General features: G+C 34.8%; 43 protein-coding genes (1 of these 43 only partly in view). 38 read left to right on the plus strand and 5 right to left on the minus strand.

Annotated features, from left to right (window positions below; translation table 11 throughout):
* Positions 1-12 precede the first annotated feature (12 nt).
* The 29 genes from QNH24_RS03380 (at position 13) to QNH24_RS03520 (ending at position 33,739) form a co-directional block, all read left to right on the plus strand.
* Positions 13-486, plus strand: coding sequence for a transcriptional regulator (locus QNH24_RS03380; protein WP_283870748.1), 474 nt, complete (start codon positions 13-15; stop codon positions 484-486).
* A gap of 238 nt (positions 487-724) precedes the next feature.
* On the plus strand, positions 725-1,570 hold the full coding sequence (locus tag QNH24_RS03385; RefSeq protein WP_283870749.1) for a flagellin N-terminal helical domain-containing protein: 846 nt from the start codon (positions 725-727) through the stop codon (positions 1,568-1,570).
* Between the two features lie 116 nt (positions 1,571-1,686).
* Entirely contained in the window at positions 1,687-2,337 is a 651-nt protein-coding gene (locus tag QNH24_RS03390) for a nuclease-related domain-containing protein (RefSeq protein WP_283870750.1), read from the plus strand.
* Positions 2,338-2,911: 574 nt separating this feature from the next.
* The gene (locus QNH24_RS03395) at positions 2,912-4,183 is read left to right on the plus strand and encodes a nucleotide sugar dehydrogenase (RefSeq protein WP_283870751.1); all 1,272 of its coding nucleotides are present in this window, start codon (positions 2,912-2,914) and stop codon (positions 4,181-4,183) included.
* Complete coding sequence (locus tag QNH24_RS03400; RefSeq protein WP_283870752.1) at positions 4,180-4,893, plus strand: WecB/TagA/CpsF family glycosyltransferase; 714 nt, start codon at positions 4,180-4,182, stop codon at positions 4,891-4,893. Before QNH24_RS03395 ends, QNH24_RS03400 begins: the two co-directional genes overlap by 4 nt.
* A 444-nt stretch (positions 4,894-5,337) precedes the next feature.
* Positions 5,338-9,336 carry an S-layer homology domain-containing protein gene (locus tag QNH24_RS03405; protein ID WP_283870753.1) on the plus strand — a complete coding sequence of 1,333 codons (3,999 nt, stop codon included), beginning with the start codon at positions 5,338-5,340 and terminating at the stop codon, positions 9,334-9,336.
* A gap of 618 nt (positions 9,337-9,954) precedes the next feature.
* Positions 9,955-10,539, plus strand: a complete 585-nt coding sequence (locus QNH24_RS03410) for a tetratricopeptide repeat protein (protein WP_283872726.1) — start codon at positions 9,955-9,957, stop codon at positions 10,537-10,539.
* The gene (locus QNH24_RS03415; protein ID WP_283870754.1) at positions 10,532-12,061 is read left to right on the plus strand and encodes an O-antigen ligase family protein; all 1,530 of its coding nucleotides are present in this window, start codon (positions 10,532-10,534) and stop codon (positions 12,059-12,061) included. The genes QNH24_RS03410 and QNH24_RS03415 overlap by 8 nt, the downstream gene beginning before the upstream one ends.
* A gap of 96 nt (positions 12,062-12,157) precedes the next feature.
* Positions 12,158-12,970 carry an ABC transporter permease gene (locus QNH24_RS03420; RefSeq protein WP_283870755.1) on the plus strand — a complete coding sequence of 271 codons (813 nt, stop codon included), beginning with the start codon at positions 12,158-12,160 and terminating at the stop codon, positions 12,968-12,970.
* Complete coding sequence (locus QNH24_RS03425) at positions 12,960-14,231, plus strand: ABC transporter ATP-binding protein (protein ID WP_283870756.1); 1,272 nt, start codon at positions 12,960-12,962, stop codon at positions 14,229-14,231. The genes QNH24_RS03420 and QNH24_RS03425 overlap by 11 nt, the downstream gene beginning before the upstream one ends.
* Before the next feature lie 14 nt (positions 14,232-14,245).
* A complete protein-coding gene (locus tag QNH24_RS03430) occupies positions 14,246-15,148 on the plus strand; it encodes a class I SAM-dependent methyltransferase (protein WP_283870757.1) in 903 nt (300 codons plus the stop codon).
* Between the two features lie 14 nt (positions 15,149-15,162).
* Entirely contained in the window at positions 15,163-16,590 is a 1,428-nt protein-coding gene (locus QNH24_RS03435; protein WP_283870758.1) for a hypothetical protein, read from the plus strand.
* Positions 16,591-16,609: 19 nt separating this feature from the next.
* A complete protein-coding gene (locus QNH24_RS03440) occupies positions 16,610-17,449 on the plus strand; it encodes a glycosyltransferase family A protein (RefSeq protein ID WP_283870759.1) in 840 nt (279 codons plus the stop codon).
* Between the two features lie 12 nt (positions 17,450-17,461).
* Positions 17,462-18,559, plus strand: a complete 1,098-nt coding sequence (locus QNH24_RS03445; protein WP_283870760.1) for a hypothetical protein — start codon at positions 17,462-17,464, stop codon at positions 18,557-18,559.
* Between the two features lie 40 nt (positions 18,560-18,599).
* Positions 18,600-20,393 (plus strand): ArnT family glycosyltransferase, encoded by a 1,794-nt coding sequence (locus QNH24_RS03450; protein WP_283870761.1) that lies wholly within the window; start codon positions 18,600-18,602, stop codon positions 20,391-20,393.
* A 208-nt stretch (positions 20,394-20,601) separates the two neighbouring features.
* Positions 20,602-21,306 (plus strand): glycosyltransferase family 2 protein, encoded by a 705-nt coding sequence (locus QNH24_RS03455; RefSeq protein WP_283870762.1) that lies wholly within the window; start codon positions 20,602-20,604, stop codon positions 21,304-21,306.
* 7 nt (positions 21,307-21,313) lie between these two features.
* Positions 21,314-21,679 carry a DUF2304 domain-containing protein gene (locus QNH24_RS03460; protein ID WP_283870763.1) on the plus strand — a complete coding sequence of 122 codons (366 nt, stop codon included), beginning with the start codon at positions 21,314-21,316 and terminating at the stop codon, positions 21,677-21,679.
* A 4-nt stretch (positions 21,680-21,683) separates the two neighbouring features.
* Complete coding sequence (locus tag QNH24_RS03465) at positions 21,684-22,025, plus strand: DMT family transporter (RefSeq protein ID WP_283870764.1); 342 nt, start codon at positions 21,684-21,686, stop codon at positions 22,023-22,025.
* Between the two features lie 17 nt (positions 22,026-22,042).
* Positions 22,043-22,915 (plus strand): glucose-1-phosphate thymidylyltransferase RfbA, encoded by an 873-nt coding sequence (gene rfbA / locus QNH24_RS03470; protein ID WP_283870765.1) that lies wholly within the window; start codon positions 22,043-22,045, stop codon positions 22,913-22,915.
* 13 nt (positions 22,916-22,928) lie between these two features.
* Complete coding sequence (gene rfbC / locus QNH24_RS03475) at positions 22,929-23,492, plus strand: dTDP-4-dehydrorhamnose 3,5-epimerase (RefSeq protein ID WP_283870766.1); 564 nt, start codon at positions 22,929-22,931, stop codon at positions 23,490-23,492.
* 5 nt (positions 23,493-23,497) lie between these two features.
* The gene (rfbB, locus tag QNH24_RS03480; RefSeq protein WP_283870767.1) at positions 23,498-24,508 is read left to right on the plus strand and encodes a dTDP-glucose 4,6-dehydratase; all 1,011 of its coding nucleotides are present in this window, start codon (positions 23,498-23,500) and stop codon (positions 24,506-24,508) included.
* On the plus strand, positions 24,508-25,359 hold the full coding sequence (gene rfbD, locus QNH24_RS03485) for a dTDP-4-dehydrorhamnose reductase (RefSeq protein ID WP_283870768.1): 852 nt from the start codon (positions 24,508-24,510) through the stop codon (positions 25,357-25,359). The genes rfbB and rfbD overlap by 1 nt, the downstream gene beginning before the upstream one ends.
* A 62-nt stretch (positions 25,360-25,421) precedes the next feature.
* Complete coding sequence (locus QNH24_RS03490; RefSeq protein ID WP_283870769.1) at positions 25,422-26,381, plus strand: glycosyltransferase family 2 protein; 960 nt, start codon at positions 25,422-25,424, stop codon at positions 26,379-26,381.
* An 8-nt stretch (positions 26,382-26,389) separates the two neighbouring features.
* Positions 26,390-27,256 (plus strand): glycosyltransferase family 2 protein, encoded by an 867-nt coding sequence (locus QNH24_RS03495; protein ID WP_283870770.1) that lies wholly within the window; start codon positions 26,390-26,392, stop codon positions 27,254-27,256.
* 26 nt (positions 27,257-27,282) lie between these two features.
* On the plus strand, positions 27,283-28,674 hold the full coding sequence (locus QNH24_RS03500) for an undecaprenyl-phosphate glucose phosphotransferase (RefSeq protein ID WP_283870771.1): 1,392 nt from the start codon (positions 27,283-27,285) through the stop codon (positions 28,672-28,674).
* 136 nt (positions 28,675-28,810) lie between these two features.
* Positions 28,811-29,695: a UTP--glucose-1-phosphate uridylyltransferase GalU gene (galU, locus tag QNH24_RS03505; protein ID WP_283870772.1), complete on the plus strand. Its 885-nt coding sequence runs from the start codon at positions 28,811-28,813 to the stop codon at positions 29,693-29,695.
* Entirely contained in the window at positions 29,692-30,660 is a 969-nt protein-coding gene (gene galE, locus QNH24_RS03510) for a UDP-glucose 4-epimerase GalE (RefSeq protein ID WP_283870773.1), read from the plus strand. The genes galU and galE overlap by 4 nt, the downstream gene beginning before the upstream one ends.
* A 92-nt stretch (positions 30,661-30,752) precedes the next feature.
* On the plus strand, positions 30,753-32,042 hold the full coding sequence (locus QNH24_RS03515; RefSeq protein WP_283934522.1) for a glucose-6-phosphate isomerase: 1,290 nt from the start codon (positions 30,753-30,755) through the stop codon (positions 32,040-32,042).
* Positions 32,039-33,739, plus strand: a complete 1,701-nt coding sequence (locus tag QNH24_RS03520; protein WP_283870775.1) for a phospho-sugar mutase — start codon at positions 32,039-32,041, stop codon at positions 33,737-33,739. Before QNH24_RS03515 ends, QNH24_RS03520 begins: the two co-directional genes overlap by 4 nt.
* Positions 33,740-33,795: 56 nt before the next feature.
* Here QNH24_RS03520 and QNH24_RS03525 read toward each other — a convergent pair whose 3' ends face one another.
* Positions 33,796-34,023, minus strand: coding sequence for a hypothetical protein (locus tag QNH24_RS03525; RefSeq protein ID WP_054770203.1), 228 nt, complete (start codon positions 34,021-34,023; stop codon positions 33,796-33,798).
* Between the two features lie 173 nt (positions 34,024-34,196).
* On the opposite strand from QNH24_RS03525, the gene QNH24_RS03530 reads away from it, so the two are divergent.
* The gene (locus tag QNH24_RS03530) at positions 34,197-35,204 is read left to right on the plus strand and encodes an acyltransferase family protein (RefSeq protein WP_283870776.1); all 1,008 of its coding nucleotides are present in this window, start codon (positions 34,197-34,199) and stop codon (positions 35,202-35,204) included.
* 154 nt (positions 35,205-35,358) lie between these two features.
* Here the strand turns inward: QNH24_RS03530 and QNH24_RS03535 are convergent, their stop codons facing one another.
* Positions 35,359-36,540: an alginate O-acetyltransferase AlgX-related protein gene (locus QNH24_RS03535; RefSeq protein WP_283870777.1), complete on the minus strand. Its 1,182-nt coding sequence runs from the start codon at positions 36,538-36,540 to the stop codon at positions 35,359-35,361.
* A gap of 10 nt (positions 36,541-36,550) precedes the next feature.
* On the minus strand, positions 36,551-37,975 hold the full coding sequence (locus QNH24_RS03540; RefSeq protein ID WP_283870778.1) for an MBOAT family O-acyltransferase: 1,425 nt from the start codon (positions 37,973-37,975) through the stop codon (positions 36,551-36,553).
* Between the two features lie 505 nt (positions 37,976-38,480).
* Between QNH24_RS03540 and QNH24_RS03545 the strand changes: the two genes are divergently transcribed.
* Positions 38,481-41,615, plus strand: coding sequence for an S-layer homology domain-containing protein (locus QNH24_RS03545; RefSeq protein ID WP_283870779.1), 3,135 nt, complete (start codon positions 38,481-38,483; stop codon positions 41,613-41,615).
* Between the two features lie 177 nt (positions 41,616-41,792).
* The gene (locus tag QNH24_RS03550) at positions 41,793-43,286 is read left to right on the plus strand and encodes an S-layer homology domain-containing protein (RefSeq protein ID WP_283870780.1); all 1,494 of its coding nucleotides are present in this window, start codon (positions 41,793-41,795) and stop codon (positions 43,284-43,286) included.
* Positions 43,287-43,934: 648 nt separating this feature from the next.
* Here the strand turns inward: QNH24_RS03550 and QNH24_RS03555 are convergent.
* Together QNH24_RS03555 and QNH24_RS03560 are read right to left on the minus strand one after the other, a co-directional pair.
* A complete protein-coding gene (locus QNH24_RS03555) occupies positions 43,935-45,191 on the minus strand; it encodes an efflux RND transporter periplasmic adaptor subunit (protein ID WP_283934523.1) in 1,257 nt (418 codons plus the stop codon).
* A complete protein-coding gene (locus QNH24_RS03560; protein ID WP_283870782.1) occupies positions 45,191-45,868 on the minus strand; it encodes a hypothetical protein in 678 nt (225 codons plus the stop codon). Before QNH24_RS03560 ends, QNH24_RS03555 begins: the two co-directional genes overlap by 1 nt.
* 1,222 nt (positions 45,869-47,090) lie before the next feature.
* On the opposite strand from QNH24_RS03560, the gene QNH24_RS03565 reads away from it, so the two are divergent.
* The 6 genes from QNH24_RS03565 to QNH24_RS03590 form a co-directional block, all read left to right on the plus strand.
* A complete protein-coding gene (locus tag QNH24_RS03565) occupies positions 47,091-51,050 on the plus strand; it encodes a cell wall-binding protein (protein ID WP_283870783.1) in 3,960 nt (1,319 codons plus the stop codon).
* Between the two features lie 215 nt (positions 51,051-51,265).
* Positions 51,266-51,922 carry an S-layer homology domain-containing protein gene (locus tag QNH24_RS03570; RefSeq protein WP_283870784.1) on the plus strand — a complete coding sequence of 219 codons (657 nt, stop codon included), beginning with the start codon at positions 51,266-51,268 and terminating at the stop codon, positions 51,920-51,922.
* Positions 51,923-52,086: 164 nt separating this feature from the next.
* Positions 52,087-53,169 (plus strand): CAP and S-layer homology domain-containing protein, encoded by a 1,083-nt coding sequence (locus QNH24_RS03575; RefSeq protein WP_283870785.1) that lies wholly within the window; start codon positions 52,087-52,089, stop codon positions 53,167-53,169.
* A 349-nt stretch (positions 53,170-53,518) separates the two neighbouring features.
* Positions 53,519-54,451, plus strand: a complete 933-nt coding sequence (locus QNH24_RS03580; protein ID WP_283870786.1) for a C40 family peptidase — start codon at positions 53,519-53,521, stop codon at positions 54,449-54,451.
* A 238-nt stretch (positions 54,452-54,689) separates the two neighbouring features.
* Positions 54,690-56,591: an N-acetylmuramoyl-L-alanine amidase gene (locus tag QNH24_RS03585; protein ID WP_283870787.1), complete on the plus strand. Its 1,902-nt coding sequence runs from the start codon at positions 54,690-54,692 to the stop codon at positions 56,589-56,591.
* A gap of 914 nt (positions 56,592-57,505) precedes the next feature.
* Positions 57,506-57,671, plus strand: the start of a protein-coding gene (locus QNH24_RS03590) for an N-acetylmuramoyl-L-alanine amidase (protein ID WP_283870788.1). 1,763 nt of this gene lie beyond the right edge of the window; only the first 166 of its 1,929 coding nucleotides appear in the window; it begins with the start codon at positions 57,506-57,508; the stop codon falls past the right edge of the window.

Here is a 57,671-nt window from a genome sequence, read left to right on the forward strand (position 1 = left end):
GAGGGATGAAGGATGATGCAAGTTCAATATATGAAGCCATTCTATACAAAAATCACAGGAGACAAATTACGTCTCGTATTTGCTTATCAATATTTCTCTATTTTAAAAGAGAATGAGATTTTCCATTTCATTCCCATAGAAGGTAAAGAGATGATTATCAACTTGAATACGCAGCAAATTGAAAATTTATCTGAGGTCTTTGTTTTCCAAAAGGGTAATCGCTTTATTCGATTACCATTATATCAATTATTACTAATCACAAATGTTCATGAGCATCTAGCACCAATTCTTGAAAACGCTACACCAAAGCCACAGCTACCTCTTATTTCCTCTGTAACTGCTGGTGAAATCGATCAGCTTATTGCAGAATTGGAGCAAAAAAACCTAGATTATTTAATTGATCAGGCATTACTAGATCACAATAAAACACTCTTTTTTGAGCTTCTACATCAAAAGAGCCATCAACCTGGGGGTTTCGAAAATTGAATACACAGTATTTCAGTTAGGCACCTACTTTTCATATACGAGAAGCGGGTGCTTTTATATACTAACGCCAGCGCTCGAAAAAAAATGGTTGCAATTACGACTAGGTCTAAAGTTAAAATGGTAAGAATAAATTAGAAATTTTTACTATATAAAACCTATTAAATTAGAATACATTACCAAAAAGACTTAAAAGAATCTTAGGTATTCCGATATAAAGAACAATAAAGGTGGTGAAATCATGCTTGGAAAGTGGTCAGCTACAGGTATGTCAATTTTGAATAATATGAACAGGCATTACGATACTATGAGCAGGGCCATGCTTCGAATTTCTTCTGGCTACCGAATCAATAGTGCAGCCGATGATCCTGCAGGACTTGCGATTTCTGAAAAAATGCGTGCCCAAATTCGTGGACTGAATATGTCTGCGAAAAATATTCAGGATGGGATTTCACTTGTGCAAACAGCTGAAGGGGCATTGAATGAGACACATGATATGATTCAGCGCATGCGTGAATTGGCAATTGAAGCAGCCAATGATACATTGACAGACGATGACAGGCAAAAGCTTGAGCTTGAGTTCCAAGAGTTAAAAAAGGAAATCCAACGCATCTCAACTGATACAGAATTTAATACAAAGACATTACTGAATGGGGATCATGCTACAAAGGGTATTAAAATTCAGGCAGGGGCAAATTCAGGTCAAAACATTGAGCTGTTCATTAATGGTATGGGCTCAGAGGCACTAGGCTTGAAGGATGCTTCTATAGCAACCCAAGAAGATGCTGATAAAGCCATTTCCACAATGGACGAGGCTTTAAAACGAGTATCAAACGAGCGCTCTCGATTAGGAGCCTATCAAAACCGACTAGAGCATGCCTATAATGCGAACGTGAACACTGCAGAAAATTTACAAGCAGCCGAGTCCCGCATTCGGGATGCCGATATCGCAAAAGAAATGATGAACATGGTCAAAGCACAAATTTTAATGCAGGCGAGTCAATATGTACTGGCAATGCATATGCAGCAGGCACAGTCCATTTTAAAATTACTTGAAAGTGGAACAATGAGGAATCCCCGATATTAAAGGTGATTCCTTTTTATTTAGGTGAATCGCTAAATGAAAAGTGAAAATCGCTGATAAGACACAACAATCGCTGAAAAGAAAAAAACATTGATAAATATAGAAAAGGAGAGTACTAATTGATTATAAAACCCTTCGAACCATCTCCGTTGACAAAAGGACTTCAAGCGCTTGTGACTCGTTTACACCCCACTCATCCACAATATCAAAAACTTCAGCAGGAACTTAAAAATAAAGAAGCGGGTGATTTTGGTGAGCAATATGTAGTGAAAGAGCTACTGCAAATGGCCCTCCTTAATGAATGTTACATTTTCCACAATGTTATGCTTCCCTCTGTTTTTCCCATGCAAATTGATATTTTAATCATCGTCCCCAACGCTATCATAATACTAGAAATCAAAAACATTCGAGGAACAGTCCATTTTAAAAATAATCCTCGTCAGCTCATTCGTACTTCTGAAACAGGAGAAGTGCAAGTCTTTACACATCCTGAAATACAGCTTGAACAATATATCCAAGGATTGAAGCATTTTTTAGGAAAGCATCATATTACGATACCTGTATATGGGGCTGTTGTGTTCCCATTTAATAATGTACATATTCTTAGAGCGTATGAGGGGCTGCCTATAATAATGGCAAAAGAGCTACCGTTATTTCTGCATAAACATATAGGAAAAAGCAAAGAGACAACAACAGAAATAAAACAAATTATTTTGTCGCAGTTACAGCCTTTAACGCCATTTCCGCTTTGCCATTATTACTCAGATTGACAGTTCGGCTTTGCAACAAGGCGTTTATTGTGAGAGCTGTGGTCAGTTTGGCATGTTGAAGTTACGCATGACTTGGTATTGTCAGCATTGCCAAAATAAATGTACAAACGCACATATAAAGGCACTACTGGACTATTACATGCTTATTGGAGATACGATTATGAACGGGGAATGTCGAGAATTTTTAAAAATTGAAAGTCAATATGTTGTAAAACGCATTTTACAAAAAGTTTGTGCTACTAGTACTGGTTCAGATCGATATAGGCAGTACAATTTATCCAGTTTATATTTGAATCACCGCTAATTGCTTAAGTTCCGCCACTTATTTTGTGTGGAAAGCCGCTAAAACCTTTGCTTGCGCCACTTAACTTGAGAAAATTGCCACTGAAACCCAAAAATCCGCCGCTAACAAATAAAACTTTTGCTAATCAGACACAGAAAGCCTCTTCAATATAACAAATTGATTCACACTTTCCTTTGAAAGATGTATACTATAATGCAGAACAAAAATGTATGATACATTTACAAAACATATATAACTACTCGTTTTTGATAACGGAAGGAAGAATAGAGAATGACGAAATCAATTTGTGTCGTTGGACTTGGCTATATCGGTTTACCAACGGCTGTAATGTTTGCCAACCACGCCATAAAAGTACATGGGGTGGACGTAAACCCAGCAGCAGTAAAAAGTATTCAAGAGAAAAAACTTCATATAGAAGAAAATGGCTTGCAGGAGCGTTTGAATAAAGCCGTTGATGAAGGTTTCCTTACAGCATCAACGACACCTCAGGAAGCAGATGTATTTATCGTTGCGGTTCCATCGCCGATTAATCCTGACAATACAGCAAATTTAGAATATGTACGTCAAGCTACAGCTTCAATCGTGCCATACTTGAAAAAAGGCAACCTAGTAATTCTTGAATCAACAGTACCACCGAAAACAGTGGAACATGTGATGCTACCTGAGCTGATCAAGGCAAATCTAGAATTTGGTGTAGATTTATTTGTAGCTCACTCCCCAGAACGTGTAATTCCAGGTCGTATTTTTGAAGAATTAGTGAACAACGACCGTATTGTTGGTGGTATTGATGAACAATCTGCACTAATGACAAAAGAACTTTATCAAACATTTGTTAATGGAACAATCCACCTAACAGATGCAACAACTGCTGAGCTTGTGAAAGTAATGGAAAACACTTATCGTGATGTTAATATTGCATTTGCTAATGAGCTAGCAAAATTAGCAGAGAAACTGGATGTTAACATTTGGGAGGCGATTAAATTCGCGAACTACCACCCACGTGTGAATGTTCACTTCCCAGGACCAGGTGTAGGGGGCCACTGTATCGCTGTTGACCCATGGTTCCTAGTTGAGCTTGGTGGCGAGCAGGCACAAATTATCCATCTATCACGTAATACGAATGATAGTATGCCGAGCTTTACAGCACAACAAACACAGGCTATCTTAAATCAAAACAAAATTGCTGGTGGAAAAGTGGCAGTACTTGGACTAGCCTTCAAAGGAAATGTCGATGATATGCGCGAAAGCCCATCAACAATTGTTATTGAAGAATTACAAAACCTTGGATTAGAGGTTATTTCATACGATCCACATATTAAAGAGAACAAGCATGCTACACAAACACAAAGCTTAGAGGAAGCAACTAAAGATGCAGATATCATTGTGGTTCTAACAGATCATAATGAATTTAAGGCATTAAATGCGGCGGATATCATAGCACAATCAAAAATCGTCTTCGATACGAAAAATTGCTTAAACCGTGAAAAATGGGAGGGTGCAGGCTTCCAGTTCCACCTATTAGGAGATGCGAAAAACCGATGAAGGAAACAGTACTTGGCATAAACGTCAATACGGAAGGCTACGATGAATTAATGGAAATGGTTTTTGAGCGCATTGAAAAAAAGCAAAAGGCGCTTGTCGTTGCCATCAACCCAGAAAAAATCATTAAAGCAAAAGAGGACCCAGCTCTCAAGAAGCTTCTAAACGAAGCGGAATTTCAAATCCCAGATGGCATAGGTGTCATACTTGCCTCAAAGATTCAAAAAGGGCAAATACGTGAACGTGTTACAGGCGTTGATATGATGATGAAGCTTTGTGAGGAAGCGTCAAAACGGGGCAAACCTATTTTTCTTTACGGTGGCAAGCCTGGAGTGGCAGATGCAGCTAAAGCAAAGCTAGAATCATTATTTCCTTCTATTAAAATAGTTGGCACACAGGACGGCTATGAAAAAAATGAACAGAAGGTAATTGACCGCATTAACGAAGCACAGCCTGATTTACTTTTTGTTGCAATGGGCAGTCCAAAGCAGGAAAATTGGATAAACGCAAATCGAGATCAATTGCATCCAACTATCTATCAAGGTGTAGGAGGATCATTTGATGTACTCGCAGGTACAGTGAAGCGGGCACCGGAAATTTTCCAAAAATTTGGCCTTGAATGGTTTTACAGATTATTGAAGGAACCCAAGCGTATCAAGCGTCAAATCGCTCTTCCGCTATTTTTATTGGAAGTTGCTAGAAAGAAACATTAGTAATTTTTGAAAATTGGTATTGTCGTTTTATAATGAAAGTGTTAGACTGTATGTGTATAGGAATTTCCTCTATGAAATAAATAGAATTCCCTGCAAGGAAACAACGGTTGGTAGCCCAAGCGAAAAAAGCTCAAGCATATTTATGCTTGAGCTTTTTTCGTATTTTAATTTGTGCAACATTAGAATATTTGAACATTTATTGATAGGGTACCAGAATTTTGTTGGAAAAGTTGCATAATATCACTTGAAAAAATAGCGCAAATAGATAACAATGGTAAAAGAGAGTTGTGTGTCCTTATTTTTCCGGAAACGAATTAGAAACTTTCCCAAAATATGATTGACAACTTTTAGGGATACTACTATACTTTTATGTGTAGTTGTTTATTTACTGCATTTCTATGTAGTAGAGACATAATTTTTGAACTTAGAGGAGGAAATTTTTCTATGGCTAACCAACCAAAGAAATACAAAAAATTCGTAGCTACAGCTGCGACAGCTACATTAGTAGCTTCTGCTATCGTACCAGTGGCTTCTGCTGCAGGATTCACAGATGTAGAAAACAATACTCATAAAGATGCAATCAATGCTCTTTCTGATGCTGGTATCATCAATGGATATGCTGACGGTACATTCAAACCAAACCAAACAATTAACCGTGGTCAAGTGGTTAAATTATTAGGTCGTTGGTTAGAAACTGAAGGCTTTGAGATTCCATCTGATTGGGAAACATCTCAACGCTTCAAAGATCTTCCATTAACAGCTGAAAAAGAATTAGTTAAATATGCTGCTCTTGCTAAAGATGCAGGCGTATTCGCTGGTTCAAACGGCAACCTAAACTACACACAATCTATGCAACGTCAACAAATGGCAGTTGTACTAGTACGTGCTATCAACGAAATCTATGACTTAGATTTAATTGCTGAGTACAAAGAAGCTGGATTCAAGAGCGAAATCTCTGACCTAGGTGCTGCTTTCTCTGCTGAACAACGCGAAGCTATCACTGCTTTAGAATATGCTGAGCTTACAAATGCTGCTAACCTACCTGGTAAAGCATTTAAACCAGCTGATTCAATCACTCGTGGTCAATTCGCTTCATTCCTATACCGTACAATCAACCTTGATATCGCAGTAGATGTAGATGCTACAGTAAAAGCTATCAACAACACAACTGTTGAAGTAACATTTGATGAAGAAGTTGGAAACATCAAAGATCTTGACTTCAAAATTGAAGGTTTAGAAGTTAAAAATGCTGCTGTAAAACAATCTAACAAAAAAGTTGTTGTTTTAACTACAGCTGCTCAAGAAGTAGGTAAAGAATACACTGTAACTTTAAACGGTGAAGAAATCGGTAAATTCAAAGGTGTAGAAGCTGTAATTCCAACTGCTATCGACATCGTTGAAAAATCTCAACAAGAGGTTGTAGGTAACCAAGTAACTGTTAAAGCTAAAGTAACTGTTGCTGAAGGTCAATCTAAAGAAGGTATTCCTGTAACATTCAACATCATCAATAACTATGGTGATAACAGCACAGGTACACTTAACCAACCAATCATTGCTGAAGCAACAACAAATGCAGATGGTGTAGCTACTTATACTTACACTCGTTATGCACAAACTAGCCAACAAATCGCTTCTTCTGATGAAGTACAAGCATACTCAACTGGTAAAGCTTCAGTACGTTCATTTGCAAAAGTATACTGGGCTTCTATTAAACCATTAACAATTACTGAATTAACAACAGGTAACTCAGTAAATAATGGTGCTAAAAAGCAATATAAAATTAAAGCTGCTCTATACCACACAGAAGGCTATACTGCTGCATTCACAGAGAATGGTCAAGTATACCCAGCAGGTAACTACGTAAATATTGCTTACAAAGAAAATATTGATGTAGCACCTGATAAAGCAGTAAAAACTGTAGATGTAATTGATGCGTATGGTAAAAATTTAGGCTATCCAGCTCAATTCACAACATCTTTAGGTGATCAAAACCAAGGTATTAAAGTTGTGAAAATCCCAGTTGATAAAAACGGTGAAGCAATCGTTACATTAACAGGTAGCAATGCTGAATTAACTCCGATTGTGTTTGTAGATAACAAAGAAAATCCACAAAATGCAACAGGTAACCGTGGTCGCTTCAATCCAACTGAGTTATTTGCAGAAGCACCAAAATTAACATTTGGTAAAATCCAAAACTTACAATTAACTTTAGATTCAATTGGAACTGAATATGCAGCTGCTTATATTGGTAGCTTAAATTCAAATGTTTCAACATATACGTATGAAAATGCAGCAGGCGACAAATTATATCGTGATGGAGCAGGTCACCTAGCTATTCTTGCAAATAATGCGGCACTTCCAGCTAATGCAACTTTAATTAACCAAAACAATCCATTACGTGCAGGTGAAATTGTACCAGCAGGATTCACTCAAAAATTCGTTAATACTAACGTTACGGTTCCAGGATTTAACAGTCTTTTCTCAGCTACAAAATCAGTTCACACATACTATAATATTGCTAATGGTGACTCAGCTTCTAAACAATTAGCTGATGCTCTATTCAATGCAGGTGGTCGTGATTATAAAGCTGTATTAAAAGATGAAAAAGGTAATCTTGCACCAACTGGAACACAAGTACGTGTATCCGTAGAAATTGGTTCTGGTGTGAAAACAAATAGCGGTCCTGTTTATTTAGTAGATAAAAACTCTAACTCGATTCACCGTCTAACTGAGAATGCATATAATGTAAATGCAGATAAAGTAGTTGTTAACTTAGCTACTAATGCAAAAGGTGAAGTAGCATTTACTTTAATCGGTGCTAAAGATGCTTACGCAACACCAACTGTATTCACTGAAACAGGTGATAAAGCTGGATTAGATAAAAACGATTTACAACAAGTTGGTGGCATTGCTTACTTCGGTGATGCAATTGTAAAATCAGCTACTTTAACTGTAGATGGTAAAGACGAAAAAACTGTAAGCGTTGGTGATTTAGCTGCATTCACATACCAAACAGTGGATCAAAACAACAAACCATATAACACTTACAATCAATCAAATTTACGTGTAACATTCCAATTCACATCTACATTTGCTGGTGCTGAAGTATATGCAGCAAAAGATGTTGTAAATGGTAAATTAGTTGCTGGTGCAAAACCAATTGGTTATGTAAATATGGGTAGCGCTAATACATCTCCATTCCCAGTTGATGCTGTTGATGGTAAAGCAACAGTTTATGTAAAAGCAACACGTGGTACAACAGTAACTGCAACTGCAAGTGCTAATACTCCATCGTTACCACAAAACTTAACAGCTTCAGCTGTATTTAACTTAAGCAATAATGAAGGTGTACAACCAGGAGTACCTGTAACTGGTAAAGTTATCGCTACAGATCTTGAAAACAATCGTTTATTACTATTATTAAATGATGGTGTAACAGTTCGTGACGTTGACTATAGCGGTGCAAACACTCAATTCTACAAAGGTGGATCTTTAGTTAATATTTCTGAACAAACATTTGAATCTAACAATGGTGCAGATTTACTAGGTAAAGAAGTAACATTCACACTTGCTAAAGATTCAACACCAACAACTGTAAAGAATTCAGATATTTCATCTTCTATTAAGTTTAAAGATGGTGCAAAAATCCATTTAACAAACCCAAATGCAACTTATGATTTCCAAAACCTTACTACTAATAGTGTAGGTAATGCTGAGGATAACACTACAACACCACCTACTAAAGCTAATAAGGTTGATATCTATGTAAATGCAGATAACGTTACAATTAAAAATGCAAATGTATTTGGAAATATTACTGTTGGTGGTCAAGGTTCATCTTCTGATTACCAAGATCAAAAAACTGTACGTAAATTTACAGCTGATAATGTTACATTAAATGGTAACGCATATGTTCACACAAATGCTAAAGAAACATTTAACCTTGTTAATGGTTCAGTATTTGAACGTGTAATCTTAGAAAAAGATGAAAAAGTAGAACTTAAGAATGCTTCAAAAATTGGAGAATTAGTTGTTAAAACTAGTGCATCTATAGTTGCTGGTGACGGCACTGGTACTATTAACTTCATTGCAACTGTTGGATCTGCAAATCTACCTTCAATTGTAACTAATGCTTTAAGTAATACACCAGTTACAGCTGAAACATTAACATCAGTAGTTACAACTTCAGGTGATACAGTTACTTTAACTTTTGCAACTGGATCTAACTTAATAGCTAATGATATTTCAGTAACTGATGGTACAACTACAGGTAGAGGTACTGTAAATGTTACTTCAGCTGATGCTGCAACTGTAACATTTACATCACCAGTTGCTAGTAAGACTCTATATGTAGCACTTACAAAAAATGGTGTTACTAAAGAATACTCAGTAGTAGTGAATCCAACTATTGGTGGTTCAGGTACTATTACGCGTAAATACTAATTTTCAAAAATTAATTTTGAAACTAGTATCTTAATTAAAAAAGACTCTATAGAGAAATTTCTCTATAGAGTCTTTTTGTGTGAAATATTCAGTAGGTTGTGAGCAATTATTAATATCTATGCTTTAAAATCTTTTGTTTCAGTTGTTACTACAAATGTCTTTGTGTTGCTTTTTCTATAGAACACTCAGTCGCATTGGCAAATAAAAGGTAATATTAATGTGGTGATGGGTGTTGTTCTACATACAATGGATAGCCCTTTTTAATGAAAATATAAATACTTCTATTGATATCTTTCGCGAGCAAAGAAAAGTAACTGGGTTATGTAGTGACTATTTTAATGACAGAGTAAGGATAGAGTGATTAGAACCTTTTAGTTAGTGAATATTCGATTGAATTTGCTGGTATTTATAAAACAACGAGGTATAACCGACTTATATCATTAATAGTTTATTACGATTCATAATTCTTACTATTTAAGCTGCGACTTCCATTCAGAATTAATAATTTTATTACAAAAAAGGATAAAGCAATTTTTTTATTAAGTACACTTAATTTCAAATAAATTCTCTTAAAAGTAACAATATCTATTATTAACTGGTAGTCTACCCTACATGTGGATGCTATTTTATAGTATAATAACCTTATGCGAAAAAATGACAAAGTGTGAGAAGGGTAGAGTTACAATGACATTTACTGAACCAATTAGAAAATATATATTATCGGGCTTGGTGGCATTTGTTGTAATTGGTCTAATTGTGGCAAATGTGATGGCCAGTAAGCAAGATGACAAATTTAAAATAAATGAAGCTTTATATACGCAAGCTATTCAGCTACAATCGACAGGTGACATAGCTGGATCAGCAGACGCCATTAAAAAAGTTCTGAAAAAAGAGCCCAATTCAGAGATGGCAAATTATGCAGCAGCTTTAATTTTTGCACAAAACGGCGATATGAAGCAGTCAGCAATTCATATGCAAAAGACGCTAGACTTAAATCCATATAAGGTGGAAGATCCAACATTTATGATTCAATTAGGAGAAATATTTGCAGGTGCAGAGAGATTTGAGGATGCTAAAACTGTTCTCTTACGCTGTCAAGAATCTGCTTGGGCACCAGAAGACATCCCTAATTATCAAGAGCAGGTAGCAACATTGCTAACCCATATTGAAAATTCATTAAAGGAAGGTACTAAAAATGAGTAAGTTCTACGAAAAAGTCGCCTATCGTGATACTGAAGAAGATATACAATCACAAAAATCTGTAGACAAATGGATTTTTGGGCTACTTCTTATTGTCATCGGATTTGTACCTTTAATCGTTATGGCGAGCGTAGTTGAGGTTCAATCACCAATGATAACTAATGTAGGTGCATTAACGGGTGGGACAAAGGGTGACCTTTTTACGCACTATAAAGCGTTAGCTGTATTAGTTGTAACAGTATTAGCAGGCATCATGTTCTTGGCCAAAATTTTATTTATGAACGGTGAAATTCGAAAAACAAAACTAAATTATGCAATAGGAGCATTTGCTGTAGCAATTGTGTTATCAACAATTTTTTCACCAAACATTTCTATTGCATTACATGGTCAATACAACCGTACTGACGGTGCAATTAGCTGGCTATGTTATTTAGCGTTATTCTTTATTGCGATGAATATTGAGTATCCTAAGAAGGCTATTCAATATATTATTTACGCTACTGTTCCGTTTGTTTTAATTAACTTTGTTATTATTACATTAAATTTTTATGGGAAAGATTTACTTCAAAAAAGTTGGGCACAAAAGCTGTTTACAGCGTTTTTACCTGAAGGAGCATCTTTAAGTGAAGGTTCTGTATTATTAGGAACATTAAACCATGGGAACTATATGAGTGGTATGTTTGCAGTTATAGTCATCATGTTTCTAGCTAAAAGCTTAACTGATAAAAAGGTATTTGATAAAATCTTTAGTTTTGTTATGGCGACAATTGCAGTTTTTATAGTGTTTATGTCATTATCTACAAGTGGATTTTTAACAATCGTAGCAATGATGATTTTCATTTTATGGATTGCCCTTAAAAATGAAAAGAAGGTAATTGCTTTTATTCAAATAGTAGCATTTTGTGCTATTTCTGTTGCAGGAATTCATATATTAGCAGGAGAAAACGCCAAGGTTTGGGATGAAACATTCGGTTTCTTTATTTCTAGTAACCCATATAAAGAAGAAGCAACTGTTTTAAATAAAAATTTTTTCGACTTGGAAAAAGCTTATGCATCAGATAACAGCTTCGAGCTTCCAGAGGTTGCTCCTTCAGGTGTAGGGGCAGGATCAGGACGTGTTTATATTTGGACATATATTATGGATTTAGTCAAAGAGAGACCAATCCTAGGTTATGGCCTCGATACTTTAATCTATAATTTCCCACATTATAATAAAGATGCGAGAGCGAATCTTGAAACCGAAACAGTAATTGTGGATAAGCCTCATAATATGTATATTGGGGTTTTATATGGGACTGGAATTATAGGGTTTATAGCCTTTTTAGCAATCGTTGTATTTATAGTTTTGAATAGTTTAAAAGTGATTATTAATGGAAGAAATAAGTTAGTAATTTTGGCTTTAGCAGTATTAGCTTTTTTACTTCAAGCAGTATTCAACGATACATTGCCAGGGACAGCAGCGTCGATGATGGTTATTATGGGTGTAATAATGATAAACAGTAAGGAAGAAACAATATTAAATTAATTAGATGTAGAGGTATAGGGGAATTATTACTTTCCCCTATTATTAATTTAGCTAGTGTTTCTTTATAACCAGGCAGTTTATTAAGGAGTATTTTAAATGATCAAATCAATGATAAGAGAAATAAAATATTTATTTGCTCAAAAATCTTTAATACATCAATTTACAAAAAGAGAAATATCAAATCGGTACAAAGGGTCTTACTTAGGGATAGTTTGGTCTTTTATAACACCGTTAATGATGCTAACAATATATACTTTTGTGTTTAGTGTCATATTTCAGGCGAGATGGGGCACAACGGGCGAAACTAATAAAGTAGAGTTTGCCCTGCTATTATTTACAGGTTTATTTGTTTTTAATGTATTTTCTGAAGTTGTTTCAAGAGCTCCAAGCTTAATTTTATTTAATAGTAATTATGTGAAAAAAGTAGTGTTTCCTCTTGAAATATTACCTATTGTTGCTTTAGGATCAGCGCTATTTCAAGCTCTAATTAGTTATATAATTCTTTTACTAGCAATGCTCATATTAACCGGTACCTTTTATTGGACTGCATTGTTATTTCCAATTATTATTTTGCCGTTACTTTTAATTTCTTTAGGATTAGCATGGTTTTTAGCTTCTTTAGGTGTATATATTAGAGATGTTGGTCAAATTGTTTCCATAGTTTTACCAGCATTAATGTTTATGAGTCCTATATTCTATCCAAGGTCTTCAATTCCAGAAGAATTTCAATTTGTATATTCATTAAACCCAATGACCTATGTAGTAGAAGACATGAGAAGTGCAATTATTTGGGGGGATTTACCACATTGGCATTTGTTAATTATGGGAATAGTTATAGGTGGGCTTTTTGCTGTGTTAGGGTATATTTGGTTTAAAAAGACAAGGAAGGGTTTTGCTGATGTCCTCTAGTAATATTTCAATTAGTGTAAAAAAGCTATCAAAAAAATATCAAATATATGAAAAACCTATAGATCGATTGAAACAATCTTTAACTTTTGGAAAGAAAATGTATTATCGAGAATTTAGTGCTTTAAATGATATTAGTTTTGAAGTGGAGCAAGGACAAACATTCGGTATTGTAGGTCAAAATGGTTCTGGTAAAAGTACATTACTTCAAATGTTAGCTAACACATTAACGCCTACTGAAGGTGAAATTAAAATTAACGGTCGGGTTGCTGCATTATTAGAATTAGGAAGTGGTTTCAATCCAGAATATACTGGAAGGGAAAATGTGTATTTAAATGGTTCGATTTTAGGTGTCTCAGAGGAAGAAATGAATACAAGATTTGCTGAGATTGAGAGATTTGCAGATATAGGAGAATTTATTGATCAACCTGTTAAAACGTATTCAAGTGGTATGTACGTTCGATTAGCTTTTGCTGTAGCTATTAATGTAGATGCAGATATTTTAATTGTGGATGAAGCATTAGCTGTTGGTGATATGATATTTCAAATGAAATGTTACAAAAAAATAGATGAATTTAGAAAACAAGGTAAAACTATATTGTTGGTTACACATGATTTAGGAAGTGTAATAAAGTATTGTGATAATGTTCTTGTTTTAAATCAAGGTCAATCATTAGGAATATACCCTGCTAAAGAAGCGGTTGATGTTTATAAAAAGGTAGTTGTTAATTTACATAAACCACAAGAATCTCTTGAAAATAAGGTTGCTCTTAAAAGTTTTGATACACAATGGAAAACAATTTATCAAATTAACAGTGAAGCTCTTGAATATGGCAATGGGAGTGCGGAAATTCTTGACTTCGGAATTTTTAATGAAAATAATGAATTGATAACAACTGTTACAAAAGGTAGTATATGTTCAATAAAAATGAAAGTTAAGTTTGTAAAATCTATTCAATCTCCTATTCTTGCATTCACAATAAAAGACTTAAAAGGAACAGAAATCACAGGGACTAATACAATGGTTGAAAATATAGCCACAGGAGATGTTTTGTCAGAACAAACTGTAGAAATAGAATTTAAGTTTAAAATGAATTTACAAGGAGCAAACTATTTATTGGCTTTGGGCTGTACTGGATTTGAAAGAGGAGAGTTTGTTGTATATCATAGGCTTTATGATATTATTGCTTTTCAAGTAGTATCAACTAAAAATACTGTTGGATATTATGATTTAGAAGCAGATATAAAAATAAATATGAAATAAGAATAGGTGAACTTATGATTGAGAAGATTGGTAATTTAAGTCTAAATCTAAAATATTATAGTGGCACTGATTTATATAGTGATGGAGATATAGAAGATGAGCTTCTTAAAATTGTAAGTGAAAACTCGGATTATGATGAAATAATTGAACTAGATAATAGATGGCCTATTTTATACCACTTATCTAAACAACGAGGAAATATTATAGACTGGTATCCATTTGAAAAACACAGCAAAGTTTTAGAGATAGGAGCTGGCTGTGGAGCAATTACAGGTATTTTAGCTGAAAAAGTCACTCAAGTAACATGTGTAGAATTGTCAAAAAGACGTTCTTTGATTAATGCCAATCGAAATAAGGATTTTGAGAATGTTGAAATCATAGTAGGAGATTTTAAGAAAATAAAATTTGATTCTAAATTTGATTATATTACATTAATTGGTGTGCTAGAGTATGCACCCTCATTTACAGACTCTGATAAACCTTTCCATGAATTCCTTTTATATGTGAAAAGTTTATTAAAAGAAAATGGAAAATTATTTATAGCAATTGAAAATAGATTTGGATTAAAGTATTGGGCAGGGGCTAGAGAAGACCATACGGGGCAGCTTTTTGAGTCTTTAGAGAATTATTTTGAAAACGATAGGGTACGTACTTTTTCTAAAAATGAATTGACTGAAATATTGAAGGATGTAGGATTTAAAAAAATAGATAATTATTATCCAATGCCAGATTATAAATTACCTTTTCAAATTTTTTCAGATAATAGATTACCTAAAGTAGGAGAGCTTAGAGGACTGATTCACAACTTTGATCAACATAGAATCGAATTGTTTAATGAAAGTAAAGTTTTCGATTCCATTGTTTCGAACAATGAGTTTAGTTTTTTTGCCAACTCTTTTTTGTTTGTATGTGAATGAGAGGAGCTAATAATGTGAATGTTTACAGTGTTCGGTATAGTGTAAATCGGAAAAAAGAATATCAAATTAAGACTGTTATTTACGAAGAAAATGGCATTGTTTCTGTTATAAAGGAACCTTATACAAAATATGGAGAAAATCATATTTATAATATTTACAAAAACTATGAGCTATTAAAAAATTCAGCTATGAATTTAGCAGTCCCAATATTAAAAGGCAATGTAATAGAATTTCCTTTTATTGTTGGAGAAAGCTTAGATGAAAAACTAATTAAGCATGTTAACGAAGAAGATATAAAAAGCTTTAAAGATAAAATTATATGGTTTAAAACAATGTTAGAGAAAGATGAGCTAATTGAATTTATCGTGACAGAACCATTCGAAAGGATTTTTGGGACTGATCATAGCTTCGTTGGCAGTAAGTCTTTAAGTGTGTCTAATATTGATTCTAATTTTGATAATCTCATTATAAATAGTAACAATGAAATAACAATAATTGATTATGAGTGGGTTTTTGATTTTCCAATACCATTAGATTTTATTTTGTATCGCAGTATTAGTAGCTTTATTTCAAAGTATCAATTACCTCGTACATTTTTAGAAGCTATACAGGATTTATTTGTAGAGATGGGGATAACAAAGAATTTACTAATTAGCTTTGACAAGATGGAACAAAATTTTACATCTTTTATTGGACATAACACTCAGATGTATTCGAATTACTTAAAAAACATTTCTAGCTATAAGAATTCTAATGATATTCATATCTTTGAACAAGAGATAAATGGTTACTTACAATTGTTTTGGTCATCAAATGAAATATTCAGCGAGGATCTTTCGACTAAAATTAACTTAACAACAGAAAATCAAAAACAATTTATTGAGATAGACTTACCTGAATCCCCTATAAATCTTTTAAGAATTGATCCTACTACATTTGTCAGTGATATAGATTTATATGGCTCTGTGATTATAGGAGAAAAAGAATTAAATATATTTGATTTAGTAATATCGACAATAGATTGTGTAATTATAGAAAATAAAGAAACTCAAAAGGGAAATGTAATCAGTAGTTCAGGTGACCCGCAAATTTTGTTAAAACATCCTTTATTAAATAATATCACCCAAAAGAAACTAAAAATTGAATTATCCTATAGTAAGAGCATAGAAAATAGTTTAAGTATGGCCTTTAATGTTAAAAATAATGAAATAAAAGATTTGATAAATAAGAATGAGGTATTAGAAGATGAAATACTGAACCTTGTACAGAAAAAAGAGCAATTAAGCTTAGAAACAATTAACCTTTCTCAAGAAATTAATGCATTAAATGTAAAGTTAGAAGAATCGAACAGAGTAATCCAAGAAAAGGTAGAAACAATAGAAAAAATTATTACTTCAAAGGTTTGGAAAATATTAAAAAGAATGAAGTTAGTGAAAATATGATAGCTATGGAGAGGATTGGATGTGTAAAGTAAGTGTAATCATGCCATGTTTCAATGATGGTGAATATATAAAAGAAAGTATAGATTCTGTATTAAACCAAACATATGAAGAAGTTGAATTAATTATTATAAATGATGGATCGACAGATGAATTAACCAATAATATATTAAATAATCTATCGCATCCAAAAATAAAGGTTTTTAAAACATCTAATATAGGTCCATCGGCAGCTAGAAATTTTGGTATAAGCAAATCTACTGGTAGTTATATTTTACCAGTTGATGCAGATGATCTAATTCATTCTTTATACATAGAAGAATGTGTTAAGCAGTTAAAACAAAATGATAATGTTGGAATCGTATATTGCTATGCGGAGTTATTTGGTGAACAAACAGGGCGATGGGATTTACCTGAGTACTCATTCGAAAAGATGCTACTAGATAATATCATATTTGTTACATCAATGTTCAGGAAAAAAGATTGGGAAATTATTGGCGGATTTAATGAGAATTTAGTACATGGTATGGAGGACTATGATTTTTGGCTATCAATCCTAGAGTTAGAAAGAAAAGTAGTTCAATTAAAAGAAGTTTATTTTTATTATAGAATAAAAAAAATATCTAGAACTACAAAGTTTAGCGATGATCCTAGAATAGTTAAAGAAACATATAAAACCCTATATTTGAATCATTCCGAATTTTATCAAAGATATAGTAATGAATATGCAATGGTACTGAGGGACGCTTTAATAGAGCAAATATATATTAATAAAAAGCTAACTGACCTGGGTCCAATACTTAACAAAGTCAAACGTATGGGGAAAGTTAAAAGGTTTATCAAAAAAATATTAATAAGGTAAGAGGTATAGGCTATGATAATTTTCACTTCAATTTGTGCAAACTATTTACACAAAACCAGAACATTAGCTAAATCTGTAAAAGACAATATTCCAGATGCAAAGTTTATTGTTTGTTTATTAGAAAAAGAGTACACACAACTTGCTCAATATGAGTATTTTGACGATGTAGTATTAGCGAAGGATTCATGGGAAGGCAATTTTGAACAATTTATTTATAAACATTCCATAGTAGAGGCATCAACATCCGTAAAAGGGAATTTTTTTAATTATCTTTTTAAAAAATATGAATCAGAGGATAATTTTGTATACTTAGATCCTGATATTTATGTATATTCAGATTTCATAGAATTAAAAGAAGTTTTAAAATCTCGTCCAATTGTTTTATGTCCACATTTATTACAGCCAGGAAATATAGATATGGAACTTTCCAGTACTGCACACGGTGTGTATAATTTAGGCTTTTTGGCTGTCAACAAATCTTTTGAAGAGGCTAGAAAATTTATTAATTGGTGGGCTGATAGATTATATCTATTTTGCTATGATGACAAAGAAAATGGAATTTTTACAGATCAGAAATGGATAGATTTAGCTCCCTGTTTCTTTGATGTAGAGATTTTTAAACACAGAGGATATGATTTTGCACCATGGTCTTTACTTGATTGTGGAATGACTGAAGAAAATGGACAGATATTAATTAAAGGTGATTCTTTAAGGTTTATACATTTCTCAGGATATGGAAGAACTGCTCAAAAGTGTATGCAAGATTGGCTTCCAGAAGGAGAGCATCCTTTTAAAAAGTTATATGCGGAATACTCTGCTTTACATGATGCGAATAATTTTGACAGTGTATCAAAAACAAAATGGTCATATGATTATTATGAGAGCGGAGAAAAGATAGATGATAGCTTGAGAATCAAATATAGAAAAAATTATGATGTAATGTTTAATTGTGATAATCCATTTAAATATTCTAATTTATATTTTAAAAAACATTTAGCGAGTAATGACAATTCAAATGTTAGAAACTATATTTTTAAGGCATTTAATATATACAAAGAAGAAGGCTTTAAGATTCTTGCAAGTAAGGTTTTAAGTAAATTAAGAAAGTAATATTGAAATTATTAATTTAGGTTTTTAGGGAGATAACAATTTGAATGGAAAAAGCAAATTTTATAATTTAAATAATTTTTTAATTGTAACTATATTTTTTATAGCACTTTTTTTAAAAATTTATTATTTTGATACTGAATTAGTACTTTTTAATGATGAAAATGTTTATTTTAATGCAGGTGCAAATTTGGTGGAATATGGAACATTAACTAGTGATAGAGATGGGGCAATTAATAGAGGTGAAAAAATCGCTGAACCTTCATCTTCTATTCAACCAGGATATCCATTATTTATAGCTTTAATCTACAAAATTTTTGGGGATAATCAAGAAATAGTACGATTAGCAAATTTATTAATTAGTATGTTATCTTTGTTCTTCATTTTTAAAATTGCAAAGTTAGTAGGTTTAAGATATCCATATATAATAATTGTTTTGATGTTAGCAACATTATACCCAGGCTTTAATTTTAATACTGCAAAAATTTTGACAGAGCATTTATTCACACTATTATTACTTGGACATACCTATTATTTTGTTAGTTATTTAAAAAATGAAAAAGTTAGAAATCTAATATTTTCCACACTTTTAATTTCTTTTGCGGTATTTGTTAGAGCTCATGCTTTTCCATTATTAATAATGAGTATACTATTCTTGTTTATTTACCAGTGGAAGGATATAAGAAAACTCTTAAATAAAGTAATAATAGTAATTTCTATTTTTGTACTAGTACAATTACCCTGGTGGATAAGAAATTATAGTCAATTCGAAAAATTTATTTTATTCTCAGATGCTGGAGATAACCCTAAAGTCTGGGGTTCCTTACCATACTTTATAGGAATTTTCGAAGTTGATAATCAAACCTTAACAGAACTTTTGAACTCTTCAATTAGACTTGATAGTATTTTATTTTATAAATGGAGAATTTTTGGATTCTTTCAATATATGTGGGCAGATGTTTGGGACGAATATCTTGTACATCCATTTCAAGGGTTAAGACCTTTTTTAATTATACATTTAGTTATTATAGTTCCAACTGTAATCTTATTACCAATAATTATTTTGAGATGTAAAAAAGAAATACTCTTCTTATCTACAATCCCATTACTTTTCACAATAATGAATCTACCATATCACGGATTACCTAGATATGTATGGCCGTCATTAGCTATTGTGTTTGTTCTTTTTGGTTATTTAATGCAATTTATTAATGACAAAAGAGATAAATCAAGGATGTTAATTAAAAGCCTAGAAACAGACCATAATAATAAAATCGATATATTATTTCGACGATCTTATTTTATATTTTCTTTAGTTTTTTCTCTAATATTATTCTTCAGTGTTTATTCTTTTTCCTTTTCTATAGAAAAAGAAATGACGAATTTTAGATTAAAAAAATATGCTAATATTGACGTTGAGGACATTGAAAGCATGAATAAAAATTTCATAGAAAAATATGACTTGGAGTCTTCGAATGTAACTATTGAAAATGTTGAAGAAATCAATCAAAAAAATAAGTTTAAAAATATAGTTAGTGACCCTACTTTAATAAGAGTGAATAATATACCTATAATGGAAAACCATATAAGCAAAATAGAAATAAAATCAAAAGGTGGGTATATTTACGATTACATGACTGTATATTGGAAAACAAATTCTGATTTGGATTTTTCGGAAAGTAAAGTATATAGATTTCCAACAAATTTGTTTGAAAAAGAACAAACTATTTTAGTAGAAGGAGATGTTAGTGATTTAATGATCGTTCCAATTAATTTTAGAGGAGGAACATTTACTTTTAATGAAATTATTATATCAAAATATGGTGGAGATATTTAAAGACCTCCTAATCTCAGAGGTATCTTAATAACTCTATTAAAAAATCAATGCATGTATAAATGATTTTAATTTTTTCATTAGTTTAGGAATTGAGAATAATTATATTTAAGATAAATTTGAATCTTTAATTATTAAAGTTAGAAATCAATAAATAATTACAATTTTCAAACAAAATAGGTTAAGTAATATTAGTATGGGAGAAATATTTATGAATATATTAATTATTATTCCTGCATTTAATGAAGAAGAAAACATTAGGAAACTGATTCAAAAAGTCCATGAAGTAAAATACAAAAATACTGTGGATATTCTTGTAATAAATGATCACTCAACTGACGAAACATCCCTTATTTGCAAAGAAATGGGCGTTGATGTTGTTAATCTCCCTTGTAATTTAGGTATAGGAGGAGCGGTGCAAACTGGCTATAAGTTTGCAGCGTTACATGATTATGATTTCGCAATACAAGTTGATGGGGATGGACAACATAATCCAGAATTTATTGAAAGCTTAATAGAACCAATTATTCAAGGTAATGCGGATATTGTTATAGGATCAAGATATATTAATCAAAGTGGATTCCAATCATCAGGTATGAGAAGACTGGGGATCCGTTACTTAAAATATCTAATAAATATACTTACTGGCTTGAAGATCACAGACCCGACTTCTGGATACAGAGCTTGTAGTAAAGAAATTATAAAATTATTCTCAATAAATTACCCAAAAGATTATCCTGAACCAGAATCGATTATGTATATAAAAAGAAAGGGATTCAGGGTTTCTGAGATACCAGTCATTATGAATGAAAGGGAAGGTGGAAAATCCTCTATAAACTTTCATAGGTCAATTTATTACATGATTAAAGTATCATTAGCTATAGTGTTTGATAAAATAAGAAAAGAATCGTTTTAGGTGAGATATGATATCAGTAAAGTTACAGTTAATATTATTAATATTTATTTTACTAGCTACTTTTCAATTAATAAGAATGATAACACGATACAAATTAGATTTGAAATATGCATTACTTTGGTTATTATTGGCAGTAGTGTCCTTATGCCTTGTGATTTTTCCTAGTATTTTATATAAAACAGCAGAATTGTTAAGTATTGAGATACCAAGTAATGCATTATTTATGTTAGCCATTCTTTTAGTATTGATAATTATTTTTAGCTTAACTATTGCATTATCTAGAGCTTCAAATAAAATTAAAACCCTTTCTCAAGAACTTGGAATTTTAAAATATGAATTTGAATCATTGAGAAAGATGTTAGAGAAAGAATGATTAGATGAATATTATTTTATTTATTATTAATATTTTGCTTCTGGTAATTGGACAAACTATGTGGAAAATAGGTGCGGGAAAAATAGAGATTTCTGGATTCAAAACGATCATTAATGTTATTTTATCGCCATGGATAATTGGTGGAGGGGTTTTATATGTCATAGCTACTGCTATTTGGCTGTATTTGTTATCGAAACTTCCCCTCAGTTTAATCTATCCATTACAAAGTGTAGCATATATTATCGCATTGTTTGTTGCGTTACTGGTATTTAAGGAGGCTATTCCTATTACAAGATGGGTAGGGGTAGCTGTTATTCTATTTGGCGTATACTTAGTTGCGAAATAAAAGGAGGATTTTTTATTATGAAAGGTATTATTTTAGCAGGGGGTAGTGGAACTCGTCTGTATCCCTTAACTAAATCTGTATCTAAACAATTATTACCGGTATATGATAAACCAATGATTTACTATCCGTTATCAGTATTAATGCTAGCAGGAATTAAGGAAATCCTTATTATCTCAACACCGGAGGATACGCCACGTTTTGAGCAATTATTAGGTAATGGACAGGATTTAGGAATTCGTTTGGAATATGCAGTACAACCATCACCAGATGGCCTAGCACAGGCCTTCATTATAGGTGAGGAATTTATTGGGGATGACTCTGTAGCACTTATTTTAGGAGATAATATTTTCTATGGGCACAAATTTACATCTATGTTAGAACGAGCAGCCTCTAGAGAAGAGGGGGCTACTGTTTTTGGCTACAATGTAAATGATCCAGAACGTTTTGGTGTAGTAGAGTTTGATGAAAATGGAAAGGCTATTTCTATAGAAGAAAAGCCAGTAAATCCGAAATCGACATATGCTGTAACAGGTTTATATTTCTATGATAATAGTGTTATAGAGGTAGCAAAATCTATTAAGCCATCAGCACGTGGAGAACTTGAAATTACGGATGTTAATAAAGCCTATTTAGAAGCAGGAAATCTTCATGTAGAGTTGCTAGGTCGAGGCTTTGCTTGGTTAGATACAGGGACACATGAATCGTTACTAGAAGCTTCATCATTTATCGAAACAATTGAAAAGCGTCAAAGCTTAAAGGTTGCATGTTTAGAGGAAATTGCCTTCCGAAAAGGGTATATTACGAGAGATCAATTGCTAGAGCTAGCAGAGCCGTTAAAGAAAAATGGTTATGGTCAATATTTAATTTCACTCGCAAATAAAAAGTTATAAGGGGTCCTATAAAGTGAATTTTATTAAAACAAAACTAAAAGATGCCTATATTTTGGAACCCAAAGTTTTTGGGGATCATCGTGGTTTTTTTATGGAAACTTATAATGCTAAAATATTGGATGAACAAGGTTTTTCTTTTAATTTCATACAAGATAATCATGCATTATCAAAAGAGAGTGGTGTGTTAAGGGGATTACATTATCAGCTAGAACCTTTTGCTCAAACGAAGCTAGTAAGGGTAACAAAAGGTGCTGTATATGATGTAATTCTTGATATTCGTGAAGGTTCCCCCACCTACGGACAGTGGGAAGGGTTTATTTTGAGCGAGGATAATAAAAGACAATTACTGGTACCTCAAGGTTTTGCACATGGTTATTGTACATTAGTTGAGAATACTGAGTTTCTTTATAAGGTAGATAATTATTATTCCCCTGAGCATGATCGTGGAATTGCTTGGAATGATCCAAATTTAAATATAGACTGGCCTACGTCAAATCCAATTTTATCTGATAAAGATACCAAGCACCTTAATCTAAAGGATTTAGAAAGCCAATTTATTTATAAAGGTAAGGAATGATAAGTATGAAAATTCTAGTAACAGGTGGAGCAGGTTTTATTGGTAGTAACTTTGTAAACTACATGGTTGATAAATATCCTGAATATATGATTGTTAATGTTGATGCTTTAACATATGCAGGTAATTTAGAGAATTTAAAGCCATCTGAAGGCAGGCCAAATTATCAATTTGTCAAGGCTGATATAACAGATGCAGAGACGATGGATCAGCTAATTGGTGATAGTGTAGACGCTGTGATTAACTTTGCAGCAGAATCACATGTTGACCGAAGTATTACAGACCCTGGAATCTTTGTGCAAACAAATATTCAAGGAACTCAAGTATTATTAGATGCAGCTAAAAAATATAACATCAAAAAGTACTTACAAGTATCTACAGATGAAGTTTATGGCTCATTAGGAGAGGAAGGCTACTTTACTGAACAAACGCCACTAGCTCCAAATAGTCCATACAGTGCAAGTAAGGCTGGAGCAGATATGCTTGTACTTGCATATCACGAAACATTTGGTTTACCAGTAAATATTACACGATGCTCCAATAACTATGGACCATTTCATTTCCCAGAAAAATTGATCCCTTTAATGATTATTAATGCATTAAACGATAAAAAACTTCCTGTGTATGGTGATGGTAAAAACGTTCGCGACTGGCTACATGTAACAGATCATTGTAGTGCGATTGATTTGGTTTTACATAAAGGCATTGATGGTGAAGTTTATAACGTTGGTGGACATAATGAAAAAACGAACTTAGAGGTTGTTAAAGAAATCTTAAAGCAGCTAGATAAGCCAGAATCCTTAATCCAATATGTAGAGGATCGTTTAGGTCATGATCGTCGTTATGCAATTGATCCAACGAAGCTTCAAAAAGAGTTAGGCTGGGAGCCAAAATATACATTTGAAACAGGCTTAAAAGAAACTGTGCAATGGTATCTAGATAATCAATCCTGGTGGGAAAATATCATTTCAGGAGATTATCAAAACTACTATCAACAACAGTATGGTGGTAAATTGTAATGAAGGTTATGGTAACAGGTGCTAATGGACAACTAGGTCAGGAGCTTGTTAAACAATTATCAAATAGCTCGCATGATTTATTTGCATTTACTAAAACTGAGTTAGATATCACGGATACAGAGAGTGTGCTTACTGTATGTAATGATATCAGACCAGATATTATTATTAATGCTGCTGCCTATACAAATGTTGATGGAGCAGAAACGAATGAAGAATTAGCTTTTCAAGTAAATGCTGTGGGACAGCGGAATTTAACTGTAGCAGCAGAAACGGTTGGAGCGAAAATTTGTTATATTAGTACTGACTATGTTTTCAATGGACAAGCAACTTCACCTTACAATGAATATATGAATGTAGCTCCTTTAGGAGTGTATGGACAATCAAAGTATGCCGGTGAATTTTTAACACAAACGCTCAACACAAAATACTTTATTGTACGTACAGCATGGGTTTATGGAGAGTATGGACCTAACTTTGTGAAGACCATGCTAAAATTAGCTAAGGAAAAATCCGAACTGGGTGTTGTTCATGACCAAGTCGGGTCTCCTACTTATACAGTCGACTTAGCAGAGTTTTTAATTGAGTTAGTACAAACTGAAAAATACGGTATCTACCATTGTACAAATAGTGGAACATGCTCTTGGTTCGAATTTGCTCAAGAAATATTTAAATTAGCTAATAAAGATATAAAAGTTAATGCATTAACATCGGATCAATTTCCAAGGCCTGCAAAGCGTCCTGCTTATTCTGTCTTAGGTGATTTATCAATCCGGATTAATGGCTTTATTCCTAGGAGAAATTGGAAGGAAGCTTTAGGTGAATATATAAACAAAAATAACAATCTCCTTTAGATTGTTATTTTTATTTATAAAGCTATAATTAAAATGTATTATAAAAGGAATAGAGGGGTAATTTGGCTAGTATAGCTGTTCAAATTGTTACATATAATAGTGCGGATTATATAGAAGATTGTTTAGATTCAGTGATTTTTCAATCATATCCAGTTGAGAAGATAATAGTAATCGATAATAATTCAAATGATTGTATTAAAGATGTTGTTTCTCATTATTCGAATGTTTATTTTGTTCAAAATAGCATAAATAGCGGATTTGTAGGTGGTCATAACCAAGGTTTAAACTATGCTGAGACAGATTATGTTTTAGTATTGAATCCGGATGTGATTTTAGATAAATATTATATAGAATATATTATAGAATTTATGAAGTTAAATGAAAAAGTTGGTGCAGCAACTGGTAAATTATATAGAGATTTAGAATCACACATTATTGACAGTACAGGAATCAATATAAAGAAAAATCGTCGTGCAGTTGATCGTGGAAGTGGAGAAGTAGACCAAGGACAGTATGATGATGAGAGAAGTGTTTTTGGAGTTTCAGGTGCTGCGGCTGTTTATAAAAGAGAAATGATTGACATGATTTCAGAAGATGGACAATTTTTTGATGAAAGTTTTTTTGCCTATAAAGAAGATGTAGATGTTAGTTGGAGAGCTAGATTAGCAGGTTGGGAAATATGTTTTGTCCCTAAATCAATTGCAAAACATGAAAGAGGCTGGAAGGATAATAAATCGAGGAAAAATATTTCTCTTAAAACTAGAAAACATTCCTATATTAATAGACATTTTTATGTGATAAAGAATGATAATTTATTTTACTTTTTATTGCATTTTCCTTTTATTTTTATATACGAAGTAACTTGTTTAGTTTATATCATCTTCAGAGAACCAAAGCTTTTCAGTGCCTATAAACTTCTTTTTAAAGAGTATAAAACTTTAAAAAAAAAGAAAAAATTTATACAATCATGTAGAATAGCTCCTTCAAAAAAGATTTATCAATATTTTAAAGGAATATGGTAAAAATTAAAATGGATTTAAGTATAGTAATCGTAAATTATAATACAAAAAAGCTAACAATTGATTGTATTCAATCAGTTTTAAACTCAAAATTGAATTTTCAATATGAAATTCTTGTAGTAGATAATGGTTCTTCAGATGGCTCTGTAGAACAAATCAAAAGTCTATTCCCTCATATAAAGGTTATTTCTAATAAAGAAAATGTCGGATTTTCCAAGGCAAATAATCAAGCAATAAGAAGGTGTAGTGGCCGATATGTGTTATTGTTAAATTCTGATACTATAGTGAATGAAAACACATTAGATACAATCATTTGTTTCATGGATAGAGAAACGAGTATTGGCGCTGTTGGCTGTGAAGTAAATTTACCTGATGGTACCTTGGATAAGGCTTGCCATAGGGGCTTTCCGACTCCAGAAGCTTCCTTCTATTATATGATAGGTTTAGCTCAAAAATACCCTACTAGCCCTAAATATAATAGTTATCATAAAAGCTACTTAAATATGAAAGAAGTACATGATATTGATTGTTTAGTAGGTGCATTTATGATGGTAAGAAAAGAAGTAATAGAGCAGGTAGGTCTATTAGATGAAAAATTTTTTATGTATGGGGAAGATATAGACTGGTGTTATAGAATAAAAGAAGCTGGCTGGCGAATTGTTTATAATCCTACTGTTTCAATTGTTCATTATAAGGGAGCAAGTAGTAGAAAAAAACCATTAAAAATAGTTTATGAGTTTCATAGGGCCATGTATTTATTCCATAAAAAACATTATGCAAAAAAATATAATTTTTTTATTAATAGTGTAGTTTATACAGGAATTACATTAAAGCTAGCCTTTGCTACTATTAATAACCTTTTGAAAAAAGTACATTAAATTATAAAGTTAAATAGGTGATTAAAGTGATAAGAGGAAAAGAGCGCTTTATTACACAGCTATATATGACAACAGATTTCATCTTTATTCAATTAGCATTTGCTGTTGCATGGTATTTTCGCTTTGTGATTAATAAAGAGCAACAAGGATCATATTTGCCATTAGCAGATTATTTCATTTGGAACATTGTTTACTCTGTTGCATTTTTGGCTATTGGTTTTTTGATTGGCTTATATGTTCCAAAAAGGAAAATGAAGTTTGCAAAAGAAGTTTCTAAAATAATTCAAGTGCAAATTTATAGTATGTTTGTTTTATTAAGTGTGTTATTTATTGTTAAAACGATAGATATATCTAGGATGTTCTTAGCAATCTATTTACTAGTTGGATTTTTGATTATCGTCACGTATCGTTTTTTTGTTAAGCAATTTTTAAGAGCGATGAGAAAAAAAGGCTTTAATCAACAGTTTGTTTTAATTTTAGGAGCGGGTTCCATCGGAAAAAGATATATCGAGAATTTGGATAATCATCCTGAGTACGGGCTTAGAGCAATTGGTTTTTTAGATGATTTTAAACAAATTAATAGAGAACAGAAAATATTAGGTAAAATAGAGGATTTATCGACAACACTAGAAAATACCATTATTGACGAAGTCGTAATTGCTTTACCCTTAACAGCGTTTTCTAAATATCATCAAATTATTGAAATGTGTGAGAAAGCAGGAGTTCGTGTATCTATTGTCCCAGACTTTTACGATATACTACCTGCAACTCCGCATTTTGAAAGTTTTGGAGATTTACCAGTCATTAATGTCAGAAATATACCTTTAGATGAATATGTGAATAGAGTGTTGAAGCGTTTATTTGATATTGTTTTTGCACTTTGTGCGATACTTGTTACATCTCCTTTACTATTGTTAATCGCAATTGGCGTGAAATTAACTTCTCCAGGTCCTATTTTATTTAAGCAGGAGCGTGTGGGGCTAAATAGAAGAACGTTTTCTATGTATAAATTTAGATCTATGAAGCATATGCCTGTTGAAGCTTCTAATACGCAATGGACTGTTGAAAATGACCCAAGAAGAACTAAATTTGGTACTTTCTTGCGAAAAACAAGTCTTGATGAATTTCCTCAATTTTTTAATGTGCTGAAAGGCGATATGAGTATAGTAGGACCTAGACCTGAACGACCTTATTTTGTGGATCAATTTAAAGAAGAAATCCCGAAATATATGATAAAACATCATGTGAGACCAGGAATTACTGGTTGGGCTCAGGTATGTGGGCTACGAGGAGATACTTCAATTGAAGACCGAATTGAGCATGATATTCAATATATTGAAAATTGGACATTATTATTTGATATTAAAATTATTATGAAGACAATCATCAATGGCTTTGTAAATAAAAATGCATACTAGTATTGAGTATAAATGATTTATACCGATTGAAGCTTGCTGGTGAATCGGGATAATCACTTTTTAGAAAAGGTAAGTCAAAAAAATTAATAATACTCAAGTGTTCATGATATTTAGTTTTTTAAGGAAGTGACATAATATGAAAAATATCCGCAAAGCCATTATCCCAGCTGCTGGACTTGGAACACGTTTCTTGCCAGTTACTAAAGCCATGCCAAAAGAGATGTTGCCGATTGTTGATAAGCCGACGATTCAATATATTGTGGAAGAAGCTATTGCCTCTGGGATTGAGGATATTATTATTGTAACAGGTAAGGGTAAACGAGCCATTGAGGATCATTTCGATAATGCACTAGAGCTTGAAACAAACTTAATTGAAAATGGAAAGCTTGATATGCTTGAAAAGGTTCAGGAATCTGCTAGCGTAGAAATTCACTATATTCGTCAAAAAGAGCCTCTTGGATTAGGACATGCCATTTGGTGTGCTCGTAAATTTATTGGCGATGAACCATTTGCTGTCCTGCTTGGTGATGATGTTGTGAAAAGTGAAGAGCCTTGTTTAAAACAATTAATGAATCAATATGAGAACACCTTATCCAGTGTTATTGGTGTACAAGAGGTACCCGATGAGGATGTCCATCGATACGGTGTAATTGATCCAGTTAACACTGGCAATCGATTGATGCAAGTGACGCAATTTGTGGAAAAGCCTGCATTAGAGGATGCACCATCCAATTTTGCGATAATTGGGCGCTATGTATTAACACCTGAAATATTCCGCTTTTTAGATGAGAAGAAGAAGGGGAAGGGCGGCGAAATTCAATTAACTGATGCCATTGAATCGTTAAATGGTATTCAACGAGTGTTTGCCTATGCGTTTGAGGGGCGTCGTTATGATGTAGGTGAGCAATTAGGATTTATTGAAACGACCATTGATTTTGCATTAGAACGTGAGGATTTAAGTGAGGGTGTAAAAGAAATTATTTTAAAAAAAGCGAAACAGTTAAGTGGTGAAATTTTATGATTTTAGTTGTTGGCGGTGCTGGATATATTGGTAGTCATTTTGTAAAGGAATTAGTAAAGGACTATGATGTAGTTGTACTTGACAATTTAAGTACGGGTCACCGTTGGGCAGTTGATGCAAAGGCTATTTTTATACAAGGTGATTTAGGAGATTCAACAATTGTTCAACGAATATTTGATACATATAAAATTGAAGCGGTTATACATTTTGCAGCCTTTAGCTTAGTAGGGGAATCTGTGATTGATCCTATGAAATACTATGAGAATAATGTAGCAGCCACATTGAATTTGTTAAAAGCTATGAAGCGTAATGAAATTAATAAATTTATTTTCTCTTCTACCGCTGCTACGTATGGTATGCCAACTGTTGATTTCATTGATGAAAAGACACCTACTAATCCTATTAACCCATATGGTCAGTCAAAGTTAATGGTTGAGCAAATGCTGGCAGATTTTGCACAGAGCTACCAGATGAAATATGTTGTATTACGTTATTTTAATGCTGCGGGAGCACATGAGACAGCTGAAATTGGTGAAAGTCATAATCCAGAAACGCATTTAATCCCCATCATTCTTCAGCATTTAGGGGGACAAAGAGACTCCATTTCAGTGTTTGGTACTGACTATGATACACCTGATGGTACTTGTATCCGTGATTATATTCATGTCACTGATTTAGCCAAGGCACATTTATTAGCTTTAGAGGCATTATTAAGTTCTACTATTGAAACCGCCACATATAATTTAGGGAATGGCAATGGTTATTCAGTAAAGCAAATCATTGAAACATGTGAGCTGGTAACAGGAAAAAAAGCCAATGTACAATATGCTGAACGACGTGCTGGTGATCCTGCCAAGTTAGTTGCCAATGCCGGTAAGATTTATGCAGAATTAGGATGGAAGGCTCAATTGGATATTCTAGATATCATCAAAAGTGCATGGATTTGGCATAAAAAGCAATTCTAATTACCAACTCGACATGGTTCGAGTTGGTTTTCTTTTTTGTATATGTCATAATATACATATCAAAATTTACCTTAAGAAGTGAGGATTCTATGGTGTTTGCAGAAATTGTAAAAACAACATTGCTAAATTGTTCGCTAGATGATAGTGATCTTATTCAATATAAAGATCGAGTAAAAAATATCCATAACGCATTACCACACTATCCATTAACAGGCTGGATCGATTCCCCCTTACAAAATCAAGAGGGACTGCTTACCTCTATTGAACGTGTGGCAAGTGAAATACGAGCTTGTGCGGATGTCCTGGTTGTTGTAGGCGTTGGTGGTTCCTTCTTAGGTGCACGTGCAATCCAAGAGGCGCTGATGCCTTATTTTGGGCTGGCTAAGGGTGGCATTGAGGTTGTCTATGTTGGTTTGAATATGAGCGGTGCATACATTAAGGAGCTTCTCACTTATTTAGATACTAAACAAGTATATGTCAATGTGATTTCGAAGTCAGGCGGTACAATGGAGCCGGCGTTGGCCTTTCGTGTAATGCGTTTATATATGGAGGAGCGTTATGGCGAGAAGGTAACGGAGCGTATTATTGTCACGACGGATGCGGACAAAGGCATCTTAAAGGGAATCGCTGATAAGGCTGGGTATCGTCAATTTGTCATTCCTGCTGATGTGGGTGGGCGTTATTCTGTATTAACGCCTGTTGGTTTATTACCTGTGGCGGTTGCAGGCGTGGATATTCGTGCTTTAATGGATGGTGCACGTTATGCAGCGACAGAGTTAGCAGAAGAGGATTTGGGGCATAATGATGCCTACAAATATGCTGTAATGAGACATATGCTTTATGAGCAGGGCTATACCATTGAATTGCTTGCGTCCTTTGAGCCTGGACTCAATAAATTCCACGAATGGTGGAAGCAGCTTTTTGGTGAAAGTGAAGGGAAGGAGCACAAGGGACTATATCCTTCTACTGTTAATTTCTCCACTGATTTACATGCCATTGGGCAGTTTATTCAGGAGGGGAGTCGTGTTATGTTTGAGACATTGCTACACTTCCATGAAATAGAGGGCGATTTAGCTGTACCATTCGATGCTCGCAATGAGGATGGCTTGAATTATTTGTCGACTCGTACTTTTAATGAGATTAATGCGATTTCTAAGCAAGGAACGGCACTTGCACATGCAGAAGGGCAAGTGCCTGTTATTCAATTAGAATTGCCTAAGCTAGATGCTTATCATCTTGGGTATTTGATTTACTTCTTTATGAAGGCCTGTGCAATGAGTGCTTGTTTACTAGAGGTTAATCCATTTGATCAGCCTGGTGTTGAGGCCTATAAAAGTAAAATGCTAGAGTTGTTGAAAGAAGAAAAGGTGATAAGTAAATGAAGAATGTCCATGAATTATATAATGGCTGGTTGGAGCAGTCTCTTCCTAGCTATTTAGCTGAGGAGCTTGCCTTAATTGCAAGTGATGAACAAGCAGTCGAAGACCGTTTTTATCAATATGTGTCCTTTGGTACTGGTGGGATGCGTGGTGTTTTAGGCGCTGGAACGAATCGTATAAATGTTTATACGATTCGTCGTGTTGCTGAAGGGCTTGCTCGTTATATTGAATCCAATGGTGAAGCTGCTAAAAAGCGTGGTGTTGTTATTGCCTTTGATACACGCCATTTTTCATATGAATTTGCCTGTGAGACTGCGAGTGTACTAGGAGCACATGGTATTCGTTCATATGTTTATAAGGAAGCAAGACCAACCCCACAGCTGTCGTTTACGGTTCGGAAATTAAATGCTTATGCAGGTGTGGTCATTACAGCTAGCCATAATCCAAAGCAATACAATGGGTTTAAAGTATATGGTGAGGATGGTGCACAGTTAACACCCCAATTTGCAGAAGCTATTATAAGCGATATGAACGGAATTGATGATATTTTTGCTATTCAAGTGAAGGAACTCCCGTTTTTAGAACAGCAAGAGCTTGTTACTTGGCTTGCAGGTGATTTGGATGATGCGTATTTATCAAGTCTTTTAAGCTTAAAGGAAAATCAAGATATTGCATTGGATATGAAACTCGTTTATACACCTTTGCACGGTGCCGGCTTGGTGCCCGTTAGTGAAGGGTTGCGCGCATTTGGTTTTCAACAGGTACATATTGTAGAGCAGCAAGCTGTGCAGGATGGAGATTTTCCAACAGTTTCTTATCCTAACCCAGAGGAATCGAAAGCTTTTGAGTTAGCTATGAAGCTTGGTACACAGGTTGGAGCTGATCTTTTGCTGGCAACTGATCCAGATGCGGACCGTTTAGGTGTGGCTGTTAAAAATGGAGATAGTTATGAGCTGTTAACAGGCAATCAGCTTGGTGCTTTATTACTTCATTATTTATTGTCTACTAAGCAGCAACTTGGAGCGCTACCTAGAAATGGCGTTATGCTGAAAACAATAGTTACATCAGAATTAGGCACCCAGATTGCCGAAAAATTTGGCGTAACGACAGTAAACACATTAACAGGCTTTAAATACATTGCTGAGAAGATTGCAGAATATGAGCAATCTGGTGATTATTCGTATGTATTTGGCTATGAAGAAAGCTATGGCTATTTAATAGAAACTTTTGTACGTGATAAGGATGCTGTACAGGTTGCACTGAAGGTTGCAGAAATGGCTGCTTTTTATGCCAAGAAAGGGCAAACTTTATTAGATGGTCTGCAAAGCCTATTTGATCAATTTGGTACCTATCAAGAGGCACTAGTTTCTCAAGTATTTGAAGGTAAGAATGGTCAGGAAGAGATGAAAGCTATTTTAAATAACCTTCGCCAAAACGCGCCTACATCCATAGGTGGGATAGCGGTTAAACGTTTTGAGGATTATTTAACAGGTATTTCAACTTTAGCAGATGGCACTACTGAGAACATTACATTACCGAAAGAAAATGTGCTGAAGTATGTTTTAGAGGATAGCTCTTGGGTGGCTATTCGTCCATCAGGTACAGAGCCAAAATGTAAATTTTATTTTGGTGTTGTTGGACAAACAGCAGAAGAGGCAAAAGATAAATTAAAGAGACTTCAGGCTGCTTTTGAGGTTTAAAGAGATCCTATAAAAAACGCCCACTTCTTTTTAATCTAAAAAAGTGGGCGTGCGTTTTATTGAAGACGTTTTAATTCAGCTTCCTGTTGAATAGACCGCACTGATAATAGTTCGATAATGCGATGCTGGCTTTCTTGAATGGCCTCAAGTTTATTCACTTTTTCATTTGTTTCTAAAACAGCTTGTTTAATTTGCTGCTGTTCAATTTCTATTATTTCAAGACGATTCTCCACGGACTCAAGACGTTGATTGATTTTTTTTAGTTCGCTTAAAACTTCCTCCATTCCTTTCACCTCTCACCTCTCTTCTATAGGGTATCTATTTTTTAAATCTCTCTCTATAAAAGTAATCTCTCTAATTATAGCATAGAAAACAAGCTTACAAGTATCACCATTGCAATCATCGACAAAATATGACATGCTTAAAAGAGAGATAAAAGAACTAGGAGAATGTTGTAGTGATTAAAGAGTGGGATTACCTACGTGTGGTGGCGTGTCTGTCTATTTTACTATTACACACATCTTCATGGGTTATTATGGAGGTTGGGGTAGAGCCAGAGCAGACGATCTATCTTTTTTTAAGGATTGCGTTGTGCTATGCGACACCGACGTTTATTGTATTGTCTATTTTAATATTGGCTAATCGTTATCATGAGAATATACCGAGAAATTTTTGGTCAAGTAGGATTCAATATATTTTTATTCCCTATTTAGTATGGGCTTTTGTCGATGCATTAGTTGTTGAGTCCATTTATCAAAAGGGTTTATTATGGGAAAAGTATTTTGATAATATTGTTTATGGAGAGTTTGTTGGCTGGTTTGTTGTGGTTATTATGCAGCTATATGTGATCTTTACGCTGCTAACACGTTTTAAATGGTCTATAGCATGGTTTTTACCATTAAGTGTGTTGGTTACGCTTATTCATCATACTGTGATTTTATTGCCCTATCCTATTTTTCAAGAAAATAGTATTTGGCTACGATTTTTCTTTACGGGCTGGCTTGGTTATTTTGCTGTTGCCTATGCAATGGGTATCTATTATGCACAGATTGCAGCATTAGCTCGAAAATATCGATATGCGACGATTGTATTAGTTGTGCTGGCTGCTGTCTTTTTGTATATTCGTTTACTTCTAGGTTACATAGAGGTGCATTCAAGGCGTCTTGATTTAATACCATTTGTGATTAGTATGGTGCTACTTGTGATTGCCTGGGGGCAGTCTTTACCGTATACAAAAGCTGTTAAAGTGCTGAGTCAATATGCGTTTATGATTTATCTCATGCATTGGGAGGTTTTGCGTTTATCAACTGGCTGGTTTGTAGAGCATTTCGATAGTACGCTAGTCCGTGTACCATTGTTGTTGCTATGGACGTTAGCTGTTTGTTTACTGTTGACCAAAATCATTTCATTACTGCCATTTAGTCAATTTATTGTGGGGAAAATAAAAAAACGTACTACACAGTAAAAAGCAGTGATTTCTTTTAAAGTAGAAATCACTGCTTTTTTGTATCATCGCCAGTAGCTTCACCAAGATCGCCGCTAGAAGTTTTAATATCGCCGGTAACCTCAACACAATCGCTGGTAAAAGTAAAAATACCGCCACTAGTTTACAAAGTAAATCATTCTGGCATTAATTTTAAATTTCGATCATTGTATGCTAGCACGACATAATCTGGATGTAGATTTTGTAAATATGGAATAACATCCTTCTCCAAGTATCGTAAATCCAAAATGGTTAGCTTTTTAAAATGGCTAGCTACATGAAATTGAATAGCATTAAAATAGGAATCTTTGATGACAACAATATGTTTATCACTGTCATAGTCTCCATTAACTATTGTCAGCTCTGCAAAGTCTCTGCTATAGGCATCTGCATAATTTACGACTGTGTCAGCGCTCATTTTTTTTGCACGACCATATACAGCTTCGTATGGGGCCGTTACGCCTCCTTCAATTGTACCGTCATAGATTGTGAATTGTGTTGCAAACGAAGGCGATTCGTTATAGCAAATTTGATCGTGATTGTTGACGGTCATGTATAAGATTTTATTCCAGGAGCCAGCAAACTTATTGGGTAAGCAATAGGCGTTGTCTTCCTTATAGGGAATGGGCTGAATGGCTTCACCAAGTCGTTCGCTCATTGTTTTTATTAGTGCCTCGTAGCCTGTATATGCACCACGCATAGTCCAGTGATGATCTGTCTTAAAGAAGTATTGTTCTGCAGAGAAGTCAGTCTTCATTTCATCATAGAGACGGATATTGTCGATGCCAGCAGCCGTAACAAGCTTATGTAAGCGCTCATTATTGGCTATTCCAGCATCCTCTGGCATATAGCTAGGACTTGGTTCCCGTGAGTAAGTTGCCTTCGCTGGCAGTGAGTAAAACGTAAACGGAATTTCTTTTTCAGCTAATCCCTCACTGAGCTTTCGCAAATCATTGGCAAAGGCAGCAAGTTCCTCATCAGATTTTGCTGGGGCTGGCTTTGAAATAATCCAGCCACTAGTATCGTCTACTGCGTACTTATCGTTTAAATAGGTTTTGCCAATTGCTCGCTGGAAATGCACATAATTACGCATCCATGTATCACGGGCAGGAAATTGATCAGAAATATAGGATTCTACCTGTTTTGACCATGCGCCAGAGAAGATTTCCTGTGAGCTAGGGGATAGATTGGCAGTTTCTAATGGACGATTTTCCATTTCTGACTGTTTACGATCCACAGTCATAGCATGTATGACAAGACCACCGAAAATGATGCAAAAAAAAGTTATTGGTAATAGATACATTTGAATTTTTCGCATGCTGTCCCACCTAGAATCTAAAGTATATAAATGGATTATGTGTTGCGTTGACTAAAAACATTGTGATAAAGAGTAACAGTGCACCATAGTAAATTGTTTGTCCAAGACGTAGGCTCCAGTCAAATGTTAGAGAACTAGTAGCTCTTTGTTCACTCCAAGTTTGATATAGTCGATAGATTGGCATTGCGAAAATAATGGCAATGACAAAATAAACTGCATAATCCTTTGTTAGTAATATCGTTTCATAATTATAAAGTGCTGCATCGGATAGTCCAAACATCGTTTTGATAAAGCTAAAAGCATATGTAAAGTCATTCGCTCTAAAGAATACCCAGCCGATCATCACAATAATAAGTATATAAATATGGCGTAGGAAACGAGGTATACGTTCTAGCCATTTTAAAAGCACCCATTTTTCAAGGCAAATTAATAGTCCATAATAAAAGCCCCATGCCATAAACGTCCAGCTGGCTCCGTGCCAAAAGCCTGTTAATGTCCAAACTATTAATAGATTTCGATAAAGCTTCCATTCATGGCTAACACGACTGCCACCAAGTGGGAAGTAAACATAATCTCTAAACCAGCTGCTGAGTGATATATGCCAACGACGCCAGAAGTCTGTTACTGATTGGGCAATATATGGATAGTTAAAGTTCTCCTCAAATTTAAAGCCAAATATCCTCGCTAACCCGATGGCCATATCACTATAGCCTGAGAAGTCAAAATAAATTTGAAGCGAGTACGCTAGAATTCCTATCCACGCAGTCCCTGTTGTTAAATCTCCGCCTGATAAACTAAAGACATGATCAGCAACCTCGCCCATTGGATTGGCAATCAATACTTTTTTAGCTAACCCTTGTACAAAACGACGGGTACCAATCATCCAGTCCTCCGCTGTGGAGAGTCGTTTTTTAATTTGCTCTGCAACTGTCTGGTAGCGTACAATCGGTCCTGCCACAAGCTGAGGAAACAATGTAATGAAGAGTGATAAGTCCAAAAAGTTACGTTGGGCTTTAACATCCTTTCGATAAACATCAATTACATAGCTAAGAGCCTGGAACGTGTAGAATGAAATGCCAATTGGAAGAGGTACAGCTTGCCATTCAATTGCTTCCTCTAAATAGTTGTTTATGATGTCCACAAAAAAGCCGGCATATTTGTAATAGCCTAGAATAGCTAAGTTACTGAAAATTACTAACCAAAGAAGGGCTTTTCGTTTAGACTGCGAAATCGTATTTTCAATGACTATGCCCAAAATATAGTTAAGTAAAATCGAAATCATCATTAAAAGTACATATTTCGGTTCGCCCCATGCGTAAAAGAATAGGCTAGCCAATAGTAAAATCGTGTTGCGTAACATCTTTGGAGAGATGAAGTACACAATGAGTACTAATGGCAAAAAGACATATAAAAATATAAGGCTACTAAAAACCATTCCTTCAAATCCCCATCTCTTATTTATATTGTAAATGCATCTACATGGTCACTGTGTAAGATTGCCATATACAATGCTTATACCGCTATAAACGGTTTAAAACATCCAAAATAACTGATAATCTGCAAAACTGCTAGAAAGTTCTAATATAATCAAGGAAATGCATGAATAAATTACCTACCTTATTGTAACGTAAATTCACGAATTGTTCACCAGTGGATTTTTACTAAATAATGGGTAAAAGTCGATTTTTGTCGAAATTTAGTTGGTAAAAATGACATGGGTAATATGGTATATTTTTCGCATGGCAGTAAGGTTTGTATGTTAATTTTAAGGATGGATGCTTACCATCTTTTTAAGTAAAATATGGTTATAAACCCTCTATAAATCTAACGTTACCACATATTTCATTCCAAATCTTGCCCTTTGAAATTTATTATCTTGTAATCTTATAATAGATTCGTAGTCACCAAAAGTGGCTAATTTATCTAGGAGGTTATTGCATATGAAACAAAAATATAGTAAGTGGGTTGTCGGCGCAGCATCAGCAGCCCTAGTAGCATCAGCAATCGTACCAGTAGCAAGCGCAGCAAGCTTTTCTGATATTGAATCAAGTGACCACAAGGAGGCTATCTTAGCATTAGCAGATGCTAAAATTGTAGCTGGTTATCCAGATGGAACATTCAAGCCAAATGCAGTTGTTACTCGTGGGAACGTAACAAAATTCTTAGGGAAATGGTTAGTATCTGAAAACTATGAGATTCCTACAGATTATGCTACAGAAGCACGCTTCACTGACCTACCAACAACAGCTCCAGACAAAGAGTTATTACAATATGCAGCTCTTGTAAAAGATGCTGGCGTATTCAAAGGCTCAAATAACCAATTAATGCACACAAATAACATGAACCGTGAGCAAATGGCAGTTGTTTTAGTACGTGCTATCAAAACGGTTTATAACGTAGATTTAGTGGCAGATTATAAAGAATCTGACTTCAAATCAACAATCACTGATTTAGACAAAGCTACAGCTACTGAAAATCGTGAAGCAATCATCGCGTTAGAATATGCTGGACTTACAAACGTGAAAGCGTTCAATCCTAAAAACACATTAACACGCGGTCAATTTGCATCATTCTTACACCGTACAATTTCTAACATCGGTGAAGAAGCACCTTTAACTGTTAAAGAAACTAAAGTTGTAGATGCAACTACATTAGAAGTTACACTTTCTGATGACAAAAAACATACAGTAACATTACCAACTCCACTTCCAGAAAATAAAGAAACAAATGTAGAGTTTGTAATTGATGGTAAAACTTATTCAGCTGTAGTTACATATGTAACTGAGTTAAAAGTAAAAACTGTTGATGCAGTCAATGCAAAAACATTAGCAGTAACATTCAACAAACCAGTTGAAACAGAAAAAGCTAAATTTGAGCTTAAAAAAGATGGCTTCAAATCTAACTTTACTTCTATTACATGGAACGAAGACAAAACTGTTGCAACAATTGAATTAACTAGCAAAATTACAAAAGGCGAATTCACAGTTAGCGTATCTGGCGTTGCTGATCAAGCAGTAACTAGCACTGTGAAAACGGAAGACGAAAAAGTTGCTGGTATTGAAATTCTTGGTGAAGTAGCCCCATCTACAAGCAACACAACAGCTACAGTTGGCTTCCAAGTAAAAAACCAATATGGTGAAGATATTACAAAGCTTAATGCTTCTGCTTTAACATTAACTGCTGCAGGCGCTGATTCAGCTGTTGCTAATGCAGATGGCTCTATCACAATTACAAAAGCTGCAGGACTTAAAGAAGGCGATAAAGTAGTTGTGACTGCTATCCACGGTCAAACTGCAACAACAACTACTAAAACTGTAACAGTTTCTGCTAAAACTGTAGCATCTGATATTGCTATTGGCGCTCTTTATAATAAAGATGGCAAAGCATTCAGTGAAGATGTTAATTTAGCAAAAGATAAATTCTATCTTCCTGTTACTGTAAAGGATCAATATGGTAAAGAAATTACTGATCTTAACCGTTTAAATGGAGCAAATTCTGAAGTTCTTGTAACAAACACAAACCAAGCTGTTGCAACATTCGGTGCGTTTGAAAAACAAACTATCGACGGAAAAGATGTAATCGTATTACCTGTTACAAACATCGTAGCAGCAGGTGACACAAACGTAATCGTGATTGCTAAAGCAACTGGTAAAAACGGTCAAACTGCAGTGAAGGTAGCTGAGGGTGTACGTGCTGATTCAGTTACATTAGGAGCGCCAACAAAAGTTGTCACTGCTGGAGCAGATATTTTATTCCCATTATCTGTATTAGATAAACAAGGCAATGCTATTAAAGAAGCTACTGCATTAAACGGCACTAAAGGTATCACAATTACTGGCGGTACTTTATTTGAAAAAGACGGTGAGCTTTATGCAAAAGTAGCAGGCGCTGGCGTAGTAGAAAACACACCTGTAACAGTTGTTGTTACTTCTTCAACTGGTAAAGTGGCTACACAAACAGTTATTCCTAAAGCTGCAACTGCACCTAAAGTAATTACTGGCTTAGATAACAAAGTAAGCACATCTATCCGTGAACTTACAGGTGCTAAAGTTGACATCTCAGCAAAAGACATCGTAGTGGAGGATCAATTTGGTCAGGTAATTTCTACAGACGAACTTCTTGCAAAACTTGCAACTGCAGACTACACAATTAAAGCATTTACAGATGCTGATGCACCATTTACTGTAACTGGTGAAATTAAAAATGCTGCTAACAACAAAATTACAGTAGAATACAAAGCAGGCGCTACGAAAACGACTGCAAACGTTACATTTAAGCTTGTAAAAATTGCAGATAACACTGCTAACGAAGCAAGCTCTTACTCAAAACAATTCTCAGTAGTAAAAGATAGCTCATTCACTTCTTATAAAGTAGAAGATATCAAACCTATCTATGTAACTGATGGTGCTATCCCAGCTGGTTATGGTAAAGATATCGTAGTAAAAGCTGTAACAGCAAATGGTGGAGAAGTTACACTTTCAGCTGGCTCTGATTACACTGTAAAATCAGCAGTTCTTACAAGTGTAGCTGATGGTAATATTACGACTACTGACGCTGCTAATGTAGTGTTTGATAAAGATGCAAAAACAGCAACTGCAAAAGTAACAATTACAATCAATGCTACAGGTGAAGAAATCGTTAAAGATGTAACTTTCTCTAACGTTGCACCTAAAGTTGAAAAAGTAGCTGTTGTAGAAAACAACAAAGCTGCTAACTTTATTGCAGGTGAATCTGTGAACCTTGTAACAACTCACTCTTACAATGTAGATACAACATTCAATTTAGATGCATTCTTCGGTTTAGCGGACGTAGTTGTTACTGACCAATACGGTGTAATGGCACAAGTTGATGAGAATGGTGCTAACAAAGGTAAAGCAACATTCAACGGTGTTGCAACTGCTGCTACAACTTTAACTTTATCTAAAGTTTCTGGTGAAGTAGTATTCAGCAATAACGGTACTGATACTGCAGCTGCTACAGGTAAAGCAAACGACGTATTCAATGCTCGTGTGAACATTGGTGGTCAAAGTGCAACACCTGTAAAAGTGACAGCAAAACAGGACTTCAATAAATAAGATAGTTTTTCTAAACAGTGGAGATTCGAGTAAATCGAACGCTCCACTGTTTTTTTCTGGTTAAAATACTAGAAAAGCTGGGCTATCAGTGTTGTGTTGGTATATTATGAAACTTTTGGTTTCTCTTACACGTATTATCATAGTAAAATAGATAAAACGTGTTGAGGAGTTGAACTGGTGAAGAAGCATACTTTATTTCAGGGCGCATTAATTGCTGCTCTAACAACAAGTGCTATTGTGGTACCGACTGCACAGGCAGCAGAAAAATTTACGGATGTTGATTATACACAGGAATATGGGGCTGCTGTAAAGGACTTGGCGGTGCAGGGGATTATAAAAGGATATGCGGATGGTACATTTAAACCATTTGCTGATGTTACGCGTGGACAGGCTGCTAAAATTGTGGCCAATGTATTACACTTAGATACAAAGAATGTAGAAGACCCTAAATTTACTGATGTTAAGCCGAGTGACGACTATTATGGAGCTATTGCAGCCTTGGCAAATAAAGGGGCGTTACTAGGCTTGGCTGATGGTAGCTTTGGTGTCAATCAAGCTATTACACGTGAACAATTAGCACAAATGTTAACGGCTGCTTACCAGTTAGAAAGCACTGACGTGGATAATTTACCCTTTACTGATATTGTGAAATATTCCGAAGCTTATTATGCGATAGCGCCATTGTTTGAAAATCAGATAACGAAGGGGATTACGCCAAATAGATTTGGATTAAAGGAGACTGTAAAACGTTCACAGCTTGCAGTATTTATTCAGCGTATGGAGGCTATGCAGGCTAAACGAGTGACCCAAACGTTTACTGCAAAAGATCTTGATTCTAATTTTATTGAGGCATATGCAACAGATAATCAGTCGATAGATGGTGAGCATGAATCTTTCCGTATGTATCAAACTAATAGTGAAGTGAAAATTGAGGCATTACGAGAAGGATCAGGCTATTTTATGCTAATGGGCTACAATATCGATAATGAAGAAAATTTTGAAATGATAGAGATGATGAAATATAAAGTTACTGTCAGCAAAGTAGATGGTAAGCTTCAGATGAATTGCCAGCAATCCGATGAGGTGACTCCAGGCATAGCAATGCTGTTGGAGGAGGATTTAGGCTTTGATCCAAAAAACATTCAGCTAACAACGGCTGAAGGACATGCTGTAAGTGAAAAAGTATACAGCTATCAGCCAGTGAATTTTGAGGGCTGGGAAGAAGAAATGATTCCGAAAGGTGGAAGCTATGAGCTAAAGCTGTTGCAAGCAGGTGATTATATTGCAACATTATCAGACGGTAAAGGTCAATCAGTACGAGTTGGCATTCATGCCGAATCGAGCGGCTATGATATATATACAACGTCCGCAGTTGAAATAAACAGTGCATTTATTTCAATGAGTGATATTGGCTTCACAGTAAAGGATATAAAAGTAGAACAATATACAGGAGCAAGATATGATCATCAAATCATCGATGCGGAGCTTTCCTCAGGGGGTATTACGATAAAGGGAGTAGCAAAAGAGGATTCGCTCTTCTCTATTCGTCTAACTGGTACAAAAGGTGAGAAGCTCTATGTTCATGGCATGATCTATGAAGTAAGTGGAGTCACAACGATGTATTATGAGTTTGCCACAGAAGAACAAATGAAGAATACACCCTTTTATTAAAAGGTACCACGTTGTTGAAATCCTACTATGTCAATGAAATCAAGGTGTCAAATAAAAAAGTATAGCCCTTTTTCAAAAGGTAAGGTTTGTCTCCGTACCGACTGAGTGCTTTCCTGGGGGCGTCCGATGAGCCACTCAGTCTACACTTCAACCAACCACTACTCAAAGTATCTACTTTCGGCATTTTTGTAGTGATAAATTGATGATTTAGCCATTTCATTATTTATTATTGAATAAGTATAGTGCCTTGGTAACATTTTTCTATGCAAAAGCAGATTAGCACTTTATGTAAAGTTACGAAGTAGTTTTATGCATAAAATAGGTTGGCAGCTAAAGAATTTTACCCCTATTCTATCCATTTAATGATGATGGGTAACATGCCTTTACTTTACTTTTGAGAGAAGAAAATATTTAAAATTTTAACTATTGCTGATTGGAGTGGAAGGCTACTCGACTCCCGTGGGATTAGCGAGACAGACGAGACCCTGCACGGAGCGTCAGCGCAGGAAGCGGCTCGTCGCTCGCCCACTGGAAAGCGAGTAGCCTGGAACGGAAATCACCTTCATTTTGACTTAGTATTCACGAAATTTCCATTTTGATTTTCAACACTATAAAACCTCCCTAGCTTACAGGGAGGTTTCTGATATGTTAAAAGACAATATATTTTACATAGTCTTTCCATCCTATTTCTTTAAACTGTTGCCATTCAATCCTTTTTACTGGCATAGAACGGAAGGTACGGGCTAAGATATTACGTTTTTCATTATCAATCATCGGTGTCCCAGCTTCCATATAGCCTGTAAAAATTGTAGCATCTGCCGTTTTGAAGGCAACATCTATATCCTCAAGACGAATCTTACCGTCTTCACCAATCATATAAACACTCTGTTGGCCCTTCTTTGTGGACTTTATCCAAGTAGAATCAATTTTATAGGCATCAAAGGCTTCATTTACAATAATGGAGGCCTGACCAACTGTAGAGAATGGAATGTTGTCTAAAACATTGTCCTGCTGCAATATGACCTCATAGCTTGAAGGCTGTGGCATCTTTACTGATTTAGCTAATTCATTCGCCCAATGCGATTCATTATTAGTTGCGATTAGTTGTTTTTGAAGCACAATGCCAGATAAATCATCCTCATAATGTTGCAAGTCAAAATTAACAGTTTGTCCATCCTTTACCTTCTGCCATTCATCCTCAGATAAATAGGCAAGCATGGATTTTTCTAATGAATAAATTTCAAATGTTACTGCACCAGCTTCTTCCATTATGTTTGAGATAACGCCGTCAACTGGGCTGATAACACCTTGGCGTGCCTGAATTTGGGCTATTTGTGCATCCATTAATGCTACTTGTCTAGTTGCCTCTGCGATATGACGATTTAATATCGCCACTGCAGAAGAAGGAGAATTTTGCTGGCCTAATTCTAATTTAACCGTGACATTTAGCTTATCACTAATTTGATCTGTATCGATAGAGCTTTTAGGTTTGCTTTGCCCACCATATTCCGATTCTATCTGTGCTAAAGCGGATTCTAGATCATTTAATTCCGTTTCATAAGCATCACGCTCAGCTTCAAGCTTTGTTAATTCATCGTCAACTTCTTCTGTTTTATAGGTAGCTAGTACATCGCTGCTGCGAACTTCCTGGCCACGTTTTACATCGATTGCAGAAAGGCTTTTTGCATCTGCGGAGATGGTATATGTTTGTGCTGGAGCAACTATTGCGTCCTTTTTGATTGTTTCTACGCGATCACCAACAGTAGCTCTTTGGAATTCATCGATAAAATAGGAACGAGCAACCTTACTGTCATCTTTAAATACAAAATAAGCATTCACGCCGATTAGTATCGCTAGCACAATCATACTCAAACTTGTCCAAGGTCTGGATTTAATAAAGCGCATCATCCTAACCCCCTTGTAATCCATTCTTGTAAAGGCAACACACTAATCATTCCTACAAAAACAGCCATTAGCACATGAAGAATAATTATTTTTGCTAGCAAAACCTTACGATCTGATTCTTCTTCCCATTTAGAAAGAAAGGTATATTGTATAATTATAGTGAATAAAGTTGCTATAGTTAATTGATTAATAACAAATAATACTACATCTGTCTCTAAGACTTGCTGAACAAGTGGTGCAAGTGATAGGAAGGAGAAGGTTGTTGTATAGCCTACTAAATAGAACACAGTAAATAATATTGTTTTTTCAATTAATAACAATACCATGGCATAAAGTTGTACTTTTTGTATCCATTTATATGGTATGTCAGTTAACAGATGCAACAAATATGTAACGCCATAGTAATGAAAGGCATAATAAATGATTCCCCAGGCAATAGCGCCTACCATTGAAAGTAAACGAGCTGTATAGTATTCATCCTGATGATTCATTGCAAATAATGTTGTTAAGCTTTCAGTTCCCATACCCCAAAATTCACGAACGATGAATAGTAGCATGAAGAGTATAAAAACAGTGAAGGATCGTTTTTTATAGCCTCTTATTTCTCCTTCTTCGACGGCTTGGGTAAAGTTATTGGGATGCGTTAAGCTATGCCAAAACTTATAGTGATAAAACATATAGAGCTCCCTTTCTAGTAAATTAAATAGTAGAGATGTAGTATACACCTGATTACTGGTAAATAACATAGGAAAAATGCTTATTTTCCTTGGAATTTTCTCGATTAAGAGACATTTCTAATCAAATTTATAAGATGTATCATCAAAAGCTTTTTTTTCTAGTTAAATTCACTGGGTTGCCAAATTATGTGCAGGATCAATGCACATAATTCCATAGTGTTGAAAAACTAAATGGTCAAGGGACTCTTTGTGAATATTTAGTCAAAATGAAGGTGATTTCCGTTCCAGGCTACTCGCTTTCCGGTGGGCGAGCGACGAGCCGCTTCCTGCGCTGGAGGAACGAAGGCTAAGTGCGTCACGTCCTGTGACAACGCCTTCGTGACCAACCTCGTGTTGGCCTCAGTTTCCCGTCTGTCTCGCTATCCCACGGGAGTCGAGTAGCCTTGCACTCCTATCAGCAATAGTGTAGAACTTTAAATATTTTCTTCCCTCAAAAGTAAAATAAAAACATGTTACTCACCATCATTAAATGGATAGAATAGTGGTACAATTCTATAGCTGTCAACCTACATTCTATGCATAAAACTACTTTTTCACTTTACATAAAAAGCCACTTATTACTGTCGCTCTGCATTCACATAGAAAAATGTTATCAAAGCTCCATTTTTGCACAATATAGTGATGGCTAAGACTTCAAATTTATCACTATTAATTTGTGTGAAATGCCAGAAGAAAATACTATGAGCAGTGGTTGATTGGAGTGTAGACTGAGTGACTCCTCGGGGATTCAGCGTCACAGATGAGACCCTGGAGCGAGCAGCGCGAGTGAAGCGGCTCATCGGACGCCCCCAGGAAGCTCTGCTCTGCGCGAAAGCGAAGCGTCAGCGGCAAAGCACTCAGTCGGAACGGAGATCAACCCCTCGTTTTGAAAAAGGACTATACTTTTAATTTGTCACCTTGATTTCATTGACATAATAGTATTTCAACAACATGAAATTATGTGCAGGATCAATGCACATAATTCAATTATATAGTATCCTAACAATAACTTCCTATAAAAAGCCTATTCAATCTAAAAATAGCAATTATCAATACATTCGTAAAGGACATAAGAGACTTTGAGAGAATAGCTTGAAATTGAACGAGAAGTACCGATACTAAAGATAGAAAATATGAAGCTATAAATACATATCCATTTTCCTATATAATGTAAAAAGAAAGGGTGGGCATTTTGAAGAAACCAATAAAAGTTGGTGTGTTGACAAGTTTATTACTAACACCGGCAGCACTTGCCAATGCTCAAGAAATACAGCCACAACAAAAAACGGAGCAAGTTGCTTATGTGAATGCAGTTGCGGTTGAAACAAAAGAACAACTGCAAATGATGTATAAAAATTTAACGGATAAATCCTCACTTGATGATATAACGATTGCAGAAAGTCGCTTTAATGGTTTAGCGGCAGCAGGATTTACTGCGGATGAAATTCAATTTATTAAAGCCAAGGTCGCTTACGTACGAGCACAGAAAACATTGGTAACGGAAATTAAAAGCCTTGGCGAAAGTATTAATAAACTAACTTATACAAGTAGTTCTCTAACTAGAGATGCTAAAGTGACAGAAGACAAATATAAAGAATTTATGAATGAAACGAAAGCTGGCTCCTATGCAAATGTTCAAAAGACCTTTAAAGAAGCTGTGAATGCTGCACCACAAACTGCAGTTTCATCAATGCTAGGGCTTGCAGTTCAATATGGCTATGATGAAGCAGCACAAAAAAATTATTTTAAAACAAATGGTGCTGATTTAGATAAGCTGACTACAATGGTAAATGCTGTTGCTGCTGTACAGCCCACTATTGATCTATTAGATGGTTTAAAATTGGATTTATTAAATTCTGACTTTACAGCAATTAAACAAAAAGTGACTGCTATTACAACAGCCTATAACGCTTTATCAGCAGATCATAAAAAAATTGCTACAGCTTATATTCCTGAAGGGGATACAATTGCTCCTTATAAAACCTATACGGACACAAAGCAAAATATTGATGCTGCCCTAAAGGTGGAAGATAGTATAACGCAATTAATGAATAAGGATGCAGCAAGCTTTGATAAGGCAACTACTTTTATTAGTGCAGTTTCTGCCATTGAAACAGCCTACGGTAAATTAACTAAAGAAGCTCAAAATTATGTTGTTAACTATAATGTTTTTTTACCTTATAAAGCTGCGGCAGATGTTTCAAAGCAAATTAATACACTAGTTGTCTCTAATAGTGCAGATTATCGTACTACAGTTAATAATCTATTAGATTCCTACAACGGTTTAGATAAAAAAGCATTTGTCAAAAATGCTACAAATCTAACTGCTGCTCAGGAGGAAATCAAAGAAGCTGAAAATATTGAAGCTCTTATTCAAGGCATCGAAAATGCAGGTGCAGCAGAACAGTTTACAAAAATTAAGGGTGCACGAGAGGCATACAATACGCCACCTTCTACTGTAAATGCTGCAAATGTTAAAAAAATTGTCAATAACTTGGCAACATTAGTAGAATGGGAAAAGAAATATAGTGCTTCGACAGATGTAGATAAATTAATTGCTGCCATTGATCCAAGCCTCTCTACGTTTGAGAGCAAAACACTATTAGCACAGTCGGCTTTTGATAAACTTGGTACAGCAGAGCAGGCGATTGTACAAAATAAGGGTCAATTAGCTATCTATTTTCCATATGCTGATTTATTAAATAAAGTTAATGCACTAAAGACTACGTCACCGGATTATAGCCAGAAAGTTCGAGAATACCAAACGAAGGTAAATGCTTTAGATCCAACTGGTCATGCACAGGAAGCTGCATTAACTACTATTAAGACAAAGCTAAGTGAAAAATTAACTTTGCTATCTAATGAAGAAGATGTATTAGCAGCAGTTATAAGCAAAATAACGGCTTTAAATAGCTCGCAAAATCTGATTCAAGATATGCAGGAAGCACGAAAACAATATGATGCTCTTTCTGCAAATGCGAAAAAACGTGTCACAAATATTAAAATATTAACCGATTTAGAAAAATCACAAAAAGCTGTTTTAAATGTTATTACGCTTGTTGAAAAGTTAGATCCAGCTGCAAAGGATTATACGAAAAAAGCGAAAGCAGCCAATACAGCCTATTTAAAGCTAGATGCTACAAATAAGAACTATGTGAAAAACTATAAAACGTTAAAAGATCAAGTAGAGGCAATGGGCATCATTACGCGAATCATGGCCTTAAATACCTCACAAAAAACATACAATGAAACTGTTGATCTGATACTAAATGATTATGCAGCGCTTTCAGATGCCGCAAAACAACTAGTCACGAATTATCAAGATTTACAAACAGCAAAGGGCTATATAACAATTGCTAAAAGCTTTGATGATCGTGTCATCTCAATAGCCAATGAGCCTGATACTACATTTGTAGCAAAAGTGGCAGCATTGACAGCTGAGTATAAAACTATGGATAAAAATGCAAAAAAATTAGTTACACAATATAAAACGTTAACTTCCTATGAGAAAAATAATGCCAGTGTCGTAAAAGTCATTAATCTCATTACAGCGTTAAATCCATCAAGTAAGGATTATTCTAAAAAGGTATTAGCAGCAAGAAAAGCTTACAATGCCTTAGACCCTGCTTCGCAAAAACGTGTCACAAATTATGGTCAGCTAGCAGCAGTAGAAGATGTAGCAACATTAATAGGCTTAATTGAAACATTAAAACCTACTAGTAAAACGTTTTTAAATGATTTAGAGACGGCACGTAAAAATTATGATGCCTTACCGCCAGAAAAACAAAGTGCTGTTCTAAATTACGAAAAACTTGTCACAGCTGAAACTGAGCTAAAATCTGCACATACAGTGATCGCCTTAATAGAAGCGGCTGTACCTGATGATGATGAGTTTTTAACGAAGCTAATGAATGCTCGTGTTGCTTATGACAAGCTACCATCAGGGCAGAAAAAGCTTGTATCGAATGTAAAATTATTAACAGATCGTGAGAAACAAGTAAAACCTATTTTAAATACCATGGTACAAATTGATGTTTTAGAACCTGGTTCAAGTAAATTTGTTAGTCAGGTAAATGCCGCAAGAAAGGCCTATGATAAGCTAACAAAAGAGCAAAAGGCATTCGTCAAGAATATTGCTATTTTACAGGGCTATGAGCCAACAGCTAAAGTAATTGAACTAATTGGTAAGTTGAAAGCATCCAGTAAAACATTCCATACAGATACAACACAGGCCCGTGCATTGTATGATGGGCTAAGTAAGGATATGCAGCAATATGTTACGAACTACCATCTATTACAGGCTGCTGAAACAAGTATTTTAGGAGCAGGTAATGTCCAGCGTATGATTGAGGAATTACCTTCAGTAGAAGCTAGCCAATATGTTAAACGTATTGAAGAAATAAGAGCCGCTTATAATGCGCTGCCGAAAGATCAGCAAATGGCAGTTGAAAACTATAAAACATTACAAGAGCAAGAAAAGTTGATAAAGCCTGTTATTAATGTTGTTAATGAGATTGAAAAGCTGATGACGTCTAAAAATATGGATAGCCAATATCAAAAGATTTTAAAAGCCTATGACAATCTAAATGCAACACAGCGAAGATATGTATACAATCAACAGCTCCTTCTTTCATTAGACAGTGTGATTAAAGTGTATCAAAGTATCGCAGATTTAAAGCCAAGTGATCCACTGTATTTTGGTAAGGTTGAATCTGTAAGAAAAGATTATGATAGCTTGAATACAATTGATAAGCAAAGAGTATCCAATTATAATATTCTGCTTGAGGCTGAGAAAAATTTGACTGATGTAAAGAAGGTTGTTGAAATTATAGCTGGTCTTCATCCATCCTCTGGCACCTATATAGAGGATGTGGCGAATGCTGTTGCGGCCTATAAAGTATTAGATTCAAAAGTGAGAGGGCAAGTTATCAACTACGATACTTTAAAGAAAGCCGAGAAAGATGTAGCGGCGGTATTAAAAGTAGTGAATGCGATTGGCGAAATAGATCCCGACAATAAACAATTTGAAAAGAAAGTACTGGCCGCACAAAAGCTCTACAGCTCGCTCAGTCTTGAACAACAGGATTTGGTGTATAACTTCCGTATTTTACAGGATCATTTAAGAACATTAGGGTTAGAGTGAGGAAAGAGGGCAAGTGTCCCTCTTTCTTTATCTCTTGATTCAGTTATTTTCCTATTCAGCGGGGGATTTAACACGAATTTTTGGGGAATTTTTTTGAGAAAGCCGAAAAATCCAGACGAGATTTTGCTGTTCCGTAATTAAATTTATGTGGCAGTTTATGAAAATTTATAAATCCCCTCAAATTATCTATTCAAGCAGGGAAGGAAGAATTTATTTTGTCAAAAAAGTTATTTCAAGCAAGCTGTTTGTCAGCAGCAATAATAGTAGCTCCTTGTGCTATGGCTATTCCAACGGAAGCAGCATCTATGCCATTTAATGATATTAAAAATGGTGGTAGTGAGGCAGAATTATATAAGGCAGTCCAAGAATTATATAGTAAGGGTATTGTATTTGGAACAACAAATACTATGTTTAGCCCCTATCAAAGTTTAACGCGAGGGGAAGCAGCTTATTTTTTAGCAAAAGCATTAAATTTGGAGACAAAGAAAGTAGAAAATCCCGGCTTTACTGATGTTCCAACCTCTCATCCATACTACGGTTCAATTGCAGCATTAGCTACAAAGGGCATTATTCAAAAAGGGGCAAATTATCATCCAGATCAATTTATTAAACGTAGTCAAATGGCGAAAATTTTAACACTTGGCTTTGACTTACAAAAGTCTACAACATTAACAGCACCTTTTTCAGATTTTACAAAAGATAATGAAACCAATCAGTATATTCAAACGTTATTAGATTATGGGATTACACAAGGAACTAGTTCGACTACATTTTCGCCTTATACAGATGTTCGTCGGGGACAAATGGTACTATTCCTATACCGACTATTAGAAAAAAATGACGGCTCTTTTTATGTGATTGGTGTTGAATAAGATAAAGAATCACTCTTAGGCAATCCGCCATAGAGTGTTTTTTTAAAGTTGGTTAGGAAAAAACAGGTAATAATGGTATGTTTGTATACGGTTGAAAGGGGTAAAATGATTAAGTACATAATGGGAACACTGTTTTACATACATGAATGAAGGAGGCGGTCGCTATGTTTAAAAAAATATCAAGTGTTGTTGGTATTTCTCTTACCTTGCTAGTAACATCATACGCAGTGCCTCTAACGATCACTTCTGAAGAAGCTGTAGCAGCTAGTATTGCCAAGGATGTTTCACAATCACATTGGGCTAGTAGCTCCATAACACATATGCTTGACAAACATTATATGACAAATGATGAGAATGGCTATTTCAGACCGGAACAGCCAATTACAAGGGCAGAGGCAGCTACGGCAATAGCACGTTCCATGCAATTGAAATTCGAATCTTCATTTTCACCTGATTTTACAGATTTATCGGATAACCACCCTTATTACAAGGAAATTTGTGCCCTAGTTGAACGAGGGGTTTTACAAAATGGTGATTACTTCTATCCTGATACACCTTTGAAGCGAATGCACATTACTAAACTGCTAACGCTAGCCTATAAGATCGAAGTTGATTCCGAAAATACTAGTAAATTTAATGATGTTACAGAGGGTCACTGGGCGAAGGATTATATTGAATCACTTGCAGATGTGGGGGTCATTAAAGGCATTAATGGACAGCAATTTGGTCCGAATCAATTAGTAACGCGTGCCCAATTTGCCTCTTTAGTGGAACGTAGCCTCGATTTTTCATCTAAAGTAACAAATTATGAAATAGCCTATGATTATTTATCAAAGTCCTATATGTCGACAAAAAATTATTCATCGTCTATGTCTAATGATGTAATCCAATTAATCAACAATGAGCGACAAAAGAAAAAACTACAACCTCTCAGCTTTGATGCAGCCTTAACACAGATAGCAGTTATAAAGGCACAAGATATGGTAAATCGCCATTATTTTGAGCATGAATCACCTTACTATGGAATGCCGTGGGATTTAGCAACCCTATTCGATTACTCTTATACAAGCTTAGGAGAAAACATAGGGAGAAATATTCCATCACCCGAAGCAGCCGTGAAAGCATGGATGGCTTCGCCAGCACATCGTGACAATATTTTACGAGAAAATTACACAAATACAGGGGTTGCTATTGCTATAGACAGCAAAGGAAATTACTATTGGGTGCAATTGTTTTCTAGTCAATAATTCATATGGAAGGGTTAGCCATGGTGAAAGATGTCGATAAGGCGAGGTGAAAAACCTGCAAATGTTGCAATGGTAATAATTTCATGATTAAAATGCGTTTCTACTAGTCTTAATGATTCAATATGGCAATCTATTATGACAAAATGTCGCTAATATTACAGGAATGTTACAAAACTCCGAAATACCCATTATTTAATACCCATATTTTAGCGTTGATAAACCAGCAAACGTTGGTATATCAGCGTTTTTTTGTATTCAAAATCCGTTACACAATTGAAAAATTAAAATAGCATCTTTTATGATAGTCTATGTATAGGCAAAAAAGTTCTGAGAGGGGTATACCGAAACTATGAAAAAGAAATGGTTATTACCGATTTTTGCATCTTTCATGTTATTTTCAACAACTCAAATAGATAACGCTGAAGCAGCATCTCCAACTGATGTTACTGATACAGCGACAAAATATTTAGGTACTCCTTATGCTTATGGAGGCACAACTACTAGCGGATTTGACTGCTCAGGTTTCACTTCCAAGGTCTTTTCAGATTTAGGGATTAAATTAAATCGTACATCAGGCTCTCAATATCAACAAGGAACTGCAGTAGCAAAAAATGATCTTCAGGTAGGAGATTTATTATTCTTCAACACTAGTGGTAGTGGTATCTCACATGTAGCGATATACATAGGTGACGGAAAAATGATCCACTCTCAAACTGATAAAGGTGTTAGCTATTCAAATGTTAACGATCCATATTATTGGAATTCTCGTTACGTTGGTGCGAAACGTGTAGCAACATTTGATAGTGAACAAGCAGAAGCTGTTAAAGAAGAAGTAAAGAATGCTGCTATCGATTTCACTGTATATGCTTCTCGTGCAGAAGTGGCAGAGCAAATCGCGAAAGCACTTAACTTGGATACATCCGATAAAAACACAAAATTTACAGATGTTAAGCCAACATATGCACATGCTGGTGCAATTGCTGCTGTATCGAAGTTAGGTATTTTTGATGGTGATAGTAACGGTAAATTTAATCCTTCTTCACCAATTACTCGTGCACAAGTTGCGAAAGTTTTAGTACATGCTTTCGGCTTAGAGCAAAAAGGTGAATTAATTGCATTTACTGATGTACCTACTAATCATTGGGCAAATGAATTTATTTCAATTTTAGCTTCTAATGGTATTACAGAAGGTATAGGTAACGGTAACTTTGGTTATGATGAAATGTTAAAAATTTCTCATCTTCAAGCATTTATTGAACGAGCAAAACAAGTACAGAAATAATTGAATTCCGTTTCATTTTGAACAGGGCTACGTTTAAAGTGACACATTGCAAGGAAGTTCTTTAAAATATTGTATAAATTGAGGAGAGTTTGCACTTGCAGGCTCTCTTCTTTTTATGAAGTAAGTCACAATGATGGAGGTGATGCCGAAAACAGGAGAAAATTACATTCGTATGATAGTTTTGTCAGTGAAACTTTGCTAAAATGAACACGAGAACAGGAAGGGAGGAAATAAGACATTGTACCTCAAAAAGATCAGTCTTATATTATGCGTCTTATTCATTTCAGCTTCTATGTTTACTATACATAGCGCACAAGCAAGTGGCGGTTTTGTAGATGTTCCGAAAGATCACGAAGCTTATGAAGAGATCAATTATTTAGTTAGTTTAGGAGTTATTAAAGGATATACGGAAAATGGCAAAACGTATTACAAACCTTATAACTCAGTAACACGTGGACAAGTTGCCAAAATGGCTGTTGTTGCTTCAGGTAATAAGCCATTAGTTGTCAGTAAATCAAACTTTTCTGATGTAACAGTTGGAACAGAGCTTTCTGGCTATGTAGAACGTGCTGTACAACTTGGTTTCTTTAGAACCAATACAAAGGGACAATTCTTACCAAACAAGCCTTTAACTCGTGATGAAATGAGTTATGTCCTAACGAAAGCGTTTAAGCTGGATACAAGTGAATATGAAAATATTGATTCTCCATTTGTGGATGTAGGGATTACACATGCCTACGTTCAATATGTGAATACAATTTACTATAATGGTATTACAAAGGGGAGCGGTCAAAATTATAACCCAAATAGTTCAGTGACACGTGCACAGTTTGCGTTATTTGTCGCACGCGCAAAAAGTGAAAAATATCGCTTAGAACCCCCTGTAAAAGGTGTAGCAGTTCCTGATACATCACAAGTTATCGGATTGATTGCTAGTACAACTGATGGTTTAAATATTCGTAAATCAAAGGATTCCTCATCTTCTACTAATATTGTAGGCACAGTGAATAAAGGAGGTAAACTATCCGTCTATGCAGTAGAGGGAGACTGGTTAAAGATTACCTATAAAGGCGCCTTTGCCTATGTTTATAAAACGTACGCACAATTTTTAGATGCTGATGGAAATGCACTAGGGAATGTCCAAAAACAGGTCACAACAACACAAGGTATCAATCTTTATGTTAAGCCATCATCTTCCTCAAAAATCATTTCCTCAGTGAAGAGTGATGTGAAATTACCAGTTTATAAGACTACAGGTGGCTATTATTTAACTGTAGTAAACGGTTTACCAGGTTATATTGTTGCTAATAGCACAGTCGATGTTGAAGTTGAGCAGCCTACTACGCCAGATCCAGACCCAACTCCTCCAATAGTGACAGGCGATTTACTTGGTCGTGTGACAGTAGATAATTTAAACATCCGCAAAGAAGCGAATTCTACTTCTACAGTGCTAGGCAAACTTACTAAAGGTGAGTATGTCCAAGTGAACAGCATTAATGGTTATTGGGCACAGGTTACGTATGAAGGTCAAAAAGGGTATGTCCATAAATCATACTTAAAGCTTTTAAATCAAAATGGCAATGCATTAAAAAATCGTATTATCATTCTTGATCCAGGTCATGGTGGTAAGGACCCAGGAACTGTAGTAGGTTCTAACTCTGAGAAAGCTATTACATTAAAAGTCAGCACACTTGTGAAGCAAAAGCTTGAAGCGGCAGGTGCAAAAGTATTGATGACTCGTACAAGTGACACATATCCATCTCTACAAGACCGAGTAGATTTTACAAATGAAAACTATGGTGAAATCTTTGTAAGTATCCATGTAAACTCAGCAGCGAATACTTCTGCACAAGGCACTGAAACATATTATGCTATTACAACAGGTGATATGCATCAGGAAGATATTGATCTAGCATCATTTGTTAATAATCAAATTGTTAATAACTTAAAAATGAAAAATCGTGGTGTTAAAGAAGAACAATACTACGTTATTCGCAATACGATTATACCAGCTATTCTCGTTGAACTAGGCTTCCTAACAAATAGTGAAGATCGCGGGAAAATGACAGATGATCAATATGTCGAGCTATTTGCTGACTCAATCTACAAAGGAATTTCCCAATATTACGCAAAACAATAACAATAAAAACTACATTGTTCAAAAGTAGAACAATGTAGTTTCATGTTGTTGAAATACTATTATGTCAATGAAATCAAGGTGACAAATTAAAAAGTTTAACCCTTTTTCAAGACGAGGGGTTGATTTCCGTTCTGACTGAGTGCTTTCCTGGGGGCGTCCGATGAGCCGCTTCACTCGCGTTCCAGGGTCTCATCTGTGACGCTGAATCCCCGAGAAATCACTCAGTCTACACTCCAATCAACCACTGCTCATAGTATTTTCGTTGGCATTTCACATAAATGTATAGTGATAAATTTAAGTCTTAACCATCGCTATTTTTCGTAAAAAATGAAGCTGATAACATTTTTCTATGCGAAAGCAGTACGACAGCAGTAAGAGGCTTTATGTTTAGTTATAAAGTATTTTTATGCACAAAATGTAGGTTGACAGCTATAGAATTGTACTACTATTCTATCCATTTAATGATGGTGAGTAATATGCTTTTACTTTACTATTGAAGGAAGAAAATATTTAAAGTTCTACACTATTGCAGATTGGAGTGTAAGGCTACTCGACTCCCGTGGGATAGCGAGACAGACGAGACCCTGCACGGAGCGTCAGCGCAGGAAGCGGCTCGTCGCTCGCCCGCAGGAAAGCGAGTAGCCTGGAACGGAAATCACCTCCATTTTGACTAAATATTCACAAAGAGTCCCTTGACCATTTAGTTTTTCAACACTATGAAACTACATTGTTCAAAAGTAGAACAATGTAGTTTTTTCTTATATAATTAGAAATAAATTTTGTTAAAATTACGAAATTATGTAACAAAAGGTAGAGATATATCGTTCTAATAAAAGGAGGTTTAAAACTCTTTGTTTTTACTAAATCCATAGTTCGGAAAATGAACGAGGCAAATAAAAAGGAGGGAATATGGATTGTATTTTAAAAAAATTAGTCTTATGTTATGTATTTTATTAATATCAACCTTTTTTACCATACATAGTGTAAGTGCTAGCAGCAATTTTGAGGATATTTCTTCAAAGCATGAGGCTTATGAAGAAATTAATTATTTAATTAAATTAGGTGTTATCAAAGGGTATA

The sequence above is a fragment of the Lysinibacillus pakistanensis genome (genome assembly GCF_030123245.1).
In the GTDB taxonomy this organism is placed as follows: Bacteria; Bacillota; Bacilli; order Bacillales_A; family Planococcaceae; genus Lysinibacillus; species Lysinibacillus pakistanensis.

Coding starts and splice junctions, on each gene's coding strand:
- QNH24_RS03420 (WP_283870755.1), top strand. CDS start 12,158: ATGATCAAATCAATGATAAGAGAAATAAAATATTTATTTGCTCAAAAA.
- QNH24_RS03495 (WP_283870770.1), top strand. CDS start 26,390: ATGGATTTAAGTATAGTAATCGTAAATTATAATACAAAAAAGCTAACA.
- QNH24_RS03430 (WP_283870757.1), top strand. CDS start 14,246: ATGATTGAGAAGATTGGTAATTTAAGTCTAAATCTAAAATATTATAGT.
- galU (WP_283870772.1), top strand. CDS start 28,811: ATGAAAAATATCCGCAAAGCCATTATCCCAGCTGCTGGACTTGGAACA.
- QNH24_RS03575 (WP_283870785.1), top strand. CDS start 52,087: ATGTTTAAAAAAATATCAAGTGTTGTTGGTATTTCTCTTACCTTGCTA.
- QNH24_RS03440 (WP_283870759.1), top strand. CDS start 16,610: ATGTGTAAAGTAAGTGTAATCATGCCATGTTTCAATGATGGTGAATAT.
- QNH24_RS03410 (WP_283872726.1), top strand. CDS start 9,955: ATGCTATTTTATAGTATAATAACCTTATGCGAAAAAATGACAAAGTGT.
- QNH24_RS03525 (WP_054770203.1), bottom strand. CDS start 34,023: ATGGAGGAAGTTTTAAGCGAACTAAAAAAAATCAATCAACGTCTTGAG.
- QNH24_RS03465 (WP_283870764.1), top strand. CDS start 21,684: ATGAATATTATTTTATTTATTATTAATATTTTGCTTCTGGTAATTGGA.
- QNH24_RS03415 (WP_283870754.1), top strand. CDS start 10,532: ATGAGTAAGTTCTACGAAAAAGTCGCCTATCGTGATACTGAAGAAGAT.
- QNH24_RS03400 (WP_283870752.1), top strand. CDS start 4,180: ATGAAGGAAACAGTACTTGGCATAAACGTCAATACGGAAGGCTACGAT.
- QNH24_RS03555 (WP_283934523.1), bottom strand. CDS start 45,191: ATGCGCTTTATTAAATCCAGACCTTGGACAAGTTTGAGTATGATTGTG.
- QNH24_RS03540 (WP_283870778.1), bottom strand. CDS start 37,975: ATGGTTTTTAGTAGCCTTATATTTTTATATGTCTTTTTGCCATTAGTA.
- QNH24_RS03560 (WP_283870782.1), bottom strand. CDS start 45,868: ATGTTTTATCACTATAAGTTTTGGCATAGCTTAACGCATCCCAATAAC.
- QNH24_RS03380 (WP_283870748.1), top strand. CDS start 13: ATGATGCAAGTTCAATATATGAAGCCATTCTATACAAAAATCACAGGA.
- QNH24_RS03520 (WP_283870775.1), top strand. CDS start 32,039: ATGAAGAATGTCCATGAATTATATAATGGCTGGTTGGAGCAGTCTCTT.
- QNH24_RS03580 (WP_283870786.1), top strand. CDS start 53,519: ATGAAAAAGAAATGGTTATTACCGATTTTTGCATCTTTCATGTTATTT.
- rfbA (WP_283870765.1), top strand. CDS start 22,043: ATGAAAGGTATTATTTTAGCAGGGGGTAGTGGAACTCGTCTGTATCCC.
- galE (WP_283870773.1), top strand. CDS start 29,692: ATGATTTTAGTTGTTGGCGGTGCTGGATATATTGGTAGTCATTTTGTA.
- QNH24_RS03445 (WP_283870760.1), top strand. CDS start 17,462: ATGATAATTTTCACTTCAATTTGTGCAAACTATTTACACAAAACCAGA.
- QNH24_RS03395 (WP_283870751.1), top strand. CDS start 2,912: ATGACGAAATCAATTTGTGTCGTTGGACTTGGCTATATCGGTTTACCA.
- rfbD (WP_283870768.1), top strand. CDS start 24,508: ATGAAGGTTATGGTAACAGGTGCTAATGGACAACTAGGTCAGGAGCTT.
- QNH24_RS03460 (WP_283870763.1), top strand. CDS start 21,314: ATGATATCAGTAAAGTTACAGTTAATATTATTAATATTTATTTTACTA.
- QNH24_RS03545 (WP_283870779.1), top strand. CDS start 38,481: ATGAAACAAAAATATAGTAAGTGGGTTGTCGGCGCAGCATCAGCAGCC.
- QNH24_RS03385 (WP_283870749.1), top strand. CDS start 725: ATGCTTGGAAAGTGGTCAGCTACAGGTATGTCAATTTTGAATAATATG.
- QNH24_RS03455 (WP_283870762.1), top strand. CDS start 20,602: ATGAATATATTAATTATTATTCCTGCATTTAATGAAGAAGAAAACATT.
- rfbB (WP_283870767.1), top strand. CDS start 23,498: ATGAAAATTCTAGTAACAGGTGGAGCAGGTTTTATTGGTAGTAACTTT.
- QNH24_RS03535 (WP_283870777.1), bottom strand. CDS start 36,540: ATGCGAAAAATTCAAATGTATCTATTACCAATAACTTTTTTTTGCATC.
- QNH24_RS03425 (WP_283870756.1), top strand. CDS start 12,960: ATGTCCTCTAGTAATATTTCAATTAGTGTAAAAAAGCTATCAAAAAAA.
- QNH24_RS03405 (WP_283870753.1), top strand. CDS start 5,338: ATGGCTAACCAACCAAAGAAATACAAAAAATTCGTAGCTACAGCTGCG.